Origin of the sequence: Prochlorococcus marinus XMU1408, assembly GCF_003208055.1 — a bacterium.
Taxonomy (GTDB): Bacteria; Cyanobacteriota; Cyanobacteriia; order PCC-6307; family Cyanobiaceae; genus Prochlorococcus_B; species Prochlorococcus_B marinus_A.
On record NZ_QJUE01000001.1, the window covers coordinates 57,672 to 113,873 of the forward strand.

The following is a 56,202-nucleotide window of genomic DNA, read 5'->3' on the forward strand; positions in this document are numbered from 1 at the left end:
GATCTAACGGTTTTTTCTACAAAATATTTGAAACCAATTTCCCAATAAATCCACTAAATTAGTTATTTCAACATTTATTGAATGACTAACGAAAACAACAAAGACAAAAAACAGTGTGGTGAGAAAAGAAAAGCAATGTTTGCTTATGGAATTATTCAACTTGGCTCTAATGTTATTTCTGCTGTTGCTCTTTCGGCAATTGCATTCAGTTTTTGCTCTTTAAAAAAAGAATCAAATATTTTCAACGAATGTGTTGAAGAAGTTCAATTAAGTGGTAAAACCTTCTCTAATGCAGTTCGATATTGTAATGGTGGCTAATAAAAACACTTCTTTAAAGAAGTGAATCAATTGATTTAGGTTGTCAAATTTAATCACATCAACTTACATATTTGATATTATTTTCTGATAAAATGTCTAAGATTTAATTCTAAATATTGTATTTTATTTTTAGGAAATAAAAATTTTAAATAAGTTTTTCAAATATAATTTTGTCAATTAGATCTAAAAAAAGGATATAGAAAATCTAAAACTTTTTCAAAGTTAGTCACTCAATACACGAATATTAATAAGGATTGAACAACATATTGAAAGGTTAAGTTGGTGCGTGCATATTACTTCTAGCTCAACTTATAGAATCTTCTTCTAAACTCAATTCCAAATCCCTTCTTGATGCATTGGCTTATTTTTAACGCCAATCAACTTTGACACCAAAGCCATCAGGTATATCATCACTAACATCTCTTAAATCCAACCATCGACACTCCTCCTCTCTAGTCAAACTTTTAAAACTTCTTAAGTAAATATCACCTGCCAACTCTGGGTCTTCCAAACCAAAAAACTCACATACTTCCTCCACTCTAGCCCAATGCTCAATTTCATTCGTTGCTCGTTGGAACTCAGTCATTTCAAATTTAGCTTGTTCTTCTTGACTTAATTTATTTAAAACAGATGAAGACACAAAGACAGTTGCAAACTTCAATTTAGAACTCCCTTCTCCTTCCGTAGCGAGATTTCTTTTATTAAGTTCTTTCAACCAAGTTTCATCCATAATTTCAATAATACTCCAATTAACTAATTTGGTTGATTTGATGCACTCAGTCTTTCGAATGCTCATCCCACTATTCTTCTGAGTAATTGTCTGATAATTCATTTAGAAAACTTTCCATTTCTTTTCTAGTTTGATATCAATTAGTATCGATGACACCATAAGAATTTTTCTTTCCTCTTTACTAAAAATTTTTTGTATAAGATACATTGACTCTAAAATATAGACATTGCAATTAAAAATCCTAAAAAATTGTCACCATACAATATTCTTAATAATAACAAATCTCTTTTCTAAAAATTTTGTGCAAATTAGAGCATTTAAAGTATAGAAGACATATATAAGCAAATAATTAAATCAATTCGGCATTATCTTTCTGATACTGTCAATGCAGATGTATCATGGTCATCAAAAATTATTTTGATACTTGATTTGTATCTCTGTATAAAGAAATAATATATGCCTACTATTCCTGACAGCTATATGAGTTCAACAAAGAATATTAGAGAGTGTTTAAATTAGATTAAAGTTAGTAGTAACATATTAGAAGTCAATGACAAGAAAAGACATAAATGGAAGGATCTGATAGGAGCAAACAAGGAAAGAACCAAGTGAGTACAGTCACAACTTTTCCGATTCCATATGCTCTAGAAGGCTTTAAAGAAAATCATACTTCTATTACCAATAGCTCCATATCATCTAAAGAGCAAATAATTAATCAAGCTCTTAAGTTGCATTCACAAGGAAATATTTCAGAAGCAAAAAAATATTATCAATATTGCATTGATCAAGGTTTTAGTAATCACAAAATTTTGTCTAATTATGGAAGCATCCTAAAAGATCTTGGCAACTTACAAGAAGCCAAATTAGCTACTCGCAAAGCTATTCAACTTAAACCTGACTACGCAGAAGCTTATTGCAATCTAGGAAGCATATTAAAAGATCTTGGCAACTTACAAGAAGCCAAATTAGCTACTCGCAAAGCTATTCAACTTAAACCGGATTTCGCAATAGCGCACTCCAATCTAGGAGGAATATTTATAGATATCGGCAACTTACAAGATGCAGAATTGGCTATTCGCAAAGCCATTCAACTTAAACCCGATTTAGCGAGTGCTCACTTCAATCTAGGCATCATCTTGAAAGATCTTGAGAAATTGTATGACGCAGAATTAGCTACTCGCAAAGCGATTCAACTTAAACCTGATTATACAGAAGCTTATACCCAGCTTGGAAATATTTTGAGAGATCTTGGCAACTTAGATGATGCTGAATTATCACTACGAAAAGCTATTGAACTCAAACCTGACTTTGCAGATGCTTATTCCAAGCTTGGGAACATCTTGAGAGATCTTGGTAATCTACATGATGCTGAATTATCACTACGAAAAGCTATTGCATTAAAACCTAACTTTGCAGATGCTTATTTTAATCTCTCATTAATAGAGCTACTAAAAGGAAATTATCAATCTGGTTTAGATAACTATGAATATAGATTCTTGACAAATAAGCCAATTATTCCACACTGCAAAAGAGAAATCAAAAAACTTACTAATAAAAAACTACAAAAAGAAAATAAGACATTAGTCGTTACTGAACAAGGTTTAGGTGATACGCTTCAATACATGCGCTTCATACCATATCTAAGAAATAAAGGTTTTGACATTTCTTTTTGTGCGCAGAAAAAACTACATACATTGATCAAAGCATCAGAGATAGATCCAAATCCATTAACTCCAGATCAAGCAAAACATTTTTTGGATTGTGATGTGATACCCCTTTTGTCATTACCACGATCCCTTGGAATTACACCAAGAAATTCAATTGTTTCAAAACCATATATTTTTCCAACAAATAAACTTGTCAAAAAATGGAAAGATGCCCTTTCCCAAGAAAAAAAAACAATTATTGGTATAAATTGGCAAGGTAATCCAGATGTCGAAAAAAATATGCTAAGAGGTAGATCATTAAGTCTTGAACTTTTCTCTACTCTTTCAAGAAATAATAATTTAAAATTTGTATCCCTACAGAAAGGTTTTGGTTCAGAGCAGTTAAAAAATTGCTCGTTTAGGTATCAATTTGTGGGATGTCAATCAGAGATAGATTCGACTTGGGATTTTCTTGAGAATGCTGCCATTATTGCCAACTGTGATTTGATTATTACTTCTGACACTTCAATAGCTCATTTAGCTGGAGGAATGGGAAAAAAAGTTTGGCTTCTTTTAAGAGATATTCCTTATTGGACTTGGGGACTTGAAGGAGACAGTAGCTTTTGGTATCCATCGATGAGATTATTTCGACAGAAAGAAAGACATAATTGGAATGAAGTCATGAATAGAGTCTCTGAACAACTAAATAATGAAATGTAAGAATAATACTTGAATATAATAACAACAGATTAGTAGTTAATATTATTGCTCTCAAAATTATATCTTAAAAGCGTCATTCCCATGAATCTCAATTACTACCCTTATCTTATATAATTAATATATGAAATAGAAAAGAGACATTATTAACTTAGGATATTTCTCAATGAAGTAAATAAGATTAAATCATGGTAAAGAATTTCTACTTGTATTCAATATCTCATTCCGAAGATATAATGTTAAAGAAAGCCTTATTATAGTCGTTTCATAAATTTAACAAAAGATTTAAGAAGGACTATAAATAAAAAAATAATTATAGTAGAATTAAAAATAAAATAGACCAAATGGAAGATTTTAGAAAAAATAAACCACTGAAAAAAAAAATCACTGAAATAAAAATATTTACAGTTCCATTTGCTTTAGAAGAAAACAAACAAAATCTTTCTTTTGATACTAATAGACATTACAAATATTCTAAAGAAGAAATAATTAATCAAGCATTTAAATTTCATTCAGAAGGAAACATTCAAGAAGCAATAAAGTATTATCAATTTTTTGTAGAAAAAGGTTTTAAAGATTACCGAATTTTTTCTAACTATGGAGCAATATTAAAAGATCTTGGCAACTTAGAAGCTGCAGAATTATTTACTCGTAAAGCTATTGAAATCAATCCTGATTTTGCTTTGGGATATTCTAATCTTGGCAAAATATTAAACGCGTGTGGTAAATTAGAAGAAGGAGAGTTAGAAAAGAATAAAGGTATTAATTTAAGTTTTATTCAGAATATTGATGCTAAAAATAAAGAAGAGTGTTTAAAAAATCTATCTCTCTCAAAATCACAATTTAAACAGGATCTATTTGTTCTCAGTGAATTGAATTTTAAAAAAAATGGCTTTTTCGTAGAATTCGGTTCTTACGATGGTTTAACTGGTTCTAATTCATATATATTAGAAAAATATTTTAATTGGAATGGCATACTAGCTGAACCCTGTATCTCTTGTTATGAGCAATTAAAAGAAAACCGTTCAGTGATTATAGAAACTAAATGTGTATGGAAAATATCAGGAGAAGAAATCATATTTAATGAACCATTTTCACATAAACAAAATTCTACAATAGATAGTATTTCGGATAACAGAAAAAATATTTACAAGGAGGGAAATAGATATAAAGTTAAAACTATTTCATTATTAGATTTATTAGAAAAAAATAATGCACCAAGATTTATAGATTACTTATCTATAGATACTGAAGGTAGTGAATTTGAAATTCTAAATGTATTTGATTTTAAAAAATATAAATTTAATGTGATTACATGTGAACATAATTTTACCCCTATGCGAGAAAAAATTTATAATTTATTAACAAGTAAAGGTTATCAAAGAAAATTAACAAATATATCAAGAGTTGATGATTGGTATGTTCTTAATGAATAAGTTTATTTCCAATCATCTCTACGTATTATAAGAGGATAAAAACATTTTACCTAAAAGCAAAAGATAGTTTCCGAAGATAAAGCTAAATCACTTAAAGGCATGCGCTCAATTAGTTTCTAAGATAAAGTCCTGACTAATCAAAGATGAAAAGATTTTTGATTAAAAAATCAATAAAAAAGTATTTCTATTGCAAAAAAAATAGTATATATATATTGAATTAATTAAATTCTACTTATAGTAAAATTTTATAGAAAAATCATTCTAAAGGAATAATCAAATAGCATGACCTTTCTCAAATCTAATTACTAACTCAGCTAATTTATATAAAAACTCTCATCAGCAAAATATAAAAGACACTTTTGAGACCTTTCCGAGGCATAAGCGAGTCAAATGCGGGGTGTCACCATTGTGGCATATTAATAAAAATAGCTATTATAGTATTGAAAATTATTCCACTTATACTATTTATATGATTAGATAAACATTCTCAAGTAAATACTTCTTATTTCTTTTTATAAAATAAAAAATGAAGGAATCTGATAAGAAAGAGCAAGGGAACAAACCTATTAATGAAGTAATCACATTCCCAATTCCATATTCTTTAAGCGGAATTAAAAGTAATAATACTAATAGTAGAAAACTTCCTTCTAAAATTACTAAAGAACAAATCATTAAGCAAGCTATTAAATTACAACTACAAGGTAATATTAAGAAAGCATCAAAATACTATCAATATTGTCTTTCTCAAGGATTTAAAGACACAAGAATATTTTGTAATTATGGCATCATATTAGAGAATCTAGGAAAGTTAAAGGAAGCAGAATTATTATTTCTTAAAGCAATTGAACTGAATCCTAATTCCGCAGAAGCACATTCTAATCTGGGCATCATATTGAAAGATCTTGGCAACTTAAAAGAAGCAGAATTATCACTTCGTAAGGCAATTAAATTAAATCCTGATTTTGCAATGGCTCATTCCAATCTGGGAAACGTATTAAGTGATATCGGCAACTTAAAAGAAGCAGAATTATCACTTCGTAAGGCAATTAAATTAAATCCTGATTTTGCAATGGCTCATTCCAATTTGGGAAACGTATTAAGTGATATCGGCAACTTAAAAGAAGCAGAATTATCACTTCGCAAGGCAATTGAATTGAATCCTGATTATGTTGAAGCATCTGCAAATCTTTCAGTACTTGAACTACTGCGCGGCGACTATAAAAATGGTCTGGAAAATTATGAATTTAGATTTCACCAAAAAAAAACAATTATTCACTCAAAACCACAGATTAACAAAGTAGATAATAACAAACTCCCAAAAGATGAAAAGCTATTAATAATTAGTGAGCAAGGGTTAGGAGATACGCTTCAATATATGCGCTATATCCCTTATCTTAGAGAGCAAGGTTTTAATGTTTCCTTTTGTGCTCAAGAAAAACTACATTCATTGATCAAAGCATCAAATATTGATCCAAACCCATTAACACCAGAGCAAGCTAATCAAGTTTCAGAAGGTCAATGGCTCCCTTTATTATCATTACCAAGATATCTAAAAATCAATCCAAAAAATCCCATTAAATCTCAACCATATATATCTTCAACTGAAGATCTTTATAAGAAATGGGAAGATATTCTATCTAAAGAAAGAAGACCAATTATTGGCATTAATTGGCAAGGCAATCCCAATGCTGAAAAAACAATATTAAAAGGCCGGTCTTTGCAATTAGAAAAATTCTCTACTCTTGCCAAAAAGAAAACGTTAAAATTACTATCACTTCAAAAAGGCTTTGGTTCAGAACAATTAGATCATTGCTCATTCAAAAATATGTTTGTTGAATGCCAAGCGAAAGTTGATTCTACTTGGGATTTTCTAGAAAATGCGGCCATCATAGATAACTGCGATTTAATTATTACCTCTGATACTTCAATTGCGCATTTAGCTGGAGCAATGGGTAAAACAACCTGGATACTCCTTAAGCATGTGCCTGAATGGAGATGGGGCACTGAAGGAGAAAGTACATTTTGGTATCCCTCGATGAGATTATTCCGACAAAAGCAAAGACATGACTGGCAAGAAGTGATGGAAAGAGTATCGAACAAATTTGAAGAAGAACTGAAAAAAAATATGAATTGGTCTAAATAACAAGTTCTTTAAAATATTTAAATATGAATTTTTAGTAGTGAATAATCAAAGCCAGAAGAAAATCATATGTCATCGAATTTTCTATATTGACATTATCTGAGTTATCTATAGAAGGGACATTTTAAATCTATAACTATTTTTAGTAGTGATAACTATATATACTAAATATTTCTTATCAGATATAAACTTTATAAACATAGTCGAGCAATTTATATCTTTAATATTGAAATATATAACAAATAAAAAATTTTACGAATACTTAACCGTTGTGATTTTCAAGAAAAAATTACAAAAATAACTACATATATAGTTTTAAAAGCTAAAAAATGTAACGTAATTAACAGTGAAATAAGGTATATTTGTGAATTTAATTACTAAAGATTAGTTGAGAAAAGAAAATAAGGATGTTACTAGTTAAACTTAACTCATGTTAAGGGATGCCTTAGTTTCATCTACAAAATGAATCTCAAGTTCATTACTAAAAATGTCCGTGCCATTAGAGGGAACAACAAGAGGTAAATCTCTATAAGTAAGCAAACAATTTTTCATATTTAATTCCTTCAATGAAAAATTTCCATCATGCTGTCCACCTTCAGCCTTAAATTCTCCTGCCTCTGTTCTCGACCAAATAATAAACCAATCAAGTTTTTCCAATGTTTCTAGTTTTGCCTCATTCCAATTGTGATAGTCATCAGAGTCAAAAAGCTCCATTACCGATGTCTCTACACTCTCACCATCAACTTCAATTCCTCCTTCATCCAAATGTATTTTATATTCCTCTGCTCCGTCCTCTTCAAGAAGAACTTCATGATTAAAAGTTTTCTGGGCGAGTGCCAACATCTCTTCTTTTCTATCATCAAGAATCTTGCTGATGACCATATCCTCATCCCAGTAACGCTCATCAATTACGTATCTTAATGAACCAAATCTTTCGGCAAGTGCCTTATTAGCAGCATCTTTAGCAATCTTCGCTGCCTTTTCACTGTCTTCATCAAGTTCCTGTTTAAAGCGTTTTAAATCACTTGCTAGTACATCCATTTGTTTGTAAAACTCGCCATAGTATTTGCCTGTCCTCGTTTTTGCAGTTGAGTAAAACACTTTGATGTATTGAATATCCCCGTTGTAAGTAACTTCAAATGACATTGGATCGAACTATCTCTTATTAAAATAATCACGCCTTTTTCAAACCCTCGCCACAATTGATTGGCTTAGTTGAAGACAAAGTTCAAACAAAAAAATCGAAGATAAGAGATCTTTCTAAAGACCGCCATTTATCGCATTAACACTTGATCAGGAATTAAATACCTTAGGGTTTTTATCATATATATTTTTATTCAAAGGAGTAGAAAGAAATTAAGAATCAAAGCACTATCAAAAAGAAAAAAAACATTGACTCTAAGTAGGAATCTTATAACTCCTTTTATAAACAGAGAACACCTCTCATGGAATCTCTATATATCGAATAACCAGGCCATACATGATAATCAGGGGCTTTATTTACATCTATGGGAGGTAAAATCATGACTTGTGGTAATCCTTTTAAATACGCAATTGAAAATTTCAAGCAAACATTTTCTAAATCTTTTGGAGTTCCCAGCCAAGGAAACGATTGGTGTGATTTTGTTTCTAACGATGATACTGATTTTGATAATGAGTGCTTGCAGTTTGACAACGGCTAGATGGACTATTGAGGTATAAAAAATGATTTTTCAATAATTCAAAGATTATGGGGCCATTAGTAAAACAGGTGTTTCCTCTCATGCTTCTCGAGTTCAGATAAGCTAAAAATTATTTAGGAGTCACAGCACTTCCGTAGATCCAAGTTAGAAGCTCAAGGATAAAAAATTCAGTTTGGCAAGTGCTGGACTCAAAGGGGGCGATCAAAATCTCGCCCCCTTCTTTATTGCATTAGGTTTTCCAATAGTCATCCCATTCTTCCTTTAATGCATCCATCGATAAAGAGTTATAAAAACCTTTCCATTTCTTTGCTGAGTTGGAATCGGTTGCACTCAATGAAACCATTAAATCTATGGCTTTTTCCTTGGTAAATAATGTTCCATTATTTGATTGGAAAAACATTTTTATAAAGTATCCCCAGGAAACTGAGTGTCATTTTTTACACCAATGGATTCGCTAAATCCTGAGGCAAGTATTCCAGTAGGTATTGCTATCGCAGCAATGCCCATAAGAGAAGTTATCGATGCAATTGTTTTCCCAACCGCTGTAACTGGTATTGAATCACCATAACCGACAGCACTAACAGTTGTAATTGACCACCAGAGACATCTTGGAATTGACCCTAATAATTCTGGTTGAATAGATGATTCAGTAAGATACATACAAGTACTACTAATCAACAAAAGTAACACTGTATAAAAAGTCGATATTTGTAGCTCTTGACTTTTTGATCGAAGTGCATAATTGAAATGAAAGATGCTTTGCTTAAATTTTTCACTTCTACCGATTTTCAATATTCTTAAGAGACGAATAACTCTAAGAATTTTTAATTCTGCTCGAACACCTATAAACGATGGAATGATTGCAATGACATCAATAATTGCCATAGGTGAGAGCATATAACGCAAAACCCCGTTCAAACCTTTTCCAAATTTCTTATCTAGAGGTGCGACCCATAAACGACAACAATATTCAACACAAAATAAAGCACCAATAATCCAGTCCAAAAAATCTATCTGATCACCAAACTGATAATCAATTGAATTTTCAGTAACGATAACTGCAAAAAAAATCGAGATAAATATAGTAATTCCACAAGTTTTATTAAATATAGAAGTTCTTCCACCTGGCGTGCGATTAATTACCTGCTCATAAATTCTTAGACGTAATTCATTCATCATTGGCTAATGAGTAAATAGAGTTGTTTACAAGTTAGGCATTCTTGATGAATTGTCTTCTAAATCCTTGATGACCCAAAAGAAAATTAATAGGCAAAATATATATTACGTATAGTTCTATAAATTTATGGCTAAAATAGTTTAAAATCGATTTAATAGGTAGTTCAGACGAGGATCAACGAATCCGTGAATAAAGAACAAAGAAAGGAGAAAATAGATAAAGAAAAAATCTTCACAGTTCCATTTTCCTTAAAAGAAGTTAAAGAAAATATCACTATTTCTGCTAATAATCCTGACAAGCCTTCTAAAGAAAAAATAATTAATCAAGCATTTATGTTTCACGCACAAGGAAATATTTCAGAAGCAGCAAAATATTATAAAAATTTCATCAATCAAGGATTCAAAGATCACAGAGTTTTTTCTAATTATGGAGTCATTTTGAAAAATCTTGGCAAATTGCAAGACGCTAAAATCGCATATCAGAAAGCAATTGAACTAAATCCTCATTTCGCAGAGGCACATTCCAATCTAAGCCTCATATTTAGAGATCTTGGCAAATTGCAAGACGCTGAAATCGCCATTCGCAAAGCAATTGAACTAAATCCTCATTTCGCAGAGGCACATTCCAATCTAAGCCTCATATTTAGAGATCTTGGCAAATTGCAAGACGCTGAAATCGCCATTCGTAAAGCAATTAAACTAAATCCTAATTGCGCATCCTCATACAAAGACCTAGGTATCTGTCAATATCTTATTGGAGATATTGACTCAGCATTCAATTCCATATTAAAAGCAAATTCCATTGACCCTGAAGAGTTAGGTAACAAAATATTATTACGTATTTTTCATAAAGAAAAAGATACTAAAAATAGTGACCTACAAACAAATCAAAAAAACTTGAGTCTTCCTGAAACAACTTTGAACTCAAATCCCCTAATTTTGCATATGCCAATAGAAGTAGAACTTATTAATAGCTTATATAAAATAAAAGCTAGAGATCAAGAGAAATATCAGGCTCCAACTTATGGAGATGCCAAAGGTTCAGATTACAAATTATTTGAAATAAATGATTCAATTATAAAAATTACAGAAGAAAAATTAATTAGTATCGCTAAAGATTCGGTTAAATCAGATATCTTCATAAGCGAGTCTTTCTTTACAATATTTAGATCAGGAGGTGGATTAAAAAGTCACGATCATTTGAACAAATTAGATAAGGTAAAAGGCTTAAATTTAGCAAATAAAAAGTATTCGTTAGTATATTATGTATCTGTAGGCGATCAAGATTGTGACGAACCAGGGATTTTAAAACTCAAAAATCCAAATCAAGAAATTCTTCCCAATAATGGATTAATAGTTATTTTCCCAGCAAGAAGAAAACACTCTGTATTTTATAAAGGCAATAAAGATAGAATCATTATTGGAGTAAATTTTTATAGACTCTAGTAAGACTAAAAGATTAGAGTAATCAGTAAGTTAATTTAAACAGAGGAATAATGATCAAGAAACCTGGTCAAGAAAAGAAAAGAAATAAGAAAAAAAATGAAATAAAAATCTTCAACGTTCCATTTGATTCAGGAGAAATCATAAAGAATAGTACTATTAATACGAATACTCCATCTAACAACTACAAAGAAAAAATAATTAATCAAGCTTTTAACTTTCATGCTCAAGGTAATATTTCAGAAGCAGAAAAATATTATAAAAAGATTATAAATAAAGGTTTAATAGATTATAGAGTATTTTCTAATTATGGAATCATATTAAAAAATCAGGGCAAATTAAAAGAGGCAGAGCTATTGACTCGCAAAGCAATTAAACTTAAAACTAATTACGCAGAAGCATATTCAAATTTAGGGAATATTTTGAGAGATCTTAGAAAATCAAAAGAGGCAGAACTATCGACTCGTAAAGCAATTGAACTCAATCCTAATTTCGCGGATGCTCATCTAAATCTAGGCAATATATTAAGAGATCTTGGCAAATTAAAAGAGGCAGAACTATCGACTCGTAAAGCAATTGAACTTAAGCATGATTTCGCAAAAGCACATTGCAATCTTGGAATCATTTTAAAAGATCTTGGAAAATTAAAAGAAGCAGAACTATCAACTCTTAAAGCAATTGAACTTAAAACTAATTACGCAGAAGCATATTCAAATCTAGGAAATATATTGAAAGATCTTGGTAAATTAAAAGAGGCAGAACTATCAACTCGTAAAGCAATTGAACTTAATGCTGATGATGCAAAAGCATACTATTTACTATCTTTACTTGAATATTCTAATGAAAATAAAAGATGGCAGAATCAACTCTTTTCTAAAGATATCTTAAAAAATAAATTAGAAAAAGATCAAATTGATATTTACTTTGCAAGAGCAAATATTCTTCATAAGGAAAAAAATTATGAAGAAAGTTCTAAATACCTTGAATTAGCAAATAAGCTTAAATTAAATTTTAATCCATCTAACTCGGATAATTTTATCAATAAATCTAAAAAATTGCTTATTGAATCTTATAAAAAAGAAATTACGAAAAAAGAATACAAAAGTTCTTCTGAGAGTATTTTTATTGTTGGTATGTTTAGAAGTGGTTCTACATTATTGGAATCAATCCTTAGTATGAGTAATAATGTATATGATCTAGGTGAAGTTAATATTCTAGAAGAATCATTCCTTCAGTGGAATAAATCCAAACAAGAAACAAATCTTGCTAAATTATATGATGAAAAAGTAAATAATAAGACTAAATTGAATATCACAACTAATAAATGGTTATATAACTATCAATACGCAGGTATTATTGCCCGGCATATACCAAATGCAAAAATTATTCACTGCCATCGACATCCTCTAGATAATATTCTTTCAATTTATCGAGCACATTTTTCTAGTGGAAGTGAATTTTCTTCCTCCATAATTGATTGCACAAGAGTTTATTTAGATCAAGAGGAAATAATGAGTAAATATAAGAATAGATTTAGATCAAAAATATATGACTTAAATTATGACTCATTAGTCAGAAATCCTAATCAAGAAATTAAATCTTTAATCTCTTGGTTAGATTGGAAGTGGGACAAAACATATCTAACACCTCATCTAAATCCACGCTCAGTTTTAACAGCAAGCAATGTTCAAGTTCGTTCCCCAATCAATGCAAAATCAATTGGTGGATGGAAGAACTATAAAGATATGCTTAAACCTGCCATTGAAATCCTTACTCAAATAGATAGATATCAAGACTTGGTTGCATAAATTTGCATTGTGTTAGTAACAAAAAGATCGTATTGGAGTAGAAAAGAATTAACAGAACAACCCCTCACACAATAGTTCTGTTGCTAAAAGGCACTCGACTTAGCTTAAGTATGGTGCCTTTTTAAAGTTTAATTTTATAGAATTGACACATGTGACAGTTGGAAAACTCAAATACCCATCATTCCCATAGCAATAAGTTTAATTAAATTTCGTATGTGAGGAGTTGAGATCCTCCGCAGTGGAAACAAGGAAACACTTGCGACTGATCTTCAAAAAGACCTGTTTTAGACAGGTCTTTTTTTTGCTTCATTAAATACTTAGTACCAAAAATACCTAAAGAAGATATTAATAAATTCTCAGGTACTAAATCATAGGCATTAGAACGCTAGTGTAAAGAAAATAAATTCCTTGCGATTCCTCCGTAGAAACACTCAAAACGTAAAAAGAAAAATATATATTTAATTTATAGCTACTTTTAGTAGTTAATTCTATTCACAATCTATAGCTCCTCAAACAAAAAATTATTTATGACAAGGTTCTCAGGGGATGATTTATCGAAACAAACGTGTCACAAACTGAAAAAGCACCTCAATAAAAAAGATAAGTTCTATTGTACGAGTTTATTTTATTAATAATCCTAGAAAGTTCAGTGAAAATATTAGTTAATCTCGCTCTATCAGTGATAAATAATTTCAGAAAGAAATAATAAGAATCAAAAATAGTAGTAAAATAAAATGAACCAAAAGAAAGAAAACATAAGCGAAGATGGATAGTTCTAGTCAAGAAGGAGAAGTAAAGAAGAAAATTAATGAGATAAAAACATTTCCAGTTCCATTAACTATAGGAGAAATTAAAGAAAATATTATTATTAATACTAATAAACCTAATCAACTTTCTAAAGAAGAAATAATTAATCAAGCATATAAGTTTCATTCAATAGGAAACATTTCAAAAGCAAGCAAATATTATCAATATTTTATCAATCAAGGATTCAAAGATCATAGGGTTTTTTCTAATTATGGATCCTTATTAGAATCCCTTGGTAAATTACAAGAAGCAAAATTATATACTAGTAAAGCCATTGAATTGAATCCTAATTTCGCAAAAGCGCATTACAATTTAGGAACTATATTGACTGATCTTGGCAAATTACAAGAAGCAGCATTGTCATTCCGTAAAGCAATTAAACTCAATCCTGGTTTCGCGAAGGCTCATTCCAATCTGGGAAACATATTGAACGATCTTGGCAAATTACAAGAAGCAGCATTATCATTCCGCAAAGCAATTAAACTCAATCCTGATTTTGCGAAGGCTCATTCCAATCTGGGAAAAATATTGAATGATCTTGGAGATCAAGAAGGAGCATTTGATTCTTATCTGAAAGCAATTGATATCAATCCAAAAAATTCCAATATTTACTCCTCAATTACTAGATTTTTACAAGAGTCAGATCCAGCACATTTAAATAAATCTAAATTGAAAAAAATATTAAATATTCTACTAGAAAAAAACAATGTGTCCCATCAAGAATTATTAAGACCATTTAATTTTTTATATAGCAATCAAATAATAAATAATATAAAAAAAACAGATCAAGACTTTTCCAAATTAGAATTACTTATTAAAGATAAAATTATAATTAATGCACTTAAAAAGATTATATTTTGTGATCTTAAGTTGGAATCAATACTTACCGAAGTAAGAAAAAATATATGCTATCGTATTGCAAAAAATACCGAAAATATAAATTACTCGGAATTACAATTTATTATTGCATTAGGAGAGCAATGCTTTTTTAATGAATATATTTATTCAATCACAGAAAAAGAAAAAATATGTATTAATATTATCATAAAAAAATGTAGAGATGGGGAATTAAATGAAAGAACAATTGCCATTTTATCTTGTTATTTTCCACTATATAAACTTATTGAACATATAGAGTCTTTAAAATCATTTAATTCTGCAGATATAAATTTTCAACAATTATTGAGATTTCAAATTTCAGAACCCCTAAAAGAAATTCAAATATCTAAAAATATCAAAAAATTAGGTTCTATCAATGATAGTATCTCTCAAAAAGTAAAAACACAATATGAAAAAAATCCATATCCTAGATGGCGATTTGGAAATCCTTCAACCAAAAAAAAGGTTTCTATTATACAAGCAATAAATAATGAAATCAAACCTAATTCTATTAGTTATAATATAAGAGATAGTAAACTAAAAGTTCTAATTGCGGGGTGTGGAACAGGTCAGCAGATTTTAAATACACAAATTTATAAGAATGCTCATTTTAGTTGTATAGACTTAAGTTTATCTAGTTTATCTTATGCTCAAAGGAAGATAAATGAATTGGGTATTAAGAATGTTAAACTAATTGAAATGGATATCTTAGAAGTTGGTTTATTAGAAGAGCAATTTGATATTATTGAATGTGGAGGTGTTCTACATCACATGGAAAATCCTTCAAAAGGATTGAAAGCATTATTAGGTGTTTTAAAAAAGACTGGATTCCTTAAGTTAGGTTTGTATAGTGAATTAGCAAGACAAAATATAATCCAGGCAAGAAATTATATTGCTAGCAAAAAAATTCAAGCAAATGAGGATAGTATTCGTGATTTTAGAGAAAGAATTATTTCAGGGAAATTGAAAAATTTAAACTCATTAACAACATGTAAAGACTTTTATTCATTATCGGAATTCCGTGATCTTTGCTTCCACAGCAAAGAACATAGATTCACAATTAATCAGCTACATGAAACTCTCAAATCTAATAAATTAAAATTTCTTGGATTCTTACTTCCAAAGCCAGTAAAATCTTCCTACAAGCAATATTTCCCAGAAGATAAGAAGCAAATAAACTTACAAAACTGGACAAAGTTTGAAGAAAAAAATCCTAACACTTTCAAAGCAATGTATCAATTCTGGACTTGTAAAACAGAGATTTGACTACTTCCAGAACATAAAAATATTTGATTTTGTAGAGAAAACTATCCGTCTAGATTGTCTCCTATAGAGACACTATTAATGTCAAAAATAAACCAATGACACTTACTTATTTAAAGTATGACTACTTTCTATAGACGTTTATTCCTACTGAATACTTCTAAACCCAAATATTTCTTATAATACTATCTTTCACTCGACAAATTTAGCATTAGCGAAGATATACAAAATATTTTGATTTTTATACACCTAGCACTTTGTATTAGTTGCTTTTATAAAGCTAGTCGTAAATTATGCAAATTTCTAATTAAAAAATTTTTCTGTTGTTGAACTTTTTAGAAATTGATTACACAAGAAAAAACAGAACGCGTCCTCAACAAAATCATTTCTGCAATAGAGAAAGACCCTTAGTAGCACTGTTCGGCAAGAGGTTTTTCTTTTGAGGAGTAATCAGTGTTAATGCTTTAGGGTTTTTAGCCTATAGATATTTTTAATTAGAAGGAATAGATATAAATCAAAGCACTATTAGGAGGTCAAGCCATGTCATGCGGTAATCCTTTTAAACATGCAATCGAAGACGTAAAAAAAACATTCTCGAAATCGTGTGGAGTTCCTATCCAAGGGAACGATTGGTGTGATCTTGTTTTTAATTATGAAACTGATTTTGATGAGGTTGATTACGAGAATGAATGTTTACAGTTTGGCAACTGCTCATTTGACTACTAAAAAATATTAAATTCACAAGAGGTCTAATCATGCAAGCAACCCGTAGTTAGATCTAATGGATCTAATACTCTCTCATCAATCTTTCTTTGGTTTTCTGTCCTTTTAATCTCACTTGGAACACTCCCTCATATAGTGCCTTATTACTTTCAGTTGAAATATTGAGGTAAAAAGTTTGTTGTTCTTCCTACTTTTGCAATTGCTCATCATTTTGTCTTTTTAATAGTGACAAAAGATTCATACAGGAGTAGAAAAGGAATAACAGAACAACTCCTCACACAATCGTTCTGTTGCAAAAAAGCACTCCACTTCACGTAAGTAGGGTGCTTTTTTAGTGCCTGTGCCAATTCTTAAACCCACCTTTAAAGGGTTTAATCTAGATTCCATTCAATTATGTTTTGTTTGTGAGGAGTTGAGATCCTCCGCAGTGGAAACAAGGAAACACTTGCGACTGATCTCACAAAGAAACCGTCCTAACAGAACTGGGCGGTTTTTTTCTGCCTTTTCTAGAGTGGTCTGATGATATTTCCACCTCCACAAGTTGTTTTCGGGTTGCTGCTTTTATGTACAGCAGTTGTTTTTGATTTTCAATATCAGATACAACCCATTCAGAAATAGCAAAGACGGTGTTTGATTAGGAATAATTTCTGATGCTTCTACTTGCAGTTTTGATTAGAAAAGGAAAAGCAGAACAACTCCTTACCAAAATTAGTTCTGTAAACAGAGAGAGGGACTCAAGGTCGCTGAAGCAGCAGGGTCCCTTTCTTAATGCTAAAAATAAGTAACTTGACTTACTAGACAAATATAGTACGTTTGTATTAGTTTAATCCCCATCACAAACGCAAAAGGAGGATCCAGTGAGCAGGATCCTTTTTTTGTCTTCTACATGAGGAGGACTATGGCATGGTCAAAGAAAGCAAGATTCTTATCACCTGTAGAGGTTCTGGAGAACCCTGAAGAGTGGGACTACTTCACTGACTTGGAACTTATGAAGTCCAGAGGTAGTTCGATTTGTATGACATGCGAACACTTCACTTACACCTGTGATAAGTCATGCGTAACTCTTCTAACTTGTCCTCTTCATCAGCGTCTTATTCCTCAAGGTGAACACCTAACCAAGCGTTGTAGAAATTGGCAGCGAAAGAGAGTCCTTGATATTGGACTGTGTCCTGAAGTCGCTTAACTACCCACAAAATTATTTTCTAAAAATCAATGAACTTAACTACCACTGCTGATTCCGTGATGATGTTTTGCATTCTCGCTTCAATGGCAATCTTTGATGCATTCTCAACTCTTCTTTCAATACTCAAGAAAGGAATATTTGTAGATCAAAGATCACTCCTGATGAAAAAGACCAATAGAGAATTAAAGGAAATGCTGGTTGGTGTAGAAAAAATTTCCAAACTGAATAAAAAACAATTAGTGGATTTGATATTGGTTGCTTTTTAGTAAGTCAGTCCCCTTTGTCATGAGTATCTCCTGAATAAGATTGAGTTCCTATCTCTGGTGGTGGATTATTTCCGAAGTCATCAACTAAAGCATCTGCCTCACTTGTAAAAAGTTTGGTGAACCATTGCTTAGTTGCAATAATTGCTGTCCAGATCTTGTCTCTTTTTCTGGTCATAGATATACCTCCAAAGTAGTAAGGGGGCGAGATTTTGATCGCCCCCTTTGAGTCCATCACTCCAGACCTAAGGAAGTGCGTTGACTCCTGAGACTGTTTTACTACTACTGAATGGAAATTGCTATGGGTAAGAACACCAAAGTATTTCTACATTTGGGTTCTCTGTATAGATATTTTCTAATAAGCGGAGTAGACATAAATCAAGAGTCATCGCACTCTCGAAGATATTAAAAAAGGGGAAATGTGCATTGACTCTAAGGAGGCATCTCACACCTCCTGATGTGAACAGAGTCACCTTTCGTGCGGTCTCTGCAATGGTCGGAACAACCCAAACCCCCTGATTTTTTCAGGGGTTTTTCTTTATGAGGACAATGAGATTTAATACTTTAGGGTTTTTATCCTATAGATTTTTTGAATTAGGAGGAGTAGATATAAATCAAGGCACTATTAGGAGGTCAAACCATGTCATGCGGTAATCCTTTTAAACATGCAATCGAAGACGTAAAGGAAACATTCTCGAAATCTTGTGGGGTTCCTATCCAAGGAAACGATTGGTGCGATCTGGTTTCCAATTATGAAACTGATTTTGATGAAGTCGATTACGAGAATGAATGTTTGCAGTTTGGTAACTGCTCAATGGACTACTAAAAAACATTGAACTAACAGGAGGTTTCACTATGCAAGTAACCCGTAGTTTCCGATCCAATGGGTCGAATACTCTTTCATCAATCTTTCTTTGGTTTTCAGTCCTATTAATTTCCTTTGGAATGCTTCCACACTTAATTCCTTATTATTTTCAATTGAAATATTGAGGTAAAAAGAATGATTCTCGATCTTCTCAAACTAATCCTCAGAAAGCACAAAGATTATTGGGTCGTTGGTTAAACAGGAGTTTTTTCTCATGTGCACCTGATCTGAATTTGTTAGAAATGAATTAGGAGTCACAGCACCTTCTGTGGGTCAAAGTTCAATAAAGGATGGAAATTTAGTTCAGTCAGTTGAGTGCTTGACTCAAAGGGAGCGACCAAAATCTCGCTCCCTTATTTCATGCAAACTTTTAGGTTGACTAATACTTATTTGAGAAATGGAAGCAACTTGCTGAAGGTCGATGGAAACGAACCAACAATAAGTGCCACTGCTCCAAGAACAACTGCCACGATTGCTGTATCTACCAAAAGGTCTTTCCAGTTGTATTTCATCTCAAAGTGACCATTTCTGGAGTAGTGCATTCAGTTGGATATGAGATTACATTCTTTGCTGTAAATCCAGCACCTATCGCAACCAGTCCAATTACAAAGATCCATTTAGATCTCTCACCAGAGAGCAGTCTGTTCATAAAATTGACGTGCTGATGTGAAGTTCCCATCAACGATAACAATAATGTTTTTTATCTAATGACCTTCAAAACTATTAAAAGTATTTGTTTTAGTTGTTTTGCACTTCTACTTATTTTCTATCCGTCAAAAATAGATGCTTTATCTCCTGACTGGGTTGCAGTTCCCAAGAGTCAGTATGGAGAGCAATTATGGGATAAGAACAGCGTTCAAAAAAATAAAGATGGATCCATACGAGTATTCAGCAAATTTATTCCTAAAAGCACTACTGACATTACCCAAGACATTTTGTACACGATGGATGTCAACTGTTCGGAAAATTCTTTTAGAGATGTTGCAGTAGGAGCAAAGGAATTTAATGAGTTCAAGAATCAAGATTCAGATTGGAAAGATCCCAATGGAGATAAATTGATTTTGGGTATTATCGATCAGGTTTGTACTTTTGGAAATTAGATAAAAAGCAGATTACAAACGTCTAATAAATTGCGACCATGTTGCGACGAAATGACTAATACGTACCTTTCCTTATCGCTTGAAATCCCTTTGCCTCGTTAGATTGGGGAAGTGAATTCAAGACCTGATTTCAAAACTGCGACTAAAATTTAACCAGTTGCGACTAACTTGCGACTAAAATATTCTTAAAAGATCTTAGTATTGATAAGAGTTTAGAGAAAGATTAATAGTCTAAATTCTAAAGATGCGTATCAATGCCGATTATACAACGTAGATTAAGAATATAATCATAGCAGTGGATTTAAAGAGTATAGATTAAAGGGGTAACACTAAGGCAACAGTATTATAAGACGTATTATCTTGCTATTAGAAGGGGTATGGGGGGACTTTGATCCTCGCTCTATTCGTAAATACCCTTTCAAAGATTTTTGTCAAAATTTGAGTAGCTATTAGACAATTGTTTCTATTAGTAGCTAAAAAAGAAGTCCACTATGTTTTTATCTCTTGGCTATATCAGTCACCTCTCCTTGTCCTGAGAGTACTGTTGATGAATTGGGAATTAAAAACTGGCCAATCTGGACGTGTGATGCCAGCTCTTTTGATTGGACATATGACGATAAGGAGACTTGTTTATTACTTGAGGGTGAAGTCACAGTTACTCCTGAGGGAGGAGATCCTGTGAAGTTTGGTGCAGGTGATTTAGTTGTCTTCCCCGCAGGAATGGACTGTAGATGGGATGTTCATAAGGCGGTCCGCAAGCATTATCGTTTTGGTGATTGATTGATTGATTGATTTAGAAGTTGGATGAATAATCTTCCCTTTTATGTCTTAAGTCGATTAATACTTTTCTGTGTTGTTGGCGTTGTTATTAGGCAGATGCTGGTTGTCTCTGGGATTCTTTGAATCTTTCAAGGTTTGTAGAAAACTAGACAATCTAGTTTTAGAAAAGGCCTGTGATATTTTTCAACTAATGAGAAATATGATTAGCTTTGATATTCAGAGGTTTAATCCGAAGTCAAATACTTAATGATAGAAAGAAGCGTGATTGTGATAATTCCATAGGTCCAAATCGAACTGCTATTTCGAGATGCTCTTTCCATCCAATCTGGAAGACCATTGTTTTCAATGATGAAGAGATAGAGGAATCCTAAGATTGCTATTGGGATGAATACAGCAAGGAAGAGAGTCATTCACAATTCTCCCTTAAGAATTTTTTAGCATCGTCATCCCCAAGATCAGCTGCTGTTCTCCAGTCTTCGCATGCACCTTTCATATCTTCAATTTCTTTTTTTACATTGGCACGATTAAACAATGCATCTGAATCTTTTGGGTTGATTTTTAGAACTTGCGAATAGTCTTGAATTGCACCATCAAAATCTCCTTTCTTAAATTTGGCAATACCTCTATTGAAATATCCATCGGCATATAAAGGATCAAAATTTAATGCCTTATTTTGATCAGAGATTGCGCCATCAAAATCACCTGAATTACGTTTTGCATTTCCACGCATTGAGTAGACAAGGCAAATCTCAGTAGGTGAAAGTTCCAATGCTTTGTTGTAATCGAGTATTGCCTCTTCATAATCTGCAAGTTCAAATTTATCTTGTGCGCTATTAAAAAAATATTCATAGTTTCTTGCTTTTAAATTTATATCGTTCTTGTCTTTTAAAGAAATCATTAATCCTGCACCGACAACTACAGCAGTAGATCCAACAACAAGATCCCTATTAACTTGCAGCAGCGATAAACCTGCAGCAGTTGCGGCACCAATTCCTAAAGCAATAGCGGTGTTGCGGAGTTTCATAATTAATTCATGCTCCACTCACATTGACTTGAATACCTTTCAAAGATACTCGCAAAGCCTTTTTCAACTAGGTGTTCTTGAATATTCATAGGACCTTTCGATAACTCTGCGACTGTTCTTCCATATCGATCTTCCGTGATACGCCGAATGGTTACTGTTGATCCAGCAACTAATTCATTGAGATAGTCTCTTGCTGCTTTGGCAGGAATTAGATCAGTTTTCTTGCCTCTCAATTCAGGAGTATCAATACAAGCAAGTCTGATCTTTTCTCCTTCTGTCGTTGTGCAAGTATCGCCGTCATAACAGCTTTGAATCGTGACGCTTGGCAGATCAGAAGCACTGGGATAAGTAGTCAGTGTCTGGAACAGCGCAGTCATCGCTAATACAAAGACAATGAATAATGCTGAGAAAAATCCAATAAGAAGATTCCTAATGAAGCGCTGTTCGGAGTTGAGTTTGTTCTTTGGCATTGTGATTGTGAATCTAACTTGATCCAATTCACCTCAGACTTTTCTCGGCTGGCTTGATCTTTCGACCTTTATCAAGGATCTCCGTGGACTCATCTGTTCTGTAATTTTAAAGCTTGAAGGTTAATTGATTATGTCCCTTGGGATTGTTTGGGTCCTTTTTCAACTTTGACGTTCTCCTTTTTCTTGAGCCATGTTTTTCGAGGATATTTTAGCGATGTCAAAGAAGTCTGGTTTATTTCGTATCTCTTTTAGCTTTGCTCGTGCTGTCTTTGTACTAATAATTGGATCCACAATAGGACTTGTTTATTTATAAATAGTTTCTATTCTTATGCGCTTTAAGTAGTTAACCGAACATTGAAACCTCACAATTGCTAATCAGGTGATAGATCAATATTAAAACTCTAAAGCTAGTTATGAATAAATTTTTTATTAATAAAATATAAAAGCTCTCTAATAACATGGATTAAATGGCCTAGCTTTTGTGACAATGCAAACCCATAGCGAACGCTAGAAAATAAGGTAATTATATAATCAAAATTTCCGACTATTACTACAATGTGATAATTGGCTTTTCTTTATGAGTTATATAAACCTTATAAGAAGTAATAAGAGAATCAAATACTTCATTTATTTTCTTTTAGGTGTTGTTAGTCCGATTATTAGTAATTTCATTAGCGAATGGATACCATTCCTCAATATAGGTTATTCATACTTACTAATAACATTTATTTTCTTTTTTCTGTTTATAAAACTATTCAACATAAAATGGTTGGAATCTCAAATAATAATATTTCTTGTAGTATTTCTACTGCCATTATTTACTTGGTTTTGCTTATTTCTGCTATTTCTTACGTATTATGGACTAACGCCTCTTTTTTATGATATGTCAGAGGTTTGTAATCCTCCTGGACCAGATGGCCCCAACTGTCAATATTGTTCACAAGGTACTATCGGTTGTGGAGATGTATATAAGAAAAATGAATAGATTGTTTGTTACTTACATATCTAATAATATAATTAGATCTTGATTACTTTTTGTATACAAAACTTTTCCAGTACGTCTACTAGAAGTGCGGCAACTATAATTTATTCTTTAGTTTTCGATTTTATCAATGCCTACTATACAACAGAAACTGATATCTATTGTTAAAACAGAGAATTATGGATAAAGCATTTTATTTTTATCGCTTAATTCGCACAAACTTGTATGATACAACGTGATAGATACTCTTCATTAAGGATAGTTAAAGGGATTTGGTATAAGGGAAATAAGAAATAAGAGTAGTGATTGTTAATTAAAAAGAGAAAAAATCTTCTGCTTTGCTTGCTGTGAACTGATAAAAATTCTTGTGTGTAGAACTATTAATAGCTGATAATAATGGATCAATATAGTTGATCTTTTTTATTTTATTTTGAGCTTTATTTAATGATTGTAATTTCACCACTGATAAAAAAGTTTTTGCCGATTGATTCTTTGACTTGACTTTGACTTGACTAACGTTTACTCCTTGATTTGAATTTTGCATAGCTTGGATTCCTAAAAGACTTGCTCCTCCAATAGCTACAACTGTCATGCTGCTCATCCCCAATAATTTCGAAGGTGATAAGAAATTTACCTTTTTCATGAATGGCTTCTCTACTCTTTCTTGATTTACTTTCGTTGACTCAAGCATTAATTTATCTTCTAGTTTTTCTTTGACTAATTCAAGATTTGAATCATCGTTTATTTTTTCAAAAAATTGATTGGTTTGCGTGTTGAGGATTTTGTGAAAAAAATAACCTAGTAATGCAAAAATAATTAATAGAGAAAGTGTTGATATTGCATCTGTAGGAATTGAAATTGTATTAACGTCGGTCAATTCAAGTTCTGTGATTCCGAGGGACATTTAAAATCTAAAACTCTATGTATTAAAACCTTTTTAAACGATAAGGCTAGATTTCTTTACTTATCTATTTAATTCGAGTGCGTATTAATACCGACTATATTACCTTATTTCGTAATAGCATAAATACATGCTATCACTATGACATCGCACCTATTTGATCATCCTAATTTTAGACTATGACCAAAATAATTAGTTTGCCCCAATTAATTTAATTTGATTGCCAGCATCACTGAATTTCATCAATTCCTTGTATTCCTTATCAGTAAAGGTTTCGACTCTTTTTGCATAGATAGAATCTGCATTTAATTCTTCGATCATTTCATAATCGAAGAACTCCAATAATTCTTCCTGATTTTTAAAACATCTATCACTCCACTCGTAATTTTTGTTCCCCTTCGCATGTTCATACTCATAGCACTCATAAAAATAATCAGTTCTATATCGTTCGACTAAAGTAAACTCCTTTTGTTCTTCCTCTGGTAGTTTGTTGTAAATGCTCCAACCAATTATCAAGACTGGCATTCCTCTACATCCTTAACTTTTTTATTCCACTCTAGAAAATTTGAACTGCAATTAGGTGAAGCTTGTTCTCTAATGTCTTTTAATTTTCTCCATCTGGTGCAAAGAACGCTAAGCAACCAACTATTAATTAATGACTTGGTACCACTCTTCAAGAGGTTTATTTGTTTCTTATTGAATTGTTCTGAATCAAGAAGTTCTTCTTTCCAATTTATTTTTCTAGTCATCTGGGAAAGATTTCATCCATGTAGCCCCATTACTATTGTGAGGGGCTAACCACAATTGATGTGAAAGATAGCCTTTTGTTTTCTGTCTATAAAAAGCGGAGGAAGACTCATTTTGATATCTAGTCATTTCATCAAAACCTTTCTATTAACCACTCTGCAAAAAGGATTTCTTGATTTTGCGACCTTATCAGCATCTTCAAATTTATCTACATGAACTATTTCTTTGATGACCATCCCTCCAACGAAACATGAAACTTCAACTTTCATGGTTGACCTCCTCCCAGTTGGGAATGAAGAGTGCATCTTTAATGGATATTTTTATGAAAACCTATTTATCTTTCTCAAGCAATAGAGTATTAATGATAATGCTGCATTGATGCCCTTACATGATGTCAATGTTTAGCAAACTATGATCAAATAACGATCGCTTGTTGTAGGTGATCTTTTCTCATATATCTATAGAACTGCAACAACTTGAATTCAGTATTTGATTTTGGTTTTTCTGAAGCGACTATGACTAAATTGTATTTATAAGATATTACTATGTGATTGAGTTTAAGAAAATGCGTAATATAAAGTGTATATACGCTTATGAAAGTCAAGTAAACAATTTATTAGACAAATGAAATACCAAAAGAGATTAAATATTAAACGTGTCATCTTATTTCCAGTAATCGTTTATGCAGCATATGTTTTGATGGATAGCTTTATGCCTTTATTTATGGTTGGATTTGTAGTTTGGTTGTTGTATAACTGGACTGGTAAAAAAAGATTTTGGTGATGAACTAATGAAATCTATAGGAGTCAATAAGTGAAGGCAATCTTTTTGATTGCTGTTATTTGTGGACTGACTTTTCCTAGTTTCCGCATAACTCTTGCAGCTTTATTCGAAGGTACTTCTGATTATCTATATGATTCAGCCAAGCAAGAAAAAACATTCATTCCTTATTGGCTAAAGAAAGCTAGAAATGACTAATCTTTATCGCTTTGATTTTGATACTTTTGATTGATTTTATTCATAGTTAGATCAACTCCTTTCTCTTTCTTGTAACCGAGTTGAAAGTTCTTTTTGTAGTTGTCGATAAAAAGTTTAAGGTATTTTTTTGCGTTCTCTTTGCACTTGGCGTTTGCCAGGATGTAAAATTTGTACCTCTCGAATATTTATGTTCTACTTGTAATTAAGTGCTGAGAGTTCAATTTCTTCTATGGAATCACCTAAGTGGAAACCCACACAAGAAGAACAGGAAGTAATGGAAGTCGTTTGGATGCAAATTAAAGGTGCGTGCGAGAAATTAAAAGAAGAGACAAATGCTCAAAATCAGCATATTCAAAAAATGCTTAAAGAAATGGTTGATCGTTATTATTCATGAATAATATTAAAGGCTCGAAAAGTTTTGATGAGAAAGATCAAGAGTACAAATGAATCTTAGGGTAAATTCGAAGCTTGAAATTCTAGCTAACGAAATACATTGGAGATTTTCTAGATCATCAGGAGCAGGAGGACAGAACCTGAATAAGACAGATAGTCGAGTTGAAATTGTATTTAATGTATTTGAATCCAAAACCTTAACTCCATACCAAAAGCATAGAATTTCAATTCAGAATGAAATTAAACTCATTAATGGTTGTATTTGCATAGCTGTTCAGGATAAGAGAACTCAATATCACAATAGACAATTAGCTTTAAGGAGACTTGCTTTAACCTTGCGAGAGCTTTTAAAGCCACCTCCTAAGAAGAGAAGGAAGACCATACCAACATTTTCATCTCAAAGGAAGAGGGTTGAGTCCAAAAAGAGACGAGGTGAATTAAAAAGAAATAGACAATCAAAAATAGATTATTGATACTTACGCATATAGGATTTTTATTAGTGATACGAGTCCTGTCAGTATTCTCGTCTATTTAAAACACCTGTAGAATTAAAAAATAAATTTCCATTCCAACAAGTAATCACAAATTAGAGGGAAATTAAAAATTATTTTTTTAAAAAAGTCCTACAATCATTTTCTTTTCTAAGAAATGTCTTCTAGTTAAGGCTGCCAATAGTAAGCAGTGCATTATCTCTTAGCAAACTTCCTTTATCTCTTTCGTCGTATTTTTGCTTTAAATCGAAGATTGTTTGCGTTGTAAATGATATCTTTTCCAATGATTTAAGCGAATTCTAATTTCAATAATTTAGAGATTAAGTGACACCTGTAAATAAAGGCATATTTATGGATATACATGAAGCTATGAGAGGTGATTTTTTTACTTTAGTAAATGACTGCGTTTGTTTCTCTTGATCAACGACAACATGGGCGCGACTAGAAAATATATATAGTATATATTCAATAGTTAGATGGTTATGAAGTCTTTTTGCATTGCTATTTCAGCTTTGTTGCCTTTTCATTTATCTTTCATGGTTAATGCAAATACCATAGAACCAGCATTTTTAGCTGAGAAACACGCCAAAATTATCAATTCAAATGCGTTGAATTCAGAAGATTTTTTAAAGCTAAAAGGCACTTGTGGTCGGAAATATTCTTGTGTTATCGGAATTAACGGTGAGACTATAATCACTAGTAGTGGAATACAAATAAGCTCTGATAGAATTATTGGCTGGACATTAACCAATGCGACCAATAGAGGAGGTCTTCTGTTTAATAATAAGAATGAAGACTATAGATTTTTAATAAAATCATTTAATAGTGACGGTAAACGAAAATTAAACGAAATAGGTTTTTATAATTTTAAATCTGCTCAAAGCTTTTTAAGCTCACTAGAACTTTTATCAGGTCTCTCTGCGAACCATGATCAATCTGGTCCTACTACTAATTGTACTGCAAGCGGAAAAGATCAATTCTCAGTAACAGATACGGCTACAAAGAATCTTCTACGACCTTCTGGAGATTTAAGTTTAAAAAGGAATGTAGTGAGCGATATTCGAGTTACTCCTGCTACTTCTCAGGCATTTTTTGACGACTCCTTCACTTATAGATCAAATTGTATTGACCAACCAGTCAATGATTTAACAGTAAAAATTGATAGTCCAATTCCAATAAAAGAGTCTAATTAATTTTCGTCCGATTAAGAATAATATGTTCTTAGTTTTTATAGTGTATCGATACCAATTATATGCGGAAATTTAAGAACATATTTTTAGTAGTTATAATAGTTTAATCAGGCTACCGGGGATAGGAGTATAGAAGACGAATTAGCTAGAAGTTTTTTATTGAATTAAGCTAAAACATTGGTATCAGCAATAATTAAATGATTTTCTTCTGATCTGGAGAAACCTATTAGTACTTCATATCTCGTCTCTAAATTAGTTTCTAATTGATCTACCCAATAATTAAGACCTTGCAAATCAGATTCTCTACAGAGTACATGCTCATATAAGTTGCTTATGAAGTCTTGATTTGAAAGATGCTTCGATATATCTATATAATTAAGCTTGTTATTATGATCTTGTTGGTTTGCAAGAAAAGAATTATTAATCGTGGTTTCTGGGTTTCTAAGACTCTCTAAAAAATCATTAGATAAATTATTTAATGAGAGGCCAGTAATATTATCAATTGAGTTAATTAGACTATTGTTAGAATTTAAATTAAAACTATTAGGGATGTTACTAAATTTTGAAATACTTCCTTCAATCTCGGATAAGTTTGCAACTTTTGAAAACCCAATTTCATTGATGAATGTTTTTGCTTCTGTGAAATTGTTTCCTGTAATCCAAGGACTAGTTGAAGCTGGCTGATAAGCAAGTATATCTGAAGTACTTTTTCTTATTTGATAGGTGTATTGAATAGCAGCATTAGTTTTATGAGTTAACGTTTTTTTATCAACCTCACTGCCTGTATTATTAAGCGCAGCCCATGTTAAGTCATTAGCAATTGAGGCAAGCTCTAGGCTTCCAGAGTCAATTTGTCCTGACCAATAAGTTAATCCTGCGGCATCTCCATCTCTATTAAATAGGTTTAAATAGATTTGATTGACTTGATCTGTCGTACTTAGATTTCCATTAACTGAATTAAATTCAGGCTGCAAATACATATTTGCAGCAAAAGCTTTTTTAGTAATTTTTTCTCCTAACCAATAATCTAATCCACTGGGATCGCATGGCCGACTAAAGTAACCTATGTATAATTGCTGTAATTCAGTTGATGTCGCTGATGTAGAAGAGGTATTACTTTCATTTACTACATCAGTAATTATTACTCTGAATTGGTTGCTTTCTAATTTATTCCCTGCAACATCAGTAGCCTCTATGCTCATTAAATAATTATTGTCATAAGGACTATTCCCATAAGCTTGGCCATTTTCATAGTCAAGTATTCCTTTGATAGTTAATGAACCCGTTATCTCATCTATCTCAAAATATTTATAATCTTCAACATAGCTATAAGGTCCTTGGGAAATCGACCAAGTAACCTCCTTATTGGATGTGAATCTGTATATTTCATGATTTGTATTTTCAGGGATATAAATTTCTCTATAAAATTGACTAGCGGTTGAATTTTCCGAAAATAAAATTCGATTATTTTCTCCATAGATAATCGGTTTTTCTATATTTCCTTCTTCTAAATTATTTACTGAAAGGTCAAATGATTTCTCATAATTATTACCACTACTGTCTGTTGTTTTTACTCGAATAGTATAAGAGGATTTTGTCTCATAATCAGGAGAAGTATTAATTTGTATGGATGATCCATTAATCGTAAAAGCTTGATTATCAGTATCACCTACTCCACTTACTAAGGTATATGTAAAAGTATCACTAGTATCTGGATCAATAGTCGATAAGCTTGCTATTGAGGTGTTTGCATTAATATTTTCATCGAAACTGGTAGAGGATATAATGATATCTGTCGGTGATTGACTTAGGTTCTTAGACGTATCATTAATTATAACTGACTTAGTTTTTTCTCCTATTGAGAGAGTAAAAGTTTCTGACCCCTCTGTTCTTTGATCTGCACTTATTTCTATAGAAAATATCGCTTCTCCATCAGAATTGATGATTGTTGTTCCAGTAAGCTCTTCACTTATAAGATCTGAAGATGAAATCCCAGAAATTCTATATATATATTGTTTGTTTTCTTCGTACTTATGTGTTTTATAAGTGAATGAAATACTGTCACCTTCATTAACACTCTCTTCTGAAACAATTGATGCAAAACTTTTATCGTATAAATAGTTATTAACTTGAACTGACTCGCTAATCCACCAGTAATGACTATCTACACTGCATGCAGTAGAAGTTAAACCACCTGAGCTAGAAGTAACGCCTATAATTTGATAACCTGCATCTCCTCCTGAATTTATATATATTGGGCCTCCAGAATCACCACCGTTAATTTCAATATCATTATTGTAAAACCAATGATAATTATCAATGCTATCTTTATATATTATTCCTTGATCGAACATAAGATTGTTCGAATATTTTCCAGGAAAACCTAATTTGTATGCTGTTCCACCGCTGAAAGTTTTTTTTACACCAAAATAACCATAAATGGAACCTAAATTTTCTGATAAAGATAATAATGCGATATCTTTTTCAACTTCATAAAGTGAGTTGCTTTTTCCATCGCCAGTGGTAAGTAATCCATTACCATCCTCATCCCAATCATCGTAATATTCATACCATATAGGTTGGTAGTAACCACTGGAATAGTAACTACTATCTGGATCGTAAGTGGGGTATATTCTTACTTCATTAGCTAAGCCACCACGATCATTATTATGGATAACATGTGAGGCTGTTAAGATGTCATTATTACCAATAAGTGCCCCACTTCCTGAATACCATGTATTACCCCACCGTGATCTTATAAATACTGCACATCGGTAAGGGAAAATATCATCATTAACTTCAAAAGTAGACATTTAATGCTTTTAGGCTTATTTAAAGAGTGATTTTGATTTAGATAGTCATTCTACTTTGTATAGTAGCAAGTAAACAAGATTCAAATTTTTTATTTATAATTATTCTTTATAAATGAATTCATATCTAGATGGAAGAACCTGATGCTGTCAGGAAAAGTTAAGTTCCAAACCTTATAGAATTATCTAATTAAAATGGTAAATAGTAATGAATAATAGTTATGTCTTGTTTATGTGTCATAATCGATGACAAATTTCTGGAACCTTTTACATGGAGAGAGGTCCTACTCAAGAACAAACTTTTGAATCTATTCTTAGAGAACGAGGGGTAAGTGATAAAGATATCGGATGGGTACTTTCTAAATTAGATAGTCAAGAATATATTTTAGATTACTGTCATTACATTGCATGCATACTCAGCAAAGAGTCTGAAACTCATGCGAAAGATATTTTTATTAATCGATTTTTTTCTCTGACTATTAAAGATATTACCAGTGAACATAAGATAAATGATCTCTTGCAAGAATGTATAGATAAAAAGAAAATATGGACATTACTTGAAAAGAACTTGGGAGCTACTTGTATAAAGCTTCCAGATGCGAGTATAAATGGTCAAAGATATTTGTTTTTGTTTGGTCCAAATAAAAAATGTCCTGAGCTAACAAATATAGATTCATTTGTATTCTTCTCTCCAAATGACTTACAAGGCCCAAAAAAACAGAATCCATTAGAAATGTGTTCTCTTCGATTAGCTTGAAAAGTTAGAAGTGAAATTTATTGGATTTTTCTTATCTCAGGCCTTAACTTTGTCTATTTCTGGGAAAAGCATATTGATATAAGCCATTATTATCACAACTAGTGGAGGCATATTTGTTTTGTCGTCTTGTGTGATTCGTTTCATCTCTGATACGAAACCCTTAGCTTCTTGCTCGCTAATAATATACTCTGGGTTTTTTTCTACTTGTTCAACTAGGGATTTGATTTGATTTGCAGAATTCATTAATTAAAGTGTTGCTCTATGCCAACAAAACGCATGATATATGCAACTACAATAATAGATAAATAAAACTTATCATGTTTGTTTATGGTTTTTGCTTGGCGAGCTAGGAATAATTCGCTCTCATTTTTGTATAGATAGGATCATTTCTCGCTCAGTGTCTTCATCAGCAATCATTGCTAATAATTAATCAGATATATTTACTTACTTTCATGGCTGAAAAAGGAAAGAAGATAATTACCTATGTGTAGCTATGATGCCGCAGATTACTCTTTTAGCTTCTCAGTTGATTTTTCTGACAGTATTTGTGATGAGTTTTTCTTTTATATCAGGTGAGAGTTTTACTTCCCTTGAAAGTAACCTATCTCCAGTTTATTTAGAGGAGGTTACTACCTCTCTATATGACTGACTTCTTTTCCCTATTTTAAATATCTTGAAGACATTTAGTTTAGTAATCAAATAGTCTAGAAAATGTAGATTAAAAAATTTTGTGGATATGCACTTTTCATACCTGTGTTTGACTATAACCACGGCAACATGAATACAAGCTTGATGTTTTGCTAGTTTTTATCAAGTTGATTCAGAAATTTTCTACTTCTCTCGTGCTGTGCATTAGAAAAGAAAATATCTGGCGTAGATCTCTCGATGACTTTTCCTGAGTCCATAAATAAAACTTGATCACTTACGTCTTTAGCAAAACCAATTTCATGTGTTACTACAACCATGGTCATTCCCTGTTCAGCAAGCTTTCTCATTGCATCGAGTACTTCGTTTATTCGCTCTGGATCTAATGCACTAGTGGGTTCATCGAATAACAATAGTTCAGGCTTTAAGGCTAGAGCTCTAGCAATCGCTACTCTTTGTTGTTCTCCGCCACTTAGTTGGCTTGGATATTTTTTTGCATGTGAATCTATTCCCATTTGACTTAAAAGATACATACCATATTCTTCAGCTTCAATTGGACGAAGTTTTTGTACATGTACTGGTGCGAGAGTGATATTGTCTAGTATTGATAGATGAGGGAATAAATTAAATTGTTGAAAAACCATCCCTACTCTTTTTCTTATTTTTTGGATTTTTCTTGCCTCGTGATTTCGATTTATTTTAATTCCTAATACATTTAGTTCTCCCCTATCAAAAGTTTCAAGACCATTGAAAGTACGAATTAGGGTGCTTTTCCCTGAACCTGATGGCCCCATAACTACAAGAACTTTCCCTTTATTGAGTGTGAGAGAAACGTTGTCAAGAGCTAGTAAACCTTTGGTATACGACTTAGTTAAATTTTTAGCAATAACAACAGGTTCCATAAATTATCAGAAATTTTCTTTATTAATTCTCATTCTTTGTTCGAGATGTCTTGCAAGAACTGCCATGATTGTACAGAATAGCCAATATACACATGCAAGCCAAATATAAACTTCGATATATTGACCAATAAATTCTGGATTTGCAAGGATACTTCTTCCAATGCCAAGTAATTCTACTAATCCTAAAATAGCCATTAAAGATGTATTTTGAAAGAGTCCGATAGATTGATTAGTCAGTGCTGGTAATGCAATTCTTAAGGCTTGAGGAATTAATACAAATTTAGTAACTTGATATTGATTAAGGCCAAGACTAGTTGCTGCTTCTATTTGAGTATTGGGGATAGCTTGTAATCCACCACGAACATCTTCTGCTATGTAGGCAGATACAAATAGAGTAAAAGCAAAGATTGCTCTCCAAACTCGGTCAATTTCGATTCCTATAGGAAGGAATAAGGGTATTAGAAGTTGGCCAAAGAAAAGTACTGCAATAAGAGGAATTGCTCTCATTACGTCTATATATATTGAACTTATTTTCTGAATTAATGGTAATGAACTTTGACGACATAGTGCCAATACTATGCCAAATGGTAATGAGAGTAATGAGCTACAAGCAGTTAGTAGAATAGTTAGTGTAAGGCCACCCCAATGTCTACTCATTACAGGTGTTAATCCTAAACCACCATAAAGTAAATAAAGACCTAAGGGAATAGTGCTTATCCATGCGAGTAAAAGATTTTTACGTACAAATTTCCAGTCAGGGCCGAAAAGTGTAACGATGCTTAGTGATAGGAGACTTATAATCCAAGTAGCTGGTCTCCATTGTTGATTAGATGGAAAACTGCCAAAGGCATATAAAGGAAGATTTGATGTTACAACTTTCCAATTAGCATTAAAAATAAGCCATTTAAAAGTATTTAAACAAACCAAACTAATAATTAATATGATAAAGATACTAACAATAGTATTGATTAAATTTGTAAATAAAGTTTTCTTGATCTTGTTGCAGAAAATTTTGATAGGAATTAGATTTTTATTAAACATGAATTAATTATATCTTTTCGAATTTATAATTATTTTATTAAGTATTTCCATGCTATTACTTATCAATAAATTTAATAATAAGAAACTAGTTAGTAATATAATAAAGCATTCTATAGCTCGTCCTGTTTGGTTTATAATAGTATCATTTATTGCATAAATATCTGAATATCCAACTGCTATAGCTAAGGTGCTATTTTTAGCAAGATTAAGATATTGACTGGTTAGTCCTGGAATAATTGCTGGTAATGCTTGAGGAATAATTATACTAATAAGGCCTTTCTTCTCAGAAATTCCTAAACTTCTAAAAGCCTCCCATTGCCCTAGGGGAACTGAAAGTATACCTCCGCGAATCACTTCTGCTATGAAAGCACTTGTAAATACACTGAGACCAAATAATAATGCCGAAAATTCTGAGGATAAAGTTAATCCTGCTAACTCTATCCCATGATTTGAAATTTTAAATATATTTTTTATATGTATAAACATATTTTCTTTTAAACCTAAGAAGCCAATAAAGTACCAAAACATAAGTTGAAGTAAAAGAGGTGTCTGTCGAATTATTGTGATGTAACTAGCTGAAATTAGAATTAATAAATAGTTTTTTCCTGTTCTTGCCAAACCTATTATTGTTCCCCATAAAGTTGCTATTATTAATGAAGAGAAAATTACTTTGAGGCTGTTTAACCAACCAATAAATAATGCCCAAGCATAGCTATCTGAAGAAGAATAAGGCAAAGGATGTTCAGCTAAAGCAAAACTGGCTGGCTTGAATAGCCAATTGAAATTAAAGCCAAGACCAGTTCTTATTAGATTGATTGTTAGATTATTAATTAATATTCCAACTACACTAATAATGAAAATACAAAGTCCAAACTGTAAAAATATTTTGCTACTGCGCTTCATTCTAAAAATAATTTATTTTTATTAGTTAAATGGTGGAGAAATATGTACACCTCCCTTGTTATACAACTCATTTAATCCTCTTGGAATAGGTACTTCGCTAGTTTGTCCCAAATGTCTTTCATAAATTTCTCCATAATTTCCAGTTGCGCTTATCACCTTAACTACAAAGTCATTGCTAAGATTTATTTTCTCTCCCAAACCACCATCAATACCTAGAAATCTTCTTAATTGTTTTAATTGAGGATTGTTTTTTGCAAGTTGAAATTTTTCTTGAATATTTGATTGAGTGATTCCTTGTTCCTCTGCGGATATGAGAGCAAAAATCACCCATCTCATAGCATCAGATAGTTTCTGGTCTTGACCATCAGAGGCTGGAGCAAGTGGTTCTTTACTCAATACATTGCCTAGAATAATATGGTCTTTTGGATTTTTAAAGCCTGATCTTGCTGCTGCCAACTGTGAGCGATCAGAAGTCATAGCTGAACAGCGACCTTGTAAATATCCTGCAACTACTTGATTCAGATCTTGATATTTGATGGGATTGTAAGGAAGTGAAGCACTCTCAAACGCATCATTTATATTTTGTTCGGTTGTGGTCCCTGATCCCACGCAAATAGATTTATTTGCAAGATCATCAAGACTATCTATTCCACTGCTTTTTTTTACCATTAATCCCTGCCCATCATGAAAAACAACTGGAGCAAAAGATAGTCCATTTCCTCCAGATGAATCTCTACTAAGAGTAAAAGTGGTGTTTCTTGATAGCAGATCAATTTCACCAGTTTTAATAGCTGTGAATCGCTCTGCTGCAGTTAGAGGTCTATATTGGATTCTTTCTGGATCTCCTATTATCGCGGCAGCAAATGCTTTGCATATATCTACGTCTAGCCCTTGATAATTACCATCACTCTCAAGAAAACTAAATCCAGGAATTTTTCCACTTACTCCACATATTAATTCATTGCGTTTTTTTATTAGATCAAGTCTCGAACTGTTTTCTTGACTTGGGCTCGCACAGCCAGTTAATAGCATGGTCAAACCAACTATTCCTGAAAACAAACGCCGCATAGTTTTTAAAGTATTAGTGTTGATTTTCGCCATATTTTTCTCTCTTCTGTGCAATTAAAGGAAATCTTTTGCTTTTTCTTCATTGAAAGTTGTGATATTCAAAATATAATTTTTAAGCTTTAACAGTGTGATTATTTTGCTTAGGCTAAAATCTCTTGATATGTAATAGTAATTCTTCATTCCAAACATATAAAAAACATTAAAAATGTAACAGAATATGATTTAATTGAACTTACTTTATACTGCTTCCTAAGGAGATATAGCTACTAAATTTAGCTATAGATTCTGAATACATACATTATTAAACTAGTCATAAGGGATACATATCTATTTTTTATAAGCTTTGAGTATTTTTTTATGTCATTATGCCTAGCCCTGTATCTATATTGTTTACTTTCCCTTCTTCTGAAACCATGGTTATGGAACTTGCAATGAAAAGTTGGTTAATTTGGATTTGTCTAGCGAGCTCTTTGGCTTGACTTTATGAGGACAATGAAATCTTCTTATTGAAGGTTAAGTTTAATAAAGCTAACTGAATTGTTTTTTTCAGAAGCAATGCATTGGAGACCATTCAAAAGTAGTTTTTTATATTTATAGATAAGGTGATAAATTGAAAGATCTAATTTAGAAGATGTAATCTTTAAAGTATCTGAAACATTATGCTGCGATTTTATCAATATTTAAGAGTTGAGCTATATCACTATCTACGACATCACCTTCCTCTTTGTGTTTGACGAATTTATCAAAGTCAATCACATTACTTTTTCTTCTTTCGATTTCAGTGCTTTTATTGAGGTAATCCAGTGAGACTAGAAAGACAGGGATAACACAGAATGGAATAATTAAAACGTAGAACTCTAAGGGCATTTGATTTTATAAATATAGAATAAGCTTTACTTAACTAGTAAATTATTGCAATAGGAGTATGGGAGATTTTGCTCCTTTCATTATTTAAGATAATCCATAGATAATAATTTTAGCCTCTTATGCTGGATCAATTTTAGGATTTAAGGAAAATGTGGTAATTGCTGTTTTCTAATGGAATTAAGATATGAAGTCTACTTTTACTGTACGAGATAAATAAAATCAATTTTCCGAGATTATGAAAACTCTTTCAGTTCGTTCATGGAAGTAAGGCTTTTGGACATTTCAGTTTTGCGTACATCTCTGCTCTGCAAATTGCAAAAAGATATCAAACATATTACTGTCTGAATACTTGAAAATTTTGTTTGAGTCTGTTAAGCAGCTTGGTTATCAAGTCGACCATACCGATATCTCATCATATCTATGACTTTATCTTTTGTATTCCAGTGTTTAATGCGGTCTTTAATTGTAAGTAGTTCTGATTCAGTTAGCTTGAGACGTTTTTTTTGTAGACTTGTCATTTTAATTAAATACTGGTTGCTGTGATGATGATGATTTGCAAGCAAAGTAGACAACAAAGGGTAACCATTAATTTTTATACATTATGGTTGGATAGATTAATTTTTACATGCAAGCATAACTTGTCAATTACCTGCGATTAGTTAGAAACAACGATTCTTATGAGCCTAAAGCCGTCATAAATTTTTAATAACATCAACTTTGTGCTTTAGTCCACTAGGAATTGTCCAATTTCACAACTTTCTTCTGTATGTGTTGGTGTTTAATTACTGGATATTATGCAACTCTTCGATCTTCACCTTCTTTTAAAACTTTTTTGACCTTGGAATATTTTCTGCCAATCTTGTATTGCCTATGGAATAGGTTTAATTGGTTACTGTTATCATTTGTTGCTTTAGTCTCTATCTCTGCCACTGGTTTAGTCATTTGACTCCATACAAAAAGCATTGCTAATGCAGATACAAGTAATGGGAGATACGATTTAATTAAACTAACGACTACTAGAGTACTGATAAAACAAAGAGAAAAGATAGTCCACTTAGTAAAACTGCTATCTATTTTTTGTCTCTTTTTTGGTTTCGAAGAAGGAATGTTTGGCAGATCAGTAGTCATTTGTTAATGAGTTAAAGGTGTATTGGCTTAGAGGATTTAGTAATTGTTTTACCTTTAGTAAAAATATATCTTCCTAAAATAGCTTTATTTTTTAGCTATCTTATCCGATATAAGTAGCTTCGTATCTTCTGACCTTATTGATATCGGAGATACGACTTTTGATAATGACACAGAGATTCTTTCTTTACTAGATAATTTTTAACAAATTCAATCAGGCTTGTAAATGTTTCTATATGAATTGCCCATCGATGCTCCAGTCAAACAAAATACATTGTTGTTATGTAAGCGAAAAAAATTGAGAAGGTGTTCGCGATGTTTTAAGATATTGAAATACTGTTAACAAAAGTGAATTGCTTTTATGTCTTAAAGTTTGACAATCGATTTTCTCTATACCATGAGATTATTTAACTAGTAAGTGCGATTTATAGAGAAGCATAAGCAATGGATTTCTTGGTATCAGAAAAAACTAGGTTTAAGTGATTATGGATTACTTTGGTTGGTTTTTTTTAAAGGAGTTTTCATAGCTCTAATATTAGAAAAGCTTTTTTTTCAATAGATGTTTAATACAGATGCTCTATTCGAATATCTAAGTTCGGCAGAGGGTCTTAATAAAATTATTTTAGGGATTATTATACTTGGTGCTATTAATGTAATCTTTATAACTTATAGCGTTAAGTCTACCTATGGAATAGCAAAAAAAGAGAGAGAAAAACTAAAAATTCAACAAGCTAAGATTGACAAATTATATCCGAGAAAGTAATAGTATAAATATCACTATTTAGCTTTTTAAGGAAAACATCATGTGGTAGAGGCCGAAAAATTAAATTATGTGCTTTGTCTAAAGAAAATTTACTGTATATATCTGAATTGATAGCTTTGCCCCTTTATGTATAGTTGGTTTTGCACTGTAATTTTTGCTGGATTTAGAATAGGAAATATGAGTATATTAATTTGATTATTGAATTTCGCATTGTAGCTCCGCTAGAGCTTCATTTGGAAGCCCAAGAAAGGTATCTAAAAATTTATTTCCAGTAGGAGGGATTATTGCAATGCCTACAAGTTTTGTTTTACCATTTTTTTGTAGGCTAAGACCTTTACCTTGATGCAACTGTCCTTTTACTTGGCCTGTTTGAAGTAAGGTTTTAACTAATAAATCGGGGAATTTAATCACACTACCAATGCTCAAAACAAATTTGGATTCAAATTCCAATAACACTTCTCCAGAGTTGTTATCAACACTTCCTTCAAGTTTATCCATAGACATCGAAATTTTTATGCCTGGGGGCAATGGTAGAGATAAAAATTTTGTTGTTTGTGAAGTAAGGGGAGGTATTGAAAATGTTTCAGATGAAAAGCTCACGTAGCGCTTATTATTTGTCTTCTTGGTGGGAACTAATGTCGCTTTCCCCCCCCCTCCCACAGCGTTGTAGCTAAATTTGGGATATGAACCAATTTTTAATTGACATTCATCTAAACTTTTTAAGTACATAGGCTAATAAATAATTTTTTGTGCATAGTTTAATAGATATCAAGTTTTCAATTATCTGAAATAATAGTCTTAGTGTAGTCATTCATAGTATAGAAATAATAAAGAGTTGTAGCCATTGATATGTACCTGCTAAATATATTGCATGGAAACCAGACAAGTCGTTTTTACCAGTTTAAAGTAAATTTTAATTGAAGTTTAATAGGATAGCTACTATTTTTATACTTAATTTTAGCTATGTGCCTATTTGCTACAGTTGAATTTTTCATTTAATCTTTATGTTCATTTGGCCATTCCACATATGATTTGAAGACTATGTAAATTACAATAAAGAATTAAATCATATTATTGATGTCTGCAAACTTAACTCCAGATTGGTCTTCAGAATTTGAACACTATAAGCAATTATCTAGAAAAGTAGTTACGAAAGAAGATATAATTAATTTTTTTGATCAGAATCAGAAAGCCTTTTATCTTGATAACTTTTCTTCGAGCTGGGGTAAGATGATGGAAGCTTATGAAACCAAAGAGAGTTTAAGTGCAGAGCAATTAAATAAACTTGAAGAAATGCAATGGATTGCTATGCCTGAATCATTAAAACTTTTTGCTTATGATTTTTGTATTAAGAACGGATTTTGTTTTACTGGGACGTCAAGGTAAAATAATATTTAATACCTTTACAGATTTAGTACTAGATAAGTAAGAATATATAATTAAGTTTTTTATTTTACACAAATAGTTTTAAAAAATATAAGTAGAAAAGTACATTTTAGTAAACTTATGAAATTGAGTAAATAGAAGTATAATATATAAACTCATAGTAATATTCGATATCGATGTATTGAGGACTAAAGTTCAAATCTCTGTTTGATAGTAATTGATATATTGCTTTTCTAAGCTTGTAATTTTATAGTTTATTAAGTTACTTATAGGAATAAAAAAATTATTAGAGATTTCAATCATATTAGCTTCATCGCTCTTTCTTTCTATCTTTTAACCTTTCTCTATTAGTAAGCCATGATTTAAAGTTTTCATCTTCTAGCTTCTCTCTCCACTCTTTAGAGGATATAGGTAGTTTGGTTTGCTTCTTCTGTATCCTGATTTTTTTAAATGTTAAATATAAATTTAGATAAGCAGCTATTACTAAAAGAAAAAGAAAAATGGTATTGATATTCATTTGCTCTTGACTTTAAATATGTGAGAATTCATATTATGGAGTCATACTATAGCCATTAGCAATAGAACAAGACATGTTGCAAAAAAACGTTTTAGGCACAGAGCTTAAGTCATGTAGTTGTAATCCTATGACTGGATGGTATCGAGATGGTTCATGTAGAACTGATAGCTCTGATTATGGAAGGCATACTGTTTGTGCTGTGATGACGGATCAATTTCTTTCATATAGTCAAGCTCAAGGGAATGATCTTTCTACGCCCCAAATAGGATTTCCAGGATTAAAAAAAGGTGATCATTGGTGTCTTTGTGCTCCTAGATGGAAAGAAGCATTTGAGGATGGTATGGCTCCTTTAATTAATCTTGAAGCAACAGAAGAGAGTACATTAAAAATTATTGACTTAGAAATATTAATGAAGTTTTCTCATAACAATAATTCATGATAAGTCATATTTATATTCACAAATCAAACTTTTGGAATTGATTTTATAAGGCTTTGATTCCAGAAATAAAATAATGAATATTATTAATAACTTTATTTCATAGAGCCTAAAGAAAAGATGAGCTTCATTTTACAATTTCTCATTAGCCATGTAGTAATTAAGTGATCTCATTAAATCTTCTCAGAGTATATGACTTGAATCTATTAGTTAAGAGGATCACTAAAGTGAAATAGATAGAATCAATTAAATGAAAGTTTATAAATCATCTCAGTATATAAAATACTCGAATGTAGTTTTAAATAAGTTTAATTTTTTTCCAAATACCTTGCACTTTATTTATTACTAGCTAGAAATAAAAAAATATACTTGCTTATATGTTAAGTACTTCTTCACGTCTTCGAATACAAGAGATATTATGCAGGATAGCGATGAGGAAAGAAGTAACTCTTGAAGAAAGAATTTATATCAATAAATATGCATCGAGGTATTCAAATGTTTCTGCTTGGTTAAGAAAAGCCTCTAATCTTCAAAGACAAAAACTTAGCTCTAATCCAATAGATGAATTATTAAATGGACTTGATTTATGTTCATCTGATCCTCACGCCACATATAATCCAGATCACGATGATCTAGGAGAATGGTTTTCTGGATCACCCTCTTGGGTTAGAAGAAGCTAGGAAAAAAGTAAAATCAAATTTACAGCTTTTAAAAAGATTTTAAGTTTAATACCCAATCTAATTAAGCAGCTTCTTCTTCTTTATCTTTCTTTTCTAGTTTAAGTAATTCTATCACATTAGAAGTAATAGGTCCAAAATCATCGTCTTTAGCAGAAGAAATAGAATCTTTCATCAAAAGCTTCACAAGTGCTGTTAGTGATGATGATAGATACTTTAAGCTATCAAAAATATTACCTAATTCTTTCTTGATTTCTTCTTGATGAATACCTTTACTCATTAATGTTGAGATAGTCCAACCAGCGAGACCTAGAAGAAGCAGAAAAATAATCGTAATCATAGGAAAAAACAATACAAATCATGTATATCGATTACTGATAAATAATGCAAGCTGAAAACCTATTATTTTTAGAATTTTAATAAACTTCAAATATTTCTTTTATATTCCACGAAGTGTTATCAATAATAATATCATTTGATTCTTCTCTATATGCAAAAAAAGTCCACTCGATCTCTTCAAGGGTAAGAAATAAAAGAATGAACGCTAAAATAGTATGACATATTATAAATCTTATTCCTTCGAGAAAAGTCTTTATATCAAAGATTTTTCTTTCACTATAGCTATATGACGTCGAGACAGTCATCCTTTAAATGAGTATGAAGTATTTATTTAGGATAAGGAACCCTTTAATTAAGTCAATAGGAGCAATAGATTATTCAGATGATAAACTTCCAATATTTATGCTATCTTTTTAAAAAGAATGATAAATTAAATTTAAGAACTAAATAATTATTCAAGTAAGACTAATCAAATCTTTATTACTTAATACTAGTAAATTTTAGTTTTATGATTATTTATATAAATGAGAATTTAACTTACTTACTTCTTACAATGGTTCTAAGAAACATAAATTAAATTCTGATTGATTCCACTTTATTATAATAATTTAGCCAGTCGGATAGAACTCTTAAGGGCTAATTCTACTCCTTTACAATTACCTAAATCAAACCAATCACCGCAAAAACCAATTTTGCTTTTTGATGACCATTGTAATTCTTTAGGAATTAAGCTATTTATAGGTTGTGATGCTCTCCAATCCATTTTATCTATTAGCTTTGTTTCTATAAATAAATCAATAAACTTTTGTTTACCATCAAAAATTTCTATCAAATATTTAATAATTTTTTCATGACTCATTTCAAGCAATGTCCGATGATAGGAACAGTGTAAGATGATAATCATGGAATCATCGATTTGTTTTTGGAAAATAAGTTTTTCAAAATTTAAATTATCTCTAATACTTTTTGAAAAGAAAACTTGTAAATACCTTTGATTAAAAATTTTAACCTTGTTAGGATTGGAAACATATAAAATGTAATTTTTTCGCTTAATATATTCTATTTTACTCGCTTTTTCTATTAAATAGTCTATCATCTCATCATTCCCTGGTATAAAAGCATCACGAAGTGGTAAAGAATTAACATTAAAAATTTTTAAACATCTTGGATGTGCTATTAAAGAACTTGATAGCACAAGATTTTTAGATCTAATAACTTTTTCCTCGTTAAGTAATATTCTCCACAAATCATTTTCACGTTTAAATGACTTAACAAGTGTTTGAAATAAAAAATGGATATTCTTTCGATTAAACGATTGATCTATTATTCCCTCACAAAAATTGATCATAAATGGATAACCTCTAAAAATTTCTTTATCTGTAGATAGATTATGTATTTCTCCTATTTCATTTATTAATAGAATATCTTTTGTGATATTTATCAATTTTTTGGATTTAATTAATGGGTAAATAAGTTTATTTATATCTTCTGAAAAGTTTTTACTCAGGCTAATTGAAGCTAATCCATGATCAAATTTAAAAATTGTATTTTTTCTTGAATTTCTTGTTGTTGATCTACCTCCAACCTTCCTTCCATGTTCAATCAATAGTATAGATGCATCAGAGAATCTTTTATTTAAGCATGATGCAAAAGTGCATCCAGATATTCCAGCACCTATAACTACAAAATCATAAACATTATTCATTAATGTGGCAAATATAAACTTCGATTACTTGCTATTTCTCCCTCCTCTTCAAAGAACTCTTTTAAATTATTCTCTTCAGTTTCTGAAATATATTCACCACAATCTTCTCTTATTATTGTTATTGTATACTCCCAAAGATTTTTGATAAACTTTTCATCATCTGGAAAGGCTACAAATTTTAGATATGTATTATTTAAAGCAAATTCACTTGAGGAATCTGAGGAGAAACCCTCTTTTTTGGCCTCGCAAAACTTGTTTGCAAATCTTTTACCTACAGCGTTTTGAGCTGATGTTAAGTCTAACTCGATAGCTTGTAGTGATGATGAGTGAACAAGTGAAAAAATAAATAATGCTAAAACGATAATTTTCAATAATTTTTATAGTCTGATTCTATTATATATATAATTGATAAAAGTGAGAGATTGTATTTCATCTAATCATAATTAGCCTAGGATCAATCTTTATTTAGGTTATTTAAGTTATTGAAATATTCTGATAGTTTATGAGAAATTAAATCCTTCACGTCTTTCTCTTAGAAATAAGCGTGCAATTATTTTCAAAACTCTCTCAATCAAATATTTTTGTATTTCTAATCATTTTTTTAGTTCATGATTTTTATCAGTCGTGATTAAACTATCCTTAGACTAATTTGCCTAAATATATTAAGCATGAAATACTTATACATAGCTTTAGAAATTATTTTATATGTTTACTTTCTGGTTAAATAATAACTGTATATATTTTAGTTAATACTCAGTTGTTGGTTTACTTTCTCCCTCTTTTATCTCAAGTTCTATAATATCATAATATGGACGATCGTCGTAGTCTGCATCTGAGCAGCAGAGGTCTTCATATATATTAGCTAATAAATCATAAGCTTCGTCGTAGCTTTCAAATGATTGAATAGTTATATCATCTATTTCGCCATCTATTCTTTTTATTTGGTATTTCATCTTAGATCTTTCGAGTTAAATTAGTACAAGTTTGTAGCTTAATTTCTCATTGATGAGTTTTATTTCTCGATTTAGAAATAATAACATTTAATTCAACTTCCATTTATTATTTAAGAGATTTTACTTTTGAATGAATAGTTGGATCTGTGAATATTTAGATGGTTATGAGAGATTTTTCTCTTTACTAAATTAGATCAGTCCAGATCAACGTATGAATGACTTTTACTGACATCACCTTAAGTGTTCGAGCTTGCGAGATTCATTAAGTATAGTACACTAGTATTACCTGTGTTTCTTCGTTAGATGGAAGTTCTTTCTTTTCTTTTAGTTTTGCAAAGTATTCTTATCATTACTTCTGGTATTGGCTCTTCGACTTCGCTATCTAATTAGATCTTGTTGATCCGATAAATTTGCTATCTATCATGAAACTCAAGTTTAGTCTCCGAATGTTTGATCATGTTCGGTCTTCTTTTCTCGATTAGACGTTTTTATAACTATGTTTGTATTTTATTAATTACTTTTATGAACCGAGCAGCAGAAAGGTTTACAAGTTTAATGGTTTGATGGCAATGTTAGGGATCGTTGCAGATATCGGCGCATATGCAACTACAAGTCAGGTAATAACTGGTATCCTTTACAAGCTCCTGATTTAAGTAGTAGTAGTAGTAGTAGTAGTAGTAGTAGTAGTAGTAGTAGTAGTAGTAGTAGTAATGTTTTATTTTTGATCGCTATTCTTTGAATCCCAATAGCTGGCGCATTCATGCCATCATAATTAGGTCCAACCATAAATCCGACTATTGCAAATAATGCAATGAAACCAATCCCCAATGATTAGAGCTGTTGGTGTAGGTGTTGAAATTAATCCGCCAAAAAATAAAAGGCTCATTTAAATGTTGTTAGGACTTGAGTCTTAGGCACTTAAATTTTTTAGTGTGATTAAAATCTGAATTTATCCTGATTTATTTTATTGTTTCAACCCTCATATCTTTTAATTATTTTTTCGAATACCTTGGCAAGGTAGTACTAGGTGTCTTTAGTAAGGGATGTATTTTAGATTTATTCATGCTCCATTAAATGTTTACCAGGCTTTTAGAGCTCAAGGTAGTCAAATCTTTTTATTTTCCAAAGTTGTTATCTTATTTACCGACATAGATCATTTTTGGACTATTATTTGATTATGTTTATTTTACGGAGGTGATCCATTGTCGCATCTACCAATCGGTCAAGAGTCAATGGAAAAAAGAAAAATATTCTTTTCTGTTGCTCCTGCCTTGAAAGGTTTTATAATTAATAGATTTATATAGTTATCTTTATCTATTAACTATTAAGCCAGCTAGTATTAGCTGGCTTTTTTTGATTCAATCAAATCCATCTTTGGAAGATATCAAACATAAAGCTCTTATTATTACGTTGACTCGAGATTCTTTCAGATTATCTCTTGATATCTAGTTTAAAAAGGTTAATCTTAAACTAAATAAATTATCCTTTGATTGCTATGTCTAATGAAGAAAAGATTGAAGTAGCTGAGAAAAGGATAATCGAGTTGAAAACTTTAATTAACCATTGGAAGACAAGTAATATATCCTCAAGAAAATCCACTGCAGATCTTGTAGAAGCAATTCTTTCTGATAGGCAACAGAGGAGACCTGCATAGGATTGTTGAAAAATATTTTTTTATTAATCTTTTATTACCTTGATGTAAATAGTGCAACTTATAAATTTTGTGTAAAAAATATAAAATTGGCTATAATATTAAATATTTAAATATACAAAGGAAAATGAAAACTGGGTTTCAGCAAGATGTAAAAGAATATTTTTGGAATAAAATTAAAAAAGTTACTAATAGTTTTAGCAATTTAGCAGTTAATAATCTTGGCGATGGTTATGTAAAATGCTTTTGGGACATTAGCTTTATAGATAATTTTAGAATCGAATTTAGTAAAAGTTGCTTTTATGCCATTAGATTATATGACATAACTAATAATAGAGATAAAAATAATTCTACTTGTATCATGAAAGAAATTCAGGTAAGTAAATATCAATCTTCTGTTTTAGCTCCTATTCCTATTAATAAAGGCGTTTATTATTTTGAGTTTGGTTTCCGTAAGAGGAATGGCGATTGGAGAAAAATTGCGGATCAACAATTGAACTTGGGGTTTAGAATAATCAAAGTTTTCCAATCCTTCGAAAATGATAATTGGTTTAATAGTTCTATAAATACAAGAAAATATAATAATTTAACTCCTCATGAAGAGGCTTATCAACTTTCATTTAAAGCCCCCATTGGCGGTTCAGATGAAATATCTGAATACAGGTGAAATTTAGATATTAAAAAAATTATAAATTCATATTTATGTTTATAGTTTGACTTTTTTTTAGTTATAATATAAATAATTAATTTATATTTAGATATGATGAAAGAGAACTTCCCATTTATACAAACTTTGAAAAATCAAGAATTCAGCAAGATTGATATTGATCAAATTCTTAATTATTTAGAGACTTTAGATTATGATTTAAGTAAAACTATATACATTGGAGAGATTCTTTCTAAAAATGAAAGGTTAGCAAAATATTTTTTTTTTAGAGATAAATTAAGAATGACTGATTATTCTTATGATGAGAAATTATATTTAAATGAGATTCTAGATCAATGTATTGATTGGGCTGAGTTTTGGCGATTACTTGTTATTAGGAAGGGCTTTTGTTGTATTAGGTTGTCAGGCGAATTGCTTAATAAAAAAAGATATATCTTTTTGTCTGGTCCTAATATACTTTCGAAAATTTCTCCTGATTTATCACACTCAATATATGAGGATTGATCATATTTTTTGACTGTTTACTATTTACTAGACAAGGGTCTGATTTTGTATCAATTCAACTAAATTATTTTATTCTGATTTTTTTGTTTTAGTCTTGTTGGAGCTTTAGGTTGATTGTGTCTACTTATTTAATTACAGGTGCTAACAGAGGTATTGGTTTAGAACTGGCTCGACAATTGAGAGATAGAGGGGAAGAAGTCATCGCTACTTGTAGATCTACATCTTCTGAATTAAATTCTTTGTCCATAAGAGTTGAAACAGGTATAGATATCACCTCCGGTGAGTCGGTGATTAAGCTTAGAAAGAATTTAAATGATATTAAAGTTGATGTTTTGATTCAAAATGCTGGGATAGCAGAATTTAACTCTCTTTCCAATTTAGATCCTCAAAGTATCGTTCATCAATTCGAAGTAAATGCCTTAAGCCCATTGTGTTTTGTGCAAAGCATGATTAGCCATTTAAGTCATTCTGCAAAAATAGCTTTAATAAGTAGTCGAATGGGTTCAATAGAAGATAATTCTTCCGGTGGTTCCTATGGATATCGGATGTCTAAAGTAGCTCTATGCATGGCAGGCAAATCTTTATCAGTAGACCTAAAGTCTCGTGATATAGCGGTAGCAATCTTACATCCTGGTTTGGTAAGTACTAGAATGACAGGATTTACTTCGAATGGAATTCAACCTAACGAATCAGTCAAAGGATTGATTCAAAGAATTGATGAACTTACACTTGATAATTCTGGAACTTTCTGGCATGCAAATGGAGATATATTGCCCTGGTGAGAATATTTATGACTATTGATCTATTTTTTGTAGTTTAAATTTGCGAGTATTAAATATTATTTATGGTAATTTTATTTTCAATTATATTCTTCCAAGTGTTTTTCTTAACTTTTTAACAAAGCTAATACCCACTCCAGGTATGGATAAAAGTTCCTCGTCAGATGCAGAGATAATAGATTCTGGTGTTGTATATCCAGCCTCATAGAAATTATTGCAGTTTTTTGTTCCTATTCCTGGAATTGATGTAAGATTTTCGCACCTATCTGAGACCCTTTCTGATTGTTTACTAAAAATTTTTAAAAGTTTGTGTTTTGTATTTAATAAAATCTTTTTGATGAACATTTCTTTTACAATACATATATTTAAATATGCATTACAAAAAATTTCTTGCAAGCATAAATATTTTGTTTTGATGATTAAAGTACTAATAATGGCCTATAAATGTATTTTAAAATACATAAAAATATCATATATATTTGTTTTTCTTATGCTTGACTTTTCACCTTATTAGCATTACTTGATTAATCTTTCTTTTGCTACTTGACTTTGTAATTAGATCCTGCAGATTATTTTTAGATGTAAATCCCTTCCTTTGTTCATAACCGTTTGTGGCCAAAAAGGTGGAGTGGCTAAAACTTGTACCTCAATCCACCTTGCAAGTGTTTGGTCTTCTCAAGGGAAAAATGTTTGTCTAGTTGATGCCGATAGGAATCGATCCGCTCTTGCATATGGATCAAGAGGCAATCTTGCATTTGATATCGTTCCTGTAGAGGCTGCTGCTAAAGCTACTAGATTTTCAGAAATAGTAATAACTGATGGTCAAGCTAGTACTGATGAAGAAGAGCTTAAGCATTTAGCAGCAGGATCTGATCTTGTACTTTTACCTACGGCTCCAAAAGCAAGGTCAGTTGAATTGACTGTCGAATTAGCATCTTTATTGAAGCAATTAAATATTCCTCATGCAGTTTTACTTGTCAAGGTTGATTTTCGTCAAAAGAGAATTGCAAATGAAGCCAGAGAAGCCCTGGAAAAATTCGATTTAACTGTATTAGATGGAGACATCCCTTTGCTATCAGCTTTTGATAAAGCAGAAAATCAGGGTGCTGCAGTAATCGATGCTGTTGATGATAAAGGCCGATCCGATCCCCGACGAATGTCAGGCTGGTCGGCCTATTGTTCCATTGCTAAACAAATTCAATGCCAGATTTCGAAGCACTTGTTAAACATCAACAAACCACTCGAAGACCTGCCACTGAGCGCTTAAAAGTAGTTGAAAAACTACCTGTTTCAACTCAAATTCCTACTACTGATGGTAAAAATTTGAGCACATTATTTTTTGGTTTTGTAGGAGGACTATCTGGTTCAATTATCGGAACAGGTCTGCTTTTTTATCTTTCAGCTAAAGAATTGATAGATTTCAAAAATCTTTTTTAATGTTTGGTTTTAATTAATATATTCTTTTATATTTGATTTAAATATAGAACTATATATTTGATTTGTGTTTCCTTTTCGCTATTTCTACCATTTCAGAAAAAGTCTTTGATTTTTTTAGGAGTTGTTGATAATTACCAGAAGCAATTATTTTTCCATTTTTAAATTCATATATGCAATCGGATCTTTCAATAGTAGATAATCTATGAGCAATAGTTATTATTGTGCATCTCCTCCCTATAATCTCAATTGCATCCATTACTTCAGCTTCTGTTCTATTATCTAAAGCACTTGTTGCTTCATCTAAAACTAAAAATTTTGATTGTCGGTAAAAAGCTCTTGCTATGGCCAATCTTTGCCTTTGCCCCCCTGATAACATGATCCCGTTTTCACCAATGGGAGTATATAAATCCATTGGCATCTCTGAAACTAATTCTGCTAATTGAGCCGCCTTAAGTGCATCCCAAACTCTTTCTTTATCTATTAATTCTTCATCTAAACCATATGCAATATTTTCAATAATATTGCTATTCAATAAAGCAATAGATTGAGGAACATAAGAACAACAATCTTGCCATGCAGGTACTTCATTTTCCGTAACTTCCACTCCATCTAATAATAAATTTCCATGAGTTGGTCTAAGAAGACATAGCAATTGATTAGCGGCAGTTGTTTTTCCACTCCCAGTTTCTCCAACAAAAGCTATCCTTGAGCCCACTGGGATTGTAAGATTTATACTTTTTAAAGTGTATTCAAAACTGTTGGGATATTTATAACTTAGGTTTTCAAGTTTAATGTTATTCCTAGGTTCAATTCCTTTTTTCGTGGGTACTCCGATTGATCTTTTTGTTAATCTATTAGATGGAAGCTCAATTAACTTAAGTATTTCTTCTAAATCAGGAATGGATGCACGCATAGATGTCAATGCTCTAAATGAATCTTGTAAAGGAGGTGTTAGCTTTAATGCGGCTACAGCAATAGTTGCTAAGAATGGAACTATTTCAATAAGTATTGATTCGTTTTCCCCAGTAATATAAGGGAAAAGACCAATAGCAAAAATTAATGTTATACCAAAAGGCTCTATTAAGGATCTAGGGAATTCTGGTAGAACTTCAGCTTTCCAAATAAAAGGGAAAGAGTTTTTACCTGCTGATTTATATCGTTTTTCAAAATACGATTCTGAGCTAGTTAGGTGAACATCTATTATTGTTCTCATTGATTCAGTTAAAATGTTATTTGTTTCTTTCTCTAATTTAATTCTTTGACGAGAAGAATATCTTATAAAGGGTGTTACAAATAGTGATATGAAAATATAAAAAATTAAGAGACTAATAATTAAATATAGTGCGATTGATTTCGCTATAAAAAGAACAGCTATACATATAAAAGTAATAACACACAAGCCACTAGAAATTTGAAGTATTGGTCTTACTAGAAATTCAGAAACCCTTGATATATTGATTAAAACTTTTGATGATAGATCAGATTTTTTTTTGTTTAAGAAAAAATCATATGGTTGATATAGCAATTTGTTCTGTGCTAGTTCTGATAAGTCTTGCCAAATTGCGACGCGAAGTCTTTCTTGTGCTGCTTTCAGAAATAATTTAGAAAATGAAGCAAACCAATTCATGGCTATATATATGGCGACTAGACTAATAACTTTTGTTTTTGGATCTTCAGGAATAAAATTTTGAAATGGTAAAGGGGGTTGATTAGCTTGTCCAATAAAGACAGTAAATAATCTAGAAACAATTCCAACTACAATTACATCTACTAAGCCAGTCAAGGCTGCTACAGGAATTAATTTTAATAGAGACTTTCTTCTTCTAGCTGGCAGTGCCTTCAGGAGACGCACCAATAGATGATAAGTTTTGCTCGTGCGAATCATTTTATAAAATTACTTAGTTTTGAGAAATTCGTTATGTGTAATCAGCCAGTTTCTTGGGTGTTTGTATTTGACTTCTTTATGACTATGCTATTTAACTCATAAAGATAAATATGAAAAATTATTCTTTAGCAATTATTAATTCTAGTTTAATTTCAATATAATTTAAGATTAATTGATATTCAAATAAAGCTTATTATCTTTTGGCGCTTATAAAATAGACCAAGAAAATTACTATAATCAATGGCAATAAATAGATAATAATCATAAAACCAGACAAAAATATCAATAGACTTAATAAGATAAGAAACATTGAAAAGATAATTGTCAAAAATCTTTTGATTTGATTTAGCCAATAAACACCTTTAATTTTTTCAAATCTAACTTGTAATTTTCTTCTCTTAAAATATAATTCTTTTAGTTGTTGTTGATACCAATCTATTGAGTCTTCTAATTTTGTTTGATAGATATTTCTGCCTATCTTTTCGATAAAATTATTTGACTTTGAGAAAGCGGATCTAAATTTTACACTTTGTGCTTCAAGTAGAGCGTTGCTATTTTCTAATATTCTTTGATCTATTTCTATGATTTTATTATTGATTTGACTTTGCAGATCAAATCTTTTATCTGAAGTGTATTTGACAATTTCATTACTAATAGCTGGTTTATATTTAAAAAATCTATAAAAAAAGTTTGCTCTTAACATTTGACTTACTATTATCAAAATAAATAATCTATGCGAGTATTATAACCATGTCTTCTATAGTTTTTAATGGTAGCTACATAACAAAAAAAAATACAGGTATAGGAGTGGTTTCCAAGGATTTAGTTACTTCTTTATCTGCTCAAAAAATAACTACACTAATTCCACAAGATATAGGAATAAAAGGTGATATTTATATCCCTAATAATCTTTCACCCGGTCAAGGTTTAAATAGCCATTTGAGACGTTTGTATTGGCTTCAACAAGTTGTTCCAAAAATCATGAATAAGTTAAATGCTGAATATTTTTTATCACCATTATTGGAAGCGCCGTTATTTACAAACGTCAAATCTATTGTACTGGCTCATGATTTGATACCACTTAGGTATCCTTCAATGTCATTTTTAACTTTGTATCATTTAATTTATATCCCTTTAATTTTAAAGCAATCTAAGATAATTCTATGTAACTCTAATTCCACTGCAAATGATTTGAATATTTTCTATAAAGTACCTAGGCATAAATTATTTCCAATTAAATTAGGTTTTAATAATAAAAAGTATTATCCAATAAAAAAAATTAAAAAAAATTTTTTTCTAATCATCGGTAGACATAATCCGCATAAAAATTTGGAAAGAGTTATTCAAGCATTCTCATTAGCCAAAATTCATAATTATAAGCTTGTTTTTGTAGGCCCGTTTGATAGAAGGTATACACCCAGATTAATGAAAATCATTGAAGAACTGAATCTGAAACATTTATGTGTTTGGAAAGGTTGGATTGATGATGAAGAAAAATTATTACTATTAAATGAATGCCAAGCACTCATCATTGTGAGTCTTTGGGAAGGATTTGGCCTTCCAGCACTAGAGGCAATGGCTTGTGGTACTCCTGTTATAGGATCTGATAGAGGTGCACTTCCTGAGATTATTGGCAAATATGGCTATTTAGTTAATCCATTTGATATTCAATCAATAGCTTTTGCAATGCATGGAGTTATAAATGATAAAAAATGCTTTGAAAAATGCCTTAATGAAGGACCTTCTCAAGCAGCGTCTTTTAATTGGTTTGATACAGCCAGATCAATAGAAAAAATTATTGATGAAATCGAATAAACTATGCTTCTATATCGAATAGTTTTCTTTCATAGATTATTTTAATTTATCTTTCACTTGATCATATTAATAATATAGAATTTTCTAAATCTTATAGAAGATTAATATTTAGGTTTATAAAATTATTTCACTACTAGGTAAAATTGCTTCTGTTAGCACTGCATATATATTTGATGATCATTGCTATTATAGTTTTTTAAAATTGATTTTTTGATATGGCAAGTAAAAAATCTAAGAAAAAAGCGGACTTTAAGGTTATGGATCCAGCTGGAGAACAAAAAACAACTCCTAGAACTGCAAAAATTGTTCTTTTTCTATTTGGTGTGGGTCCTTTACTTCTTATGTGTTTATTTTTATTCTCAAATGGATTTTTTAACTCTCCTGGATAATTTATGAATTAAGAATAATAAAAGCTATCTCTACTTTTTTAATCAATAAAACTCTTTATAAATTGTTTAATCCCTCCTATGTCTTCTTTTTAAAACATGATTTGTTTATTGATCGATATATCAAACATTTCTTTTGTATTTTTAGTTAAAATTAGTTTTTATCTGTTCACCGATGCAACTTTACTTGGTTGACTGTCAATTCACTAATATTGATAATCAAGTTGCTGCCTATAAGCAATTTGTGGAATTTTGGGAAAATGGTGAGATGTCGAAGCAAGATAAATTTGATGGTTTTGAAATGCTTTTTCGTGTTCATGCACCTGGAGAAGGTCGTGTTGTAATCCTTTGCAATGCAAGAGGTGACAAGGAACTATTTTTGCATTTTGCTCCATGGAGAGCACAGTTTGGTATCGACATGGAAATTACTCCTGTTATCAGTTGCCAAAATGTTGTTGACTATCACAAGGACTTGTTTGCAAAAATGTCTTAACTTTATAGATCTTTTTATTATTAATTAACCATACAGATTTCAAATAAATAAATAATCTATTTATTTATTAGATAGCGCATTACCACTAGTCCATATGTTTTTTAAATTTGCCTTATCTTTAAGTAATAGAATAGGAAGAGTTGCTAAAATTGCTAGAGAAATTATTGCAAATGAATCTGTCATAAATCTCGCAATGCCCCATTCCGATGAAGCTAAAGCAAAAATAGATAACTGCATGAGAATTCCTAAATAGAAAAAAATATTATCAGAATATTTTCTAAAAATTAACTTACTTATTAAAAATTATTATATATGAAATGTTAAGGAGAAATTTAATTAATTAATTAATTGAATTTTTAACTTTATGAAAGCCAAGCTCCGCAATTTTTTATAGCCTCTAAAAAGTAATTAGAATTTCTTTCTTGGGAATAGACAATTTGTCAATTATTGTTTTTTAGAGTTGTTAAGATTTGATTCTAAGATTTCTTTAAAGTTGAGCCTAGAAAAAATGGACTTTGCTGTGGCTCTTGTTAAATCAACTATGAAGAAGAGTAAGAGTAACTATTTCATAGTAAATTCAAAAAGAAAGTTTACTTTTTATAAGCTTCCTTTTGGTATTGCTTCAATTTTTCATAAAAATTCCTATGTGTATCCTTTTGATTAGTCTGAGGAATTAATTAGTAATTCTTATTTTCTTTATTGAGAAGTTATTTTGCTTTTTTCCAGAACTGGTTACATAAAATCACCGCGGTTGTCTTTACTATAAATTTCTAAAAAACATAAAATTGTTTTCTGGATATTGCTTAAAAGATTTATTCCTATCAGATTTATCTGAATTTTTGTCGAGTTTCTTCTAAATTCTTTTAATGTTCTTGACAGGTTTTTTTGGTTACATTTTCAAGTAATATAAAATACTACATCCGCTACTGAGAGTTGCAAGATGGTTTCTGATACTTCCCTTATGAACAATTTAAAAAATTATCGAAAACACATTTTTGAATTTCATACAAAATATATTTTAGAATCCTATCTGCAAGATTGGATTAATAAAATTCTTCCCTTAAAGCCACGCGAATTAATCAAATATACTGCAATAATTGTAGAGGATAGACCAGATAAATCTATTAAATTTGCTATTTATAATACATTACTTATGACTAGATTGGAGATGAAAATAATTTTATATACAACGAGTTATAGTGTTGGAAAAATGAAAGAAATATTTAGTAACTTAACGGATTGGGTAACAATAATTGAATTAAATTATGATAAATCTAATATAAAAAAAATTAATACAGAAATTTATAATAAAATACTAAAAAGTACAGTTTTTTGGGAGTCACTTCCTTCTAGAAATATTCTTGTTTTTCAAACAGATGCATTATTAATTGAACCTCTTGAGTTTTCTATGTTCAAGTATGATTATATTGGAGCTCCATTCGCAGAGAGAAAATTTTTGTCTACATCATTTCCTGAATATCGAGATAAAAACCAAAATGGTAAAGTTAACAGATGGGTAACTCAAATGTTTAATAAAGCTGTTCCAATACCTGAAG

69 protein-coding genes (1 of these 69 cut by a window edge) are annotated in these 56,202 nt (G+C 31.0%); 33 read left to right on the plus strand and 36 right to left on the minus strand.

Translation table 11 applies throughout. From position 1 onward, the window contains the following. Window positions 1–81 precede the first annotated feature (81 nt). Window positions 82–318, plus strand: a complete 237-nt coding sequence (locus tag DNJ73_RS00260) for a hypothetical protein (RefSeq protein WP_158465735.1) — start codon at window positions 82–84, stop codon at window positions 316–318. 367 nt (window positions 319–685) lie between these two features. Here DNJ73_RS00260 and DNJ73_RS00265 read toward each other — a convergent pair whose 3' ends face one another. After that, window positions 686–1,150 (minus strand): hypothetical protein, encoded by a 465-nt coding sequence (locus DNJ73_RS00265; protein WP_158465736.1) that lies wholly within the window; start codon window positions 1,148–1,150, stop codon window positions 686–688. A gap of 467 nt (window positions 1,151–1,617) precedes the next feature. Here DNJ73_RS00265 and DNJ73_RS00270 point away from each other — a divergent pair, with 467 nt between their 5' ends. From DNJ73_RS00270 to DNJ73_RS00280, 3 genes are all read left to right on the plus strand, one after another. Then, the gene (locus DNJ73_RS00270) at window positions 1,618–3,414 is read left to right on the plus strand and encodes a tetratricopeptide repeat protein (protein ID WP_158465737.1); all 1,797 of its coding nucleotides are present in this window, start codon (window positions 1,618–1,620) and stop codon (window positions 3,412–3,414) included. 341 nt (window positions 3,415–3,755) lie between these two features. After that, entirely contained in the window at window positions 3,756–4,847 is a 1,092-nt protein-coding gene (locus DNJ73_RS00275; protein ID WP_261792576.1) for an FkbM family methyltransferase, read from the plus strand. Between the two features lie 526 nt (window positions 4,848–5,373). Continuing rightward, window positions 5,374–6,990, plus strand: a complete 1,617-nt coding sequence (locus tag DNJ73_RS00280; RefSeq protein WP_158465738.1) for a tetratricopeptide repeat protein — start codon at window positions 5,374–5,376, stop codon at window positions 6,988–6,990. A gap of 420 nt (window positions 6,991–7,410) precedes the next feature. Here DNJ73_RS00280 and DNJ73_RS00285 read toward each other — a convergent pair whose 3' ends face one another. After that, a complete protein-coding gene (locus tag DNJ73_RS00285; RefSeq protein ID WP_158465739.1) occupies window positions 7,411–8,133 on the minus strand; it encodes a hypothetical protein in 723 nt (240 codons plus the stop codon). Between the two features lie 362 nt (window positions 8,134–8,495). Between DNJ73_RS00285 and DNJ73_RS09630 the strand changes: the two genes are divergently transcribed. Then, entirely contained in the window at window positions 8,496–8,669 is a 174-nt protein-coding gene (locus DNJ73_RS09630) for a hypothetical protein (RefSeq protein ID WP_187152506.1), read from the plus strand. 229 nt (window positions 8,670–8,898) lie between these two features. Here the strand turns inward: DNJ73_RS09630 and DNJ73_RS09635 are convergent, their stop codons facing one another. Beyond that, a complete protein-coding gene (locus DNJ73_RS09635) occupies window positions 8,899–9,069 on the minus strand; it encodes a hypothetical protein (RefSeq protein WP_187152507.1) in 171 nt (56 codons plus the stop codon). A 2-nt stretch (window positions 9,070–9,071) separates the two neighbouring features. Beyond that, entirely contained in the window at window positions 9,072–9,845 is a 774-nt protein-coding gene (locus DNJ73_RS00290) for an ion transporter (RefSeq protein WP_158465947.1), read from the minus strand. A gap of 186 nt (window positions 9,846–10,031) precedes the next feature. On the opposite strand from DNJ73_RS00290, the gene DNJ73_RS00295 reads away from it, so the two are divergent. The 6 genes from DNJ73_RS00295 (at window position 10,032) to DNJ73_RS00320 (ending at window position 18,217) form a co-directional block, all read left to right on the plus strand. After that, a complete protein-coding gene (locus tag DNJ73_RS00295) occupies window positions 10,032–11,291 on the plus strand; it encodes a tetratricopeptide repeat protein (protein ID WP_261792577.1) in 1,260 nt (419 codons plus the stop codon). Between the two features lie 50 nt (window positions 11,292–11,341). Then, the gene (locus DNJ73_RS00300) at window positions 11,342–13,096 is read left to right on the plus strand and encodes a tetratricopeptide repeat-containing sulfotransferase family protein (RefSeq protein ID WP_158465741.1); all 1,755 of its coding nucleotides are present in this window, start codon (window positions 11,342–11,344) and stop codon (window positions 13,094–13,096) included. Between the two features lie 765 nt (window positions 13,097–13,861). Beyond that, entirely contained in the window at window positions 13,862–16,048 is a 2,187-nt protein-coding gene (locus DNJ73_RS00305) for a tetratricopeptide repeat protein (protein ID WP_158465742.1), read from the plus strand. 537 nt (window positions 16,049–16,585) lie between these two features. Then, entirely contained in the window at window positions 16,586–16,771 is a 186-nt protein-coding gene (locus tag DNJ73_RS00310) for a hypothetical protein (RefSeq protein WP_158465743.1), read from the plus strand. Between the two features lie 895 nt (window positions 16,772–17,666). Further along, window positions 17,667–17,951: a hypothetical protein gene (locus DNJ73_RS00315; protein ID WP_072013375.1), complete on the plus strand. Its 285-nt coding sequence runs from the start codon at window positions 17,667–17,669 to the stop codon at window positions 17,949–17,951. A gap of 29 nt (window positions 17,952–17,980) precedes the next feature. After that, window positions 17,981–18,217, plus strand: coding sequence for a hypothetical protein (locus tag DNJ73_RS00320; protein WP_158465744.1), 237 nt, complete (start codon window positions 17,981–17,983; stop codon window positions 18,215–18,217). A gap of 4 nt (window positions 18,218–18,221) precedes the next feature. Here the strand turns inward: DNJ73_RS00320 and DNJ73_RS00325 are convergent, their stop codons facing one another. Next, window positions 18,222–18,392: a hypothetical protein gene (locus tag DNJ73_RS00325; protein ID WP_187152508.1), complete on the minus strand. Its 171-nt coding sequence runs from the start codon at window positions 18,390–18,392 to the stop codon at window positions 18,222–18,224. A gap of 462 nt (window positions 18,393–18,854) precedes the next feature. On the opposite strand from DNJ73_RS00325, the gene DNJ73_RS00330 reads away from it, so the two are divergent. After that, window positions 18,855–19,040, plus strand: a complete 186-nt coding sequence (locus DNJ73_RS00330; RefSeq protein ID WP_036906327.1) for a hypothetical protein — start codon at window positions 18,855–18,857, stop codon at window positions 19,038–19,040. A 425-nt stretch (window positions 19,041–19,465) separates the two neighbouring features. Here DNJ73_RS00330 and DNJ73_RS10115 read toward each other — a convergent pair whose 3' ends face one another. Both DNJ73_RS10115 and DNJ73_RS09640 read right to left on the minus strand, forming a co-directional pair. Next, window positions 19,466–19,591, minus strand: coding sequence for a hypothetical protein (locus DNJ73_RS10115; protein WP_257473258.1), 126 nt, complete (start codon window positions 19,589–19,591; stop codon window positions 19,466–19,468). Further along, window positions 19,588–19,728: a hypothetical protein gene (locus DNJ73_RS09640; protein WP_187152509.1), complete on the minus strand. Its 141-nt coding sequence runs from the start codon at window positions 19,726–19,728 to the stop codon at window positions 19,588–19,590. Before DNJ73_RS09640 ends, DNJ73_RS10115 begins: the two co-directional genes overlap by 4 nt. Before the next feature lie 58 nt (window positions 19,729–19,786). Between DNJ73_RS09640 and DNJ73_RS00335 the strand changes: the two genes are divergently transcribed. Both DNJ73_RS00335 and DNJ73_RS00340 read left to right on the plus strand, forming a co-directional pair. Further along, window positions 19,787–20,179, plus strand: coding sequence for a hypothetical protein (locus DNJ73_RS00335; protein WP_158465746.1), 393 nt, complete (start codon window positions 19,787–19,789; stop codon window positions 20,177–20,179). 504 nt (window positions 20,180–20,683) lie between these two features. Continuing rightward, the gene (locus DNJ73_RS00340; protein ID WP_158465747.1) at window positions 20,684–20,959 is read left to right on the plus strand and encodes a cupin domain-containing protein; all 276 of its coding nucleotides are present in this window, start codon (window positions 20,684–20,686) and stop codon (window positions 20,957–20,959) included. 224 nt (window positions 20,960–21,183) lie between these two features. On the opposite strand, the gene DNJ73_RS00345 is transcribed toward DNJ73_RS00340, so the two are convergent. The 9 genes from DNJ73_RS00345 to DNJ73_RS00375 form a co-directional block, all read right to left on the minus strand. After that, on the minus strand, window positions 21,184–21,369 hold the full coding sequence (locus DNJ73_RS00345) for a hypothetical protein (protein WP_158465748.1): 186 nt from the start codon (window positions 21,367–21,369) through the stop codon (window positions 21,184–21,186). Further along, window positions 21,366–21,983 (minus strand): tetratricopeptide repeat protein, encoded by a 618-nt coding sequence (locus DNJ73_RS00350; RefSeq protein WP_158465749.1) that lies wholly within the window; start codon window positions 21,981–21,983, stop codon window positions 21,366–21,368. The genes DNJ73_RS00345 and DNJ73_RS00350 overlap by 4 nt, the downstream gene beginning before the upstream one ends. Before the next feature lie 2 nt (window positions 21,984–21,985). Then, window positions 21,986–22,453 carry a thermonuclease family protein gene (locus DNJ73_RS00355; RefSeq protein ID WP_257473259.1) on the minus strand — a complete coding sequence of 156 codons (468 nt, stop codon included), beginning with the start codon at window positions 22,451–22,453 and terminating at the stop codon, window positions 21,986–21,988. A 159-nt stretch (window positions 22,454–22,612) separates the two neighbouring features. Further along, entirely contained in the window at window positions 22,613–22,744 is a 132-nt protein-coding gene (locus DNJ73_RS10120; protein ID WP_257473260.1) for a hypothetical protein, read from the minus strand. 1,004 nt (window positions 22,745–23,748) lie between these two features. Next, window positions 23,749–24,339, minus strand: coding sequence for a hypothetical protein (locus tag DNJ73_RS00360; RefSeq protein ID WP_158465750.1), 591 nt, complete (start codon window positions 24,337–24,339; stop codon window positions 23,749–23,751). Window positions 24,340–24,528: 189 nt separating this feature from the next. Further along, the gene (locus tag DNJ73_RS00365; protein WP_158465751.1) at window positions 24,529–24,861 is read right to left on the minus strand and encodes a hypothetical protein; all 333 of its coding nucleotides are present in this window, start codon (window positions 24,859–24,861) and stop codon (window positions 24,529–24,531) included. Further along, on the minus strand, window positions 24,849–25,085 hold the full coding sequence (locus DNJ73_RS00370; RefSeq protein ID WP_158465752.1) for a hypothetical protein: 237 nt from the start codon (window positions 25,083–25,085) through the stop codon (window positions 24,849–24,851). The genes DNJ73_RS00365 and DNJ73_RS00370 overlap by 13 nt, the downstream gene beginning before the upstream one ends. Next, window positions 25,078–25,212: a hypothetical protein gene (locus tag DNJ73_RS10125; RefSeq protein ID WP_257473261.1), complete on the minus strand. Its 135-nt coding sequence runs from the start codon at window positions 25,210–25,212 to the stop codon at window positions 25,078–25,080. The genes DNJ73_RS00370 and DNJ73_RS10125 overlap by 8 nt, the downstream gene beginning before the upstream one ends. After that, window positions 25,209–25,388: a hypothetical protein gene (locus tag DNJ73_RS00375; RefSeq protein WP_158465753.1), complete on the minus strand. Its 180-nt coding sequence runs from the start codon at window positions 25,386–25,388 to the stop codon at window positions 25,209–25,211. Before DNJ73_RS00375 ends, DNJ73_RS10125 begins: the two co-directional genes overlap by 4 nt. Window positions 25,389–25,707: 319 nt before the next feature. Here DNJ73_RS00375 and DNJ73_RS09645 point away from each other — a divergent pair, with 319 nt between their 5' ends. From DNJ73_RS09645 to DNJ73_RS00390, 5 genes are all read left to right on the plus strand, one after another. Then, window positions 25,708–25,866, plus strand: a complete 159-nt coding sequence (locus DNJ73_RS09645) for a hypothetical protein (RefSeq protein WP_187152510.1) — start codon at window positions 25,708–25,710, stop codon at window positions 25,864–25,866. Window positions 25,867–25,896: 30 nt separating this feature from the next. Beyond that, window positions 25,897–26,061, plus strand: a complete 165-nt coding sequence (locus tag DNJ73_RS09650; protein ID WP_187152511.1) for a hypothetical protein — start codon at window positions 25,897–25,899, stop codon at window positions 26,059–26,061. Between the two features lie 229 nt (window positions 26,062–26,290). Next, a complete protein-coding gene (locus tag DNJ73_RS00380) occupies window positions 26,291–26,455 on the plus strand; it encodes a hypothetical protein (protein WP_158465754.1) in 165 nt (54 codons plus the stop codon). A 49-nt stretch (window positions 26,456–26,504) separates the two neighbouring features. Further along, window positions 26,505–26,927: an alternative ribosome rescue aminoacyl-tRNA hydrolase ArfB gene (arfB, locus tag DNJ73_RS00385; protein WP_158465755.1), complete on the plus strand. Its 423-nt coding sequence runs from the start codon at window positions 26,505–26,507 to the stop codon at window positions 26,925–26,927. A gap of 500 nt (window positions 26,928–27,427) precedes the next feature. After that, entirely contained in the window at window positions 27,428–28,138 is a 711-nt protein-coding gene (locus tag DNJ73_RS00390; RefSeq protein WP_158465756.1) for a hypothetical protein, read from the plus strand. A 161-nt stretch (window positions 28,139–28,299) separates the two neighbouring features. Here DNJ73_RS00390 and DNJ73_RS00395 read toward each other — a convergent pair whose 3' ends face one another. Next, window positions 28,300–30,948: a DUF4214 domain-containing protein gene (locus tag DNJ73_RS00395; protein ID WP_158465757.1), complete on the minus strand. Its 2,649-nt coding sequence runs from the start codon at window positions 30,946–30,948 to the stop codon at window positions 28,300–28,302. A gap of 268 nt (window positions 30,949–31,216) precedes the next feature. On the opposite strand from DNJ73_RS00395, the gene DNJ73_RS00400 reads away from it, so the two are divergent. After that, window positions 31,217–31,702 carry a hypothetical protein gene (locus DNJ73_RS00400; RefSeq protein WP_158465758.1) on the plus strand — a complete coding sequence of 162 codons (486 nt, stop codon included), beginning with the start codon at window positions 31,217–31,219 and terminating at the stop codon, window positions 31,700–31,702. A gap of 36 nt (window positions 31,703–31,738) precedes the next feature. Here the strand turns inward: DNJ73_RS00400 and DNJ73_RS00405 are convergent, their stop codons facing one another. From DNJ73_RS00405 to DNJ73_RS00450, 9 genes are all read right to left on the minus strand, one after another. Then, the gene (locus DNJ73_RS00405) at window positions 31,739–31,945 is read right to left on the minus strand and encodes a hypothetical protein (RefSeq protein WP_158465759.1); all 207 of its coding nucleotides are present in this window, start codon (window positions 31,943–31,945) and stop codon (window positions 31,739–31,741) included. A gap of 557 nt (window positions 31,946–32,502) precedes the next feature. After that, entirely contained in the window at window positions 32,503–33,249 is a 747-nt protein-coding gene (locus tag DNJ73_RS00410) for an amino acid ABC transporter ATP-binding protein (protein ID WP_158465760.1), read from the minus strand. Between the two features lie 6 nt (window positions 33,250–33,255). After that, window positions 33,256–34,290, minus strand: a complete 1,035-nt coding sequence (locus tag DNJ73_RS00415) for an amino acid ABC transporter permease (RefSeq protein ID WP_158465761.1) — start codon at window positions 34,288–34,290, stop codon at window positions 33,256–33,258. Window positions 34,291–34,293: 3 nt separating this feature from the next. After that, a complete protein-coding gene (locus DNJ73_RS00420) occupies window positions 34,294–35,193 on the minus strand; it encodes an ABC transporter permease subunit (protein WP_158465762.1) in 900 nt (299 codons plus the stop codon). Between the two features lie 21 nt (window positions 35,194–35,214). Then, a complete protein-coding gene (locus tag DNJ73_RS00425; protein WP_257473262.1) occupies window positions 35,215–36,294 on the minus strand; it encodes an amino acid ABC transporter substrate-binding protein in 1,080 nt (359 codons plus the stop codon). Window positions 36,295–36,918: 624 nt separating this feature from the next. Further along, window positions 36,919–37,128: a hypothetical protein gene (locus DNJ73_RS00430; RefSeq protein ID WP_158465763.1), complete on the minus strand. Its 210-nt coding sequence runs from the start codon at window positions 37,126–37,128 to the stop codon at window positions 36,919–36,921. Between the two features lie 371 nt (window positions 37,129–37,499). Then, a complete protein-coding gene (locus tag DNJ73_RS09655) occupies window positions 37,500–37,700 on the minus strand; it encodes a hypothetical protein (RefSeq protein ID WP_187152525.1) in 201 nt (66 codons plus the stop codon). 220 nt (window positions 37,701–37,920) lie between these two features. Next, a complete protein-coding gene (locus tag DNJ73_RS00435; protein WP_158465764.1) occupies window positions 37,921–38,256 on the minus strand; it encodes a hypothetical protein in 336 nt (111 codons plus the stop codon). A 955-nt stretch (window positions 38,257–39,211) separates the two neighbouring features. Beyond that, complete coding sequence (locus DNJ73_RS00450; RefSeq protein ID WP_158465767.1) at window positions 39,212–39,745, minus strand: hypothetical protein; 534 nt, start codon at window positions 39,743–39,745, stop codon at window positions 39,212–39,214. Window positions 39,746–40,093: 348 nt separating this feature from the next. Between DNJ73_RS00450 and DNJ73_RS00455 the strand changes: the two genes are divergently transcribed. Then, window positions 40,094–40,402: a hypothetical protein gene (locus tag DNJ73_RS00455; protein WP_158465768.1), complete on the plus strand. Its 309-nt coding sequence runs from the start codon at window positions 40,094–40,096 to the stop codon at window positions 40,400–40,402. A gap of 310 nt (window positions 40,403–40,712) precedes the next feature. On the opposite strand, the gene DNJ73_RS00460 is transcribed toward DNJ73_RS00455, so the two are convergent. Then, window positions 40,713–40,919, minus strand: a complete 207-nt coding sequence (locus tag DNJ73_RS00460; RefSeq protein WP_158465769.1) for a hypothetical protein — start codon at window positions 40,917–40,919, stop codon at window positions 40,713–40,715. A gap of 73 nt (window positions 40,920–40,992) precedes the next feature. Between DNJ73_RS00460 and DNJ73_RS00465 the strand changes: the two genes are divergently transcribed. After that, window positions 40,993–41,358, plus strand: a complete 366-nt coding sequence (locus tag DNJ73_RS00465; protein WP_158465770.1) for a DUF2237 family protein — start codon at window positions 40,993–40,995, stop codon at window positions 41,356–41,358. Window positions 41,359–41,732: 374 nt separating this feature from the next. After that, window positions 41,733–42,035, plus strand: a complete 303-nt coding sequence (locus DNJ73_RS00470) for a hypothetical protein (RefSeq protein ID WP_158465771.1) — start codon at window positions 41,733–41,735, stop codon at window positions 42,033–42,035. 61 nt (window positions 42,036–42,096) lie between these two features. Here the strand turns inward: DNJ73_RS00470 and DNJ73_RS00475 are convergent, their stop codons facing one another. The 5 genes from DNJ73_RS00475 to DNJ73_RS09660 all read right to left on the minus strand — a co-directional run bounded on the left by DNJ73_RS00475 (window position 42,097) and on the right by DNJ73_RS09660 (window position 45,857). After that, complete coding sequence (locus tag DNJ73_RS00475; RefSeq protein WP_158465772.1) at window positions 42,097–42,372, minus strand: hypothetical protein; 276 nt, start codon at window positions 42,370–42,372, stop codon at window positions 42,097–42,099. A 597-nt stretch (window positions 42,373–42,969) separates the two neighbouring features. Then, window positions 42,970–44,076 carry an NAD(P)-binding protein gene (locus tag DNJ73_RS00485; RefSeq protein WP_158465774.1) on the minus strand — a complete coding sequence of 369 codons (1,107 nt, stop codon included), beginning with the start codon at window positions 44,074–44,076 and terminating at the stop codon, window positions 42,970–42,972. Then, entirely contained in the window at window positions 44,076–44,447 is a 372-nt protein-coding gene (locus DNJ73_RS00490; protein ID WP_158465775.1) for a hypothetical protein, read from the minus strand. Before DNJ73_RS00490 ends, DNJ73_RS00485 begins: the two co-directional genes overlap by 1 nt. A 375-nt stretch (window positions 44,448–44,822) precedes the next feature. After that, window positions 44,823–45,029 carry a hypothetical protein gene (locus tag DNJ73_RS00495; RefSeq protein WP_158465776.1) on the minus strand — a complete coding sequence of 69 codons (207 nt, stop codon included), beginning with the start codon at window positions 45,027–45,029 and terminating at the stop codon, window positions 44,823–44,825. Window positions 45,030–45,635: 606 nt separating this feature from the next. Then, window positions 45,636–45,857: a hypothetical protein gene (locus DNJ73_RS09660; RefSeq protein WP_187152526.1), complete on the minus strand. Its 222-nt coding sequence runs from the start codon at window positions 45,855–45,857 to the stop codon at window positions 45,636–45,638. Window positions 45,858–46,524: 667 nt separating this feature from the next. Here DNJ73_RS09660 and DNJ73_RS09665 point away from each other — a divergent pair. The 4 genes from DNJ73_RS09665 to DNJ73_RS00510 all read left to right on the plus strand — a co-directional run bounded on the left by DNJ73_RS09665 (window position 46,525) and on the right by DNJ73_RS00510 (window position 48,633). Continuing rightward, window positions 46,525–46,683 (plus strand): hypothetical protein, encoded by a 159-nt coding sequence (locus DNJ73_RS09665; RefSeq protein ID WP_187152512.1) that lies wholly within the window; start codon window positions 46,525–46,527, stop codon window positions 46,681–46,683. A 67-nt stretch (window positions 46,684–46,750) separates the two neighbouring features. Further along, window positions 46,751–47,347 carry a DUF4912 domain-containing protein gene (locus DNJ73_RS00500; protein ID WP_257473263.1) on the plus strand — a complete coding sequence of 199 codons (597 nt, stop codon included), beginning with the start codon at window positions 46,751–46,753 and terminating at the stop codon, window positions 47,345–47,347. Window positions 47,348–47,440: 93 nt separating this feature from the next. Further along, window positions 47,441–47,851 (plus strand): hypothetical protein, encoded by a 411-nt coding sequence (locus tag DNJ73_RS00505; RefSeq protein ID WP_158465777.1) that lies wholly within the window; start codon window positions 47,441–47,443, stop codon window positions 47,849–47,851. A gap of 116 nt (window positions 47,852–47,967) precedes the next feature. Next, the gene (locus DNJ73_RS00510) at window positions 47,968–48,633 is read left to right on the plus strand and encodes an SDR family oxidoreductase (RefSeq protein ID WP_158465778.1); all 666 of its coding nucleotides are present in this window, start codon (window positions 47,968–47,970) and stop codon (window positions 48,631–48,633) included. A gap of 81 nt (window positions 48,634–48,714) precedes the next feature. Here the strand turns inward: DNJ73_RS00510 and DNJ73_RS00515 are convergent, their stop codons facing one another. Then, the gene (locus DNJ73_RS00515) at window positions 48,715–49,026 is read right to left on the minus strand and encodes a helix-hairpin-helix domain-containing protein (protein ID WP_261792578.1); all 312 of its coding nucleotides are present in this window, start codon (window positions 49,024–49,026) and stop codon (window positions 48,715–48,717) included. 199 nt (window positions 49,027–49,225) lie between these two features. Between DNJ73_RS00515 and DNJ73_RS00520 the strand changes: the two genes are divergently transcribed. Together DNJ73_RS00520 and DNJ73_RS00525 are read left to right on the plus strand one after the other, a co-directional pair. Further along, window positions 49,226–49,897, plus strand: coding sequence for an AAA family ATPase (locus DNJ73_RS00520; RefSeq protein ID WP_158465779.1), 672 nt, complete (start codon window positions 49,226–49,228; stop codon window positions 49,895–49,897). Then, window positions 49,831–50,067, plus strand: coding sequence for a hypothetical protein (locus DNJ73_RS00525; RefSeq protein ID WP_158465780.1), 237 nt, complete (start codon window positions 49,831–49,833; stop codon window positions 50,065–50,067). The genes DNJ73_RS00520 and DNJ73_RS00525 overlap by 67 nt, the downstream gene beginning before the upstream one ends. Window positions 50,068–50,116: 49 nt before the next feature. On the opposite strand, the gene DNJ73_RS00530 is transcribed toward DNJ73_RS00525, so the two are convergent. Further along, window positions 50,117–51,919, minus strand: a complete 1,803-nt coding sequence (locus DNJ73_RS00530) for an ABC transporter ATP-binding protein (RefSeq protein WP_315968938.1) — start codon at window positions 51,917–51,919, stop codon at window positions 50,117–50,119. 226 nt (window positions 51,920–52,145) lie between these two features. Further along, window positions 52,146–52,655, minus strand: a complete 510-nt coding sequence (locus tag DNJ73_RS00535) for a hypothetical protein (protein ID WP_158465782.1) — start codon at window positions 52,653–52,655, stop codon at window positions 52,146–52,148. Window positions 52,656–52,702: 47 nt separating this feature from the next. On the opposite strand from DNJ73_RS00535, the gene DNJ73_RS00540 reads away from it, so the two are divergent. The 3 genes from DNJ73_RS00540 to DNJ73_RS00545 all read left to right on the plus strand — a co-directional run bounded on the left by DNJ73_RS00540 (window position 52,703) and on the right by DNJ73_RS00545 (window position 54,646). Beyond that, on the plus strand, window positions 52,703–53,767 hold the full coding sequence (locus DNJ73_RS00540; protein ID WP_158465783.1) for a glycosyltransferase family 4 protein: 1,065 nt from the start codon (window positions 52,703–52,705) through the stop codon (window positions 53,765–53,767). A gap of 215 nt (window positions 53,768–53,982) precedes the next feature. Further along, entirely contained in the window at window positions 53,983–54,156 is a 174-nt protein-coding gene (locus DNJ73_RS09670; protein ID WP_187152513.1) for a hypothetical protein, read from the plus strand. Window positions 54,157–54,328: 172 nt separating this feature from the next. Beyond that, a complete protein-coding gene (locus DNJ73_RS00545) occupies window positions 54,329–54,646 on the plus strand; it encodes a DUF3303 domain-containing protein (protein ID WP_158465784.1) in 318 nt (105 codons plus the stop codon). Between the two features lie 60 nt (window positions 54,647–54,706). Here the strand turns inward: DNJ73_RS00545 and DNJ73_RS09675 are convergent, their stop codons facing one another. Further along, entirely contained in the window at window positions 54,707–54,883 is a 177-nt protein-coding gene (locus DNJ73_RS09675; protein ID WP_187152514.1) for a hypothetical protein, read from the minus strand. A 724-nt stretch (window positions 54,884–55,607) separates the two neighbouring features. Here DNJ73_RS09675 and DNJ73_RS00550 point away from each other — a divergent pair. After that, window positions 55,608–56,202: the 5' portion of a DUF5672 family protein gene (locus DNJ73_RS00550; RefSeq protein WP_187152515.1), read on the plus strand. The gene runs 317 nt beyond the window's last position; the window shows 595 of its 912 coding nt (coding positions 1–595); it begins with the start codon at window positions 55,608–55,610; the stop codon falls past the right edge of the window.

What these genes read in the sequence shown, in the direction of transcription:
- DNJ73_RS00330 (WP_036906327.1), top strand. Translation starts at nt 18,855, where the DNA reads ATGTCATGCGGTAATCCTTTTAAACATGCAATCGAAGACGTAAAGGAA.
- DNJ73_RS00270 (WP_158465737.1), top strand. Translation starts at nt 1,618, where the DNA reads ATGGAAGGATCTGATAGGAGCAAACAAGGAAAGAACCAAGTGAGTACA.
- DNJ73_RS00280 (WP_158465738.1), top strand. Translation starts at nt 5,374, where the DNA reads ATGAAGGAATCTGATAAGAAAGAGCAAGGGAACAAACCTATTAATGAA.
- DNJ73_RS00495 (WP_158465776.1), bottom strand. Translation starts at nt 45,029, where the DNA reads ATGAAATACCAAATAAAAAGAATAGATGGCGAAATAGATGATATAACT.
- DNJ73_RS00370 (WP_158465752.1), bottom strand. Translation starts at nt 25,085, where the DNA reads ATGACTAGAAAAATAAATTGGAAAGAAGAACTTCTTGATTCAGAACAA.
- DNJ73_RS09635 (WP_187152507.1), bottom strand. Translation starts at nt 9,069, where the DNA reads ATGTTTTTCCAATCAAATAATGGAACATTATTTACCAAGGAAAAAGCC.
- DNJ73_RS00325 (WP_187152508.1), bottom strand. Translation starts at nt 18,392, where the DNA reads ATGACCAGAAAAAGAGACAAGATCTGGACAGCAATTATTGCAACTAAG.
- DNJ73_RS00420 (WP_158465762.1), bottom strand. Translation starts at nt 35,193, where the DNA reads ATGAAGCGCAGTAGCAAAATATTTTTACAGTTTGGACTTTGTATTTTC.
- DNJ73_RS00265 (WP_158465736.1), bottom strand. Translation starts at nt 1,150, where the DNA reads ATGAATTATCAGACAATTACTCAGAAGAATAGTGGGATGAGCATTCGA.
- DNJ73_RS00485 (WP_158465774.1), bottom strand. Translation starts at nt 44,076, where the DNA reads ATGAATAATGTTTATGATTTTGTAGTTATAGGTGCTGGAATATCTGGA.
- DNJ73_RS00310 (WP_158465743.1), top strand. Translation starts at nt 16,586, where the DNA reads ATGTCATGCGGTAATCCTTTTAAACATGCAATCGAAGACGTAAAAAAA.
- DNJ73_RS09645 (WP_187152510.1), top strand. Translation starts at nt 25,708, where the DNA reads ATGAAATACCAAAAGAGATTAAATATTAAACGTGTCATCTTATTTCCA.
- DNJ73_RS00455 (WP_158465768.1), top strand. Translation starts at nt 40,094, where the DNA reads ATGTCTGCAAACTTAACTCCAGATTGGTCTTCAGAATTTGAACACTAT.
- DNJ73_RS00540 (WP_158465783.1), top strand. Translation starts at nt 52,703, where the DNA reads ATGTCTTCTATAGTTTTTAATGGTAGCTACATAACAAAAAAAAATACA.
- DNJ73_RS09670 (WP_187152513.1), top strand. Translation starts at nt 53,983, where the DNA reads ATGGCAAGTAAAAAATCTAAGAAAAAAGCGGACTTTAAGGTTATGGAT.
- DNJ73_RS00435 (WP_158465764.1), bottom strand. Translation starts at nt 38,256, where the DNA reads ATGACTACTGATCTGCCAAACATTCCTTCTTCGAAACCAAAAAAGAGA.
- DNJ73_RS00405 (WP_158465759.1), bottom strand. Translation starts at nt 31,945, where the DNA reads ATGAATTCTGCAAATCAAATCAAATCCCTAGTTGAACAAGTAGAAAAA.
- DNJ73_RS00300 (WP_158465741.1), top strand. Translation starts at nt 11,342, where the DNA reads ATGATCAAGAAACCTGGTCAAGAAAAGAAAAGAAATAAGAAAAAAAAT.
- DNJ73_RS00430 (WP_158465763.1), bottom strand. Translation starts at nt 37,128, where the DNA reads ATGCCCTTAGAGTTCTACGTTTTAATTATTCCATTCTGTGTTATCCCT.
- DNJ73_RS00410 (WP_158465760.1), bottom strand. Translation starts at nt 33,249, where the DNA reads ATGGAACCTGTTGTTATTGCTAAAAATTTAACTAAGTCGTATACCAAA.
- DNJ73_RS09640 (WP_187152509.1), bottom strand. Translation starts at nt 19,728, where the DNA reads ATGAACAGACTGCTCTCTGGTGAGAGATCTAAATGGATCTTTGTAATT.
- DNJ73_RS10115 (WP_257473258.1), bottom strand. Translation starts at nt 19,591, where the DNA reads ATGAAATACAACTGGAAAGACCTTTTGGTAGATACAGCAATCGTGGCA.
- DNJ73_RS09675 (WP_187152514.1), bottom strand. Translation starts at nt 54,883, where the DNA reads ATGCAGTTATCTATTTTTGCTTTAGCTTCATCGGAATGGGGCATTGCG.
- DNJ73_RS00285 (WP_158465739.1), bottom strand. Translation starts at nt 8,133, where the DNA reads ATGTCATTTGAAGTTACTTACAACGGGGATATTCAATACATCAAAGTG.
- DNJ73_RS10125 (WP_257473261.1), bottom strand. Translation starts at nt 25,212, where the DNA reads ATGACTAGATATCAAAATGAGTCTTCCTCCGCTTTTTATAGACAGAAA.
- DNJ73_RS00290 (WP_158465947.1), bottom strand. Translation starts at nt 9,845, where the DNA reads ATGAATGAATTACGTCTAAGAATTTATGAGCAGGTAATTAATCGCACG.
- DNJ73_RS00315 (WP_072013375.1), top strand. Translation starts at nt 17,667, where the DNA reads ATGGCATGGTCAAAGAAAGCAAGATTCTTATCACCTGTAGAGGTTCTG.
- DNJ73_RS00505 (WP_158465777.1), top strand. Translation starts at nt 47,441, where the DNA reads ATGATGAAAGAGAACTTCCCATTTATACAAACTTTGAAAAATCAAGAA.
- DNJ73_RS00350 (WP_158465749.1), bottom strand. Translation starts at nt 21,983, where the DNA reads ATGAAACTCCGCAACACCGCTATTGCTTTAGGAATTGGTGCCGCAACT.
- DNJ73_RS00375 (WP_158465753.1), bottom strand. Translation starts at nt 25,388, where the DNA reads ATGCACTCTTCATTCCCAACTGGGAGGAGGTCAACCATGAAAGTTGAA.
- DNJ73_RS00390 (WP_158465756.1), top strand. Translation starts at nt 27,428, where the DNA reads ATGAAGTCTTTTTGCATTGCTATTTCAGCTTTGTTGCCTTTTCATTTA.
- DNJ73_RS09630 (WP_187152506.1), top strand. Translation starts at nt 8,496, where the DNA reads ATGGGAGGTAAAATCATGACTTGTGGTAATCCTTTTAAATACGCAATT.
- DNJ73_RS00380 (WP_158465754.1), top strand. Translation starts at nt 26,291, where the DNA reads ATGGAATCACCTAAGTGGAAACCCACACAAGAAGAACAGGAAGTAATG.
- arfB (WP_158465755.1), top strand. Translation starts at nt 26,505, where the DNA reads ATGAATCTTAGGGTAAATTCGAAGCTTGAAATTCTAGCTAACGAAATA.
- DNJ73_RS00335 (WP_158465746.1), top strand. Translation starts at nt 19,787, where the DNA reads ATGACCTTCAAAACTATTAAAAGTATTTGTTTTAGTTGTTTTGCACTT.
- DNJ73_RS00545 (WP_158465784.1), top strand. Translation starts at nt 54,329, where the DNA reads ATGCAACTTTACTTGGTTGACTGTCAATTCACTAATATTGATAATCAA.
- DNJ73_RS00400 (WP_158465758.1), top strand. Translation starts at nt 31,217, where the DNA reads ATGGAGAGAGGTCCTACTCAAGAACAAACTTTTGAATCTATTCTTAGA.
- DNJ73_RS00365 (WP_158465751.1), bottom strand. Translation starts at nt 24,861, where the DNA reads ATGCCAGTCTTGATAATTGGTTGGAGCATTTACAACAAACTACCAGAG.
- DNJ73_RS00320 (WP_158465744.1), top strand. Translation starts at nt 17,981, where the DNA reads ATGAACTTAACTACCACTGCTGATTCCGTGATGATGTTTTGCATTCTC.
- DNJ73_RS00415 (WP_158465761.1), bottom strand. Translation starts at nt 34,290, where the DNA reads ATGTTTAATAAAAATCTAATTCCTATCAAAATTTTCTGCAACAAGATC.
- DNJ73_RS09665 (WP_187152512.1), top strand. Translation starts at nt 46,525, where the DNA reads ATGTCTAATGAAGAAAAGATTGAAGTAGCTGAGAAAAGGATAATCGAG.
- DNJ73_RS00275 (WP_261792576.1), top strand. Translation starts at nt 3,756, where the DNA reads ATGGAAGATTTTAGAAAAAATAAACCACTGAAAAAAAAAATCACTGAA.
- DNJ73_RS00525 (WP_158465780.1), top strand. Translation starts at nt 49,831, where the DNA reads ATGCCAGATTTCGAAGCACTTGTTAAACATCAACAAACCACTCGAAGA.
- DNJ73_RS00450 (WP_158465767.1), bottom strand. Translation starts at nt 39,745, where the DNA reads ATGTACTTAAAAAGTTTAGATGAATGTCAATTAAAAATTGGTTCATAT.
- DNJ73_RS00425 (WP_257473262.1), bottom strand. Translation starts at nt 36,294, where the DNA reads ATGGCGAAAATCAACACTAATACTTTAAAAACTATGCGGCGTTTGTTT.
- DNJ73_RS00470 (WP_158465771.1), top strand. Translation starts at nt 41,733, where the DNA reads ATGTTAAGTACTTCTTCACGTCTTCGAATACAAGAGATATTATGCAGG.
- DNJ73_RS00395 (WP_158465757.1), bottom strand. Translation starts at nt 30,948, where the DNA reads ATGTCTACTTTTGAAGTTAATGATGATATTTTCCCTTACCGATGTGCA.
- DNJ73_RS00305 (WP_158465742.1), top strand. Translation starts at nt 13,862, where the DNA reads ATGGATAGTTCTAGTCAAGAAGGAGAAGTAAAGAAGAAAATTAATGAG.
- DNJ73_RS00460 (WP_158465769.1), bottom strand. Translation starts at nt 40,919, where the DNA reads ATGAATATCAATACCATTTTTCTTTTTCTTTTAGTAATAGCTGCTTAT.
- DNJ73_RS00345 (WP_158465748.1), bottom strand. Translation starts at nt 21,369, where the DNA reads ATGACTCTCTTCCTTGCTGTATTCATCCCAATAGCAATCTTAGGATTC.
- DNJ73_RS00465 (WP_158465770.1), top strand. Translation starts at nt 40,993, where the DNA reads ATGTTGCAAAAAAACGTTTTAGGCACAGAGCTTAAGTCATGTAGTTGT.
- DNJ73_RS00360 (WP_158465750.1), bottom strand. Translation starts at nt 24,339, where the DNA reads ATGTCCCTCGGAATCACAGAACTTGAATTGACCGACGTTAATACAATT.
- DNJ73_RS00475 (WP_158465772.1), bottom strand. Translation starts at nt 42,372, where the DNA reads ATGATTACGATTATTTTTCTGCTTCTTCTAGGTCTCGCTGGTTGGACT.
- DNJ73_RS00535 (WP_158465782.1), bottom strand. Translation starts at nt 52,655, where the DNA reads ATGTTAAGAGCAAACTTTTTTTATAGATTTTTTAAATATAAACCAGCT.
- DNJ73_RS00260 (WP_158465735.1), top strand. Translation starts at nt 82, where the DNA reads ATGACTAACGAAAACAACAAAGACAAAAAACAGTGTGGTGAGAAAAGA.
- DNJ73_RS00355 (WP_257473259.1), bottom strand. Translation starts at nt 22,453, where the DNA reads ATGCCAAAGAACAAACTCAACTCCGAACAGCGCTTCATTAGGAATCTT.